This window comes from Kitasatospora phosalacinea, assembly GCF_000716545.1.
Classification (GTDB): Bacteria; Actinomycetota; Actinomycetes; order Streptomycetales; family Streptomycetaceae; genus Kitasatospora; species Kitasatospora phosalacinea.
Map to the genome: position 1 here is coordinate 1 of NZ_JNWZ01000032.1, position 56,294 is coordinate 56,294.

54 protein-coding genes and 3 pseudogenes (1 of these 57 running past the window's edge) are annotated in these 56,294 nt (G+C 73.4%); 27 read left to right on the plus strand and 30 right to left on the minus strand.

Going from position 1 to position 56,294, the window contains the following annotated elements; genetic code table 11:
* Positions 1 to 448 precede the first annotated feature (448 nt).
* Positions 449 to 682: pseudogene (locus OO48_RS36360) on the minus strand (LLM class flavin-dependent oxidoreductase); the annotation flags it as partial.
* Between OO48_RS36360 and OO48_RS17460 the strand changes: the two are divergent.
* Together OO48_RS17460 and OO48_RS17465 are read left to right on the plus strand one after the other, a co-directional pair.
* Positions 602 to 919 carry a hypothetical protein gene (locus tag OO48_RS17460; protein ID WP_245194690.1) on the plus strand — a complete coding sequence of 106 codons (318 nt, stop codon included), beginning with the start codon at positions 602 to 604 and terminating at the stop codon, positions 917 to 919. The pseudogene OO48_RS36360 and the gene OO48_RS17460 overlap by 81 nt on opposite strands.
* A 32-nt stretch (positions 920 to 951) precedes the next feature.
* The gene (locus OO48_RS17465) at positions 952 to 1,110 is read left to right on the plus strand and encodes a hypothetical protein (protein ID WP_157845476.1); all 159 of its coding nucleotides are present in this window, start codon (positions 952 to 954) and stop codon (positions 1,108 to 1,110) included.
* A gap of 519 nt (positions 1,111 to 1,629) precedes the next feature.
* Here the strand turns inward: OO48_RS17465 and OO48_RS17470 are convergent.
* Positions 1,630 to 2,397 carry a sterol desaturase family protein gene (locus tag OO48_RS17470; protein ID WP_051732246.1) on the minus strand — a complete coding sequence of 256 codons (768 nt, stop codon included), beginning with the start codon at positions 2,395 to 2,397 and terminating at the stop codon, positions 1,630 to 1,632.
* 172 nt (positions 2,398 to 2,569) lie between these two features.
* Here OO48_RS17470 and OO48_RS17475 point away from each other — a divergent pair, with 172 nt between their 5' ends.
* Entirely contained in the window at positions 2,570 to 3,601 is a 1,032-nt protein-coding gene (locus OO48_RS17475) for an AraC family transcriptional regulator (RefSeq protein ID WP_167346452.1), read from the plus strand.
* A 41-nt stretch (positions 3,602 to 3,642) separates the two neighbouring features.
* Here the strand turns inward: OO48_RS17475 and OO48_RS36370 are convergent.
* Positions 3,643 to 3,843, minus strand: a pseudogene (locus OO48_RS36370) (LLM class flavin-dependent oxidoreductase); the annotation flags it as partial.
* A gap of 14 nt (positions 3,844 to 3,857) precedes the next feature.
* Here OO48_RS36370 and OO48_RS17480 point away from each other — a divergent pair.
* From OO48_RS17480 to OO48_RS17490, 3 genes are all read left to right on the plus strand, one after another.
* A complete protein-coding gene (locus OO48_RS17480) occupies positions 3,858 to 4,985 on the plus strand; it encodes a hypothetical protein (RefSeq protein WP_033217249.1) in 1,128 nt (375 codons plus the stop codon).
* A 209-nt stretch (positions 4,986 to 5,194) separates the two neighbouring features.
* Positions 5,195 to 5,356, plus strand: a complete 162-nt coding sequence (locus OO48_RS41195; RefSeq protein WP_425338556.1) for a hypothetical protein — start codon at positions 5,195 to 5,197, stop codon at positions 5,354 to 5,356.
* The gene (locus OO48_RS17490; protein ID WP_033217251.1) at positions 5,353 to 5,745 is read left to right on the plus strand and encodes a PIN domain-containing protein; all 393 of its coding nucleotides are present in this window, start codon (positions 5,353 to 5,355) and stop codon (positions 5,743 to 5,745) included. The genes OO48_RS41195 and OO48_RS17490 overlap by 4 nt, the downstream gene beginning before the upstream one ends.
* A gap of 41 nt (positions 5,746 to 5,786) precedes the next feature.
* On the opposite strand, the pseudogene OO48_RS17495 reads toward OO48_RS17490, so the two are convergent.
* From OO48_RS17495 to OO48_RS17515, 5 genes and pseudogenes are all read right to left on the minus strand, one after another.
* Positions 5,787 to 6,026: pseudogene (locus OO48_RS17495) on the minus strand (LLM class flavin-dependent oxidoreductase); the annotation flags it as partial.
* Positions 6,027 to 6,036: 10 nt separating this feature from the next.
* On the minus strand, positions 6,037 to 6,531 hold the full coding sequence (locus tag OO48_RS17500) for a hypothetical protein (protein WP_033217255.1): 495 nt from the start codon (positions 6,529 to 6,531) through the stop codon (positions 6,037 to 6,039).
* 62 nt (positions 6,532 to 6,593) lie between these two features.
* Positions 6,594 to 7,094, minus strand: coding sequence for a S1 RNA-binding domain-containing protein (locus tag OO48_RS17505; protein WP_051732247.1), 501 nt, complete (start codon positions 7,092 to 7,094; stop codon positions 6,594 to 6,596).
* Positions 7,095 to 7,117: 23 nt separating this feature from the next.
* Positions 7,118 to 10,951 carry a DUF6531 domain-containing protein gene (locus OO48_RS17510; RefSeq protein WP_051732248.1) on the minus strand — a complete coding sequence of 1,278 codons (3,834 nt, stop codon included), beginning with the start codon at positions 10,949 to 10,951 and terminating at the stop codon, positions 7,118 to 7,120.
* On the minus strand, positions 10,948 to 11,673 hold the full coding sequence (locus tag OO48_RS17515; protein ID WP_033217257.1) for a WXG100-like domain-containing protein: 726 nt from the start codon (positions 11,671 to 11,673) through the stop codon (positions 10,948 to 10,950). The genes OO48_RS17510 and OO48_RS17515 overlap by 4 nt, the downstream gene beginning before the upstream one ends.
* Before the next feature lie 544 nt (positions 11,674 to 12,217).
* Between OO48_RS17515 and OO48_RS17520 the strand changes: the two genes are divergently transcribed.
* The 9 genes from OO48_RS17520 (at position 12,218) to OO48_RS17560 (ending at position 21,031) form a co-directional block, all read left to right on the plus strand.
* Complete coding sequence (locus tag OO48_RS17520) at positions 12,218 to 13,543, plus strand: glycerophosphoryl diester phosphodiesterase membrane domain-containing protein (RefSeq protein ID WP_157845478.1); 1,326 nt, start codon at positions 12,218 to 12,220, stop codon at positions 13,541 to 13,543.
* 399 nt (positions 13,544 to 13,942) lie between these two features.
* Positions 13,943 to 14,650 carry a hypothetical protein gene (locus tag OO48_RS17525; protein ID WP_033217259.1) on the plus strand — a complete coding sequence of 236 codons (708 nt, stop codon included), beginning with the start codon at positions 13,943 to 13,945 and terminating at the stop codon, positions 14,648 to 14,650.
* A 34-nt stretch (positions 14,651 to 14,684) separates the two neighbouring features.
* Positions 14,685 to 15,542, plus strand: coding sequence for a hypothetical protein (locus OO48_RS17530; RefSeq protein ID WP_033217260.1), 858 nt, complete (start codon positions 14,685 to 14,687; stop codon positions 15,540 to 15,542).
* A complete protein-coding gene (locus OO48_RS17535) occupies positions 15,539 to 16,321 on the plus strand; it encodes a hypothetical protein (protein ID WP_033217261.1) in 783 nt (260 codons plus the stop codon). Before OO48_RS17530 ends, OO48_RS17535 begins: the two co-directional genes overlap by 4 nt.
* Positions 16,318 to 17,286, plus strand: coding sequence for a hypothetical protein (locus OO48_RS17540; RefSeq protein ID WP_033217262.1), 969 nt, complete (start codon positions 16,318 to 16,320; stop codon positions 17,284 to 17,286). The genes OO48_RS17535 and OO48_RS17540 overlap by 4 nt, the downstream gene beginning before the upstream one ends.
* 160 nt (positions 17,287 to 17,446) lie before the next feature.
* Positions 17,447 to 18,460, plus strand: a complete 1,014-nt coding sequence (locus OO48_RS17545; protein ID WP_033217272.1) for an ABC transporter ATP-binding protein — start codon at positions 17,447 to 17,449, stop codon at positions 18,458 to 18,460.
* The gene (locus tag OO48_RS17550; protein WP_033217274.1) at positions 18,457 to 19,353 is read left to right on the plus strand and encodes an ABC transporter permease; all 897 of its coding nucleotides are present in this window, start codon (positions 18,457 to 18,459) and stop codon (positions 19,351 to 19,353) included. Before OO48_RS17545 ends, OO48_RS17550 begins: the two co-directional genes overlap by 4 nt.
* A gap of 9 nt (positions 19,354 to 19,362) precedes the next feature.
* Positions 19,363 to 20,304 (plus strand): ABC transporter ATP-binding protein, encoded by a 942-nt coding sequence (locus OO48_RS17555; protein WP_033217276.1) that lies wholly within the window; start codon positions 19,363 to 19,365, stop codon positions 20,302 to 20,304.
* A gap of 10 nt (positions 20,305 to 20,314) precedes the next feature.
* Entirely contained in the window at positions 20,315 to 21,031 is a 717-nt protein-coding gene (locus OO48_RS17560; protein ID WP_033217278.1) for an ABC transporter permease, read from the plus strand.
* A gap of 58 nt (positions 21,032 to 21,089) precedes the next feature.
* On the opposite strand, the gene OO48_RS17565 is transcribed toward OO48_RS17560, so the two are convergent.
* Together OO48_RS17565 and OO48_RS17570 are read right to left on the minus strand one after the other, a co-directional pair.
* The gene (locus tag OO48_RS17565) at positions 21,090 to 22,337 is read right to left on the minus strand and encodes a CynX/NimT family MFS transporter (protein WP_033217280.1); all 1,248 of its coding nucleotides are present in this window, start codon (positions 22,335 to 22,337) and stop codon (positions 21,090 to 21,092) included.
* A 77-nt stretch (positions 22,338 to 22,414) separates the two neighbouring features.
* Complete coding sequence (locus tag OO48_RS17570; protein ID WP_051732249.1) at positions 22,415 to 23,134, minus strand: FadR/GntR family transcriptional regulator; 720 nt, start codon at positions 23,132 to 23,134, stop codon at positions 22,415 to 22,417.
* Between the two features lie 139 nt (positions 23,135 to 23,273).
* Here OO48_RS17570 and OO48_RS17575 point away from each other — a divergent pair, with 139 nt between their 5' ends.
* Positions 23,274 to 23,777 (plus strand): FtsX-like permease family protein, encoded by a 504-nt coding sequence (locus OO48_RS17575; protein WP_033217282.1) that lies wholly within the window; start codon positions 23,274 to 23,276, stop codon positions 23,775 to 23,777.
* Positions 23,778 to 24,253: 476 nt separating this feature from the next.
* On the plus strand, positions 24,254 to 26,041 hold the full coding sequence (locus OO48_RS17580) for an LCP family protein (RefSeq protein WP_033217284.1): 1,788 nt from the start codon (positions 24,254 to 24,256) through the stop codon (positions 26,039 to 26,041).
* A gap of 89 nt (positions 26,042 to 26,130) precedes the next feature.
* Here OO48_RS17580 and OO48_RS17585 read toward each other — a convergent pair whose 3' ends face one another.
* The 9 genes from OO48_RS17585 to OO48_RS17625 all read right to left on the minus strand — a co-directional run bounded on the left by OO48_RS17585 (position 26,131) and on the right by OO48_RS17625 (position 36,325).
* Positions 26,131 to 26,946, minus strand: a complete 816-nt coding sequence (locus tag OO48_RS17585) for an HAD family hydrolase (protein WP_033217286.1) — start codon at positions 26,944 to 26,946, stop codon at positions 26,131 to 26,133.
* Positions 26,947 to 26,976: 30 nt separating this feature from the next.
* Positions 26,977 to 28,254, minus strand: coding sequence for a serine--tRNA ligase (serS, locus tag OO48_RS17590; protein ID WP_033217288.1), 1,278 nt, complete (start codon positions 28,252 to 28,254; stop codon positions 26,977 to 26,979).
* 712 nt (positions 28,255 to 28,966) lie between these two features.
* Positions 28,967 to 29,902, minus strand: coding sequence for a prephenate dehydratase (gene pheA, locus OO48_RS17595; RefSeq protein ID WP_033217290.1), 936 nt, complete (start codon positions 29,900 to 29,902; stop codon positions 28,967 to 28,969).
* Between the two features lie 150 nt (positions 29,903 to 30,052).
* On the minus strand, positions 30,053 to 31,291 hold the full coding sequence (gene efeB / locus OO48_RS17600) for an iron uptake transporter deferrochelatase/peroxidase subunit (protein ID WP_209439498.1): 1,239 nt from the start codon (positions 31,289 to 31,291) through the stop codon (positions 30,053 to 30,055).
* Positions 31,288 to 33,357 (minus strand): copper resistance CopC/CopD family protein, encoded by a 2,070-nt coding sequence (locus tag OO48_RS17605; protein WP_245194691.1) that lies wholly within the window; start codon positions 33,355 to 33,357, stop codon positions 31,288 to 31,290. The genes efeB and OO48_RS17605 overlap by 4 nt, the downstream gene beginning before the upstream one ends.
* 33 nt (positions 33,358 to 33,390) lie before the next feature.
* Positions 33,391 to 33,867, minus strand: coding sequence for a copper chaperone PCu(A)C (locus OO48_RS17610; protein WP_033217294.1), 477 nt, complete (start codon positions 33,865 to 33,867; stop codon positions 33,391 to 33,393).
* Positions 33,864 to 34,544, minus strand: a complete 681-nt coding sequence (locus tag OO48_RS17615) for an SCO family protein (RefSeq protein ID WP_051732251.1) — start codon at positions 34,542 to 34,544, stop codon at positions 33,864 to 33,866. The genes OO48_RS17610 and OO48_RS17615 overlap by 4 nt, the downstream gene beginning before the upstream one ends.
* A 91-nt stretch (positions 34,545 to 34,635) precedes the next feature.
* Positions 34,636 to 35,364: a YcnI family copper-binding membrane protein gene (locus OO48_RS17620; RefSeq protein ID WP_033217296.1), complete on the minus strand. Its 729-nt coding sequence runs from the start codon at positions 35,362 to 35,364 to the stop codon at positions 34,636 to 34,638.
* Between the two features lie 133 nt (positions 35,365 to 35,497).
* Positions 35,498 to 36,325, minus strand: coding sequence for a hypothetical protein (locus OO48_RS17625; RefSeq protein ID WP_051732252.1), 828 nt, complete (start codon positions 36,323 to 36,325; stop codon positions 35,498 to 35,500).
* Positions 36,326 to 36,555: 230 nt separating this feature from the next.
* Between OO48_RS17625 and OO48_RS17630 the strand changes: the two genes are divergently transcribed.
* The 6 genes from OO48_RS17630 (at position 36,556) to OO48_RS17655 (ending at position 41,134) form a co-directional block, all read left to right on the plus strand.
* Entirely contained in the window at positions 36,556 to 37,221 is a 666-nt protein-coding gene (locus OO48_RS17630; RefSeq protein WP_033217298.1) for an ATP-binding protein, read from the plus strand.
* Between the two features lie 135 nt (positions 37,222 to 37,356).
* A complete protein-coding gene (locus OO48_RS17635) occupies positions 37,357 to 38,595 on the plus strand; it encodes an MFS transporter (RefSeq protein WP_033217300.1) in 1,239 nt (412 codons plus the stop codon).
* 114 nt (positions 38,596 to 38,709) lie between these two features.
* Complete coding sequence (locus tag OO48_RS17640; protein WP_033217348.1) at positions 38,710 to 39,099, plus strand: YciI family protein; 390 nt, start codon at positions 38,710 to 38,712, stop codon at positions 39,097 to 39,099.
* Positions 39,100 to 39,208: 109 nt separating this feature from the next.
* Positions 39,209 to 39,442 (plus strand): hypothetical protein, encoded by a 234-nt coding sequence (locus OO48_RS17645; RefSeq protein WP_033217349.1) that lies wholly within the window; start codon positions 39,209 to 39,211, stop codon positions 39,440 to 39,442.
* A 58-nt stretch (positions 39,443 to 39,500) separates the two neighbouring features.
* Positions 39,501 to 40,124, plus strand: coding sequence for a TetR/AcrR family transcriptional regulator (locus OO48_RS17650; RefSeq protein WP_033217302.1), 624 nt, complete (start codon positions 39,501 to 39,503; stop codon positions 40,122 to 40,124).
* Between the two features lie 89 nt (positions 40,125 to 40,213).
* Complete coding sequence (locus OO48_RS17655) at positions 40,214 to 41,134, plus strand: alpha/beta hydrolase (protein ID WP_081952193.1); 921 nt, start codon at positions 40,214 to 40,216, stop codon at positions 41,132 to 41,134.
* Between the two features lie 81 nt (positions 41,135 to 41,215).
* Here the strand turns inward: OO48_RS17655 and OO48_RS17660 are convergent, their stop codons facing one another.
* Both OO48_RS17660 and OO48_RS40695 read right to left on the minus strand, forming a co-directional pair.
* On the minus strand, positions 41,216 to 41,452 hold the full coding sequence (locus OO48_RS17660) for a DUF5302 domain-containing protein (RefSeq protein ID WP_033217304.1): 237 nt from the start codon (positions 41,450 to 41,452) through the stop codon (positions 41,216 to 41,218).
* A gap of 184 nt (positions 41,453 to 41,636) precedes the next feature.
* The gene (locus OO48_RS40695; protein WP_280842423.1) at positions 41,637 to 41,768 is read right to left on the minus strand and encodes a hypothetical protein; all 132 of its coding nucleotides are present in this window, start codon (positions 41,766 to 41,768) and stop codon (positions 41,637 to 41,639) included.
* 168 nt (positions 41,769 to 41,936) lie between these two features.
* On the opposite strand from OO48_RS40695, the gene OO48_RS17665 reads away from it, so the two are divergent.
* Positions 41,937 to 42,758, plus strand: coding sequence for a hypothetical protein (locus OO48_RS17665; RefSeq protein ID WP_033217306.1), 822 nt, complete (start codon positions 41,937 to 41,939; stop codon positions 42,756 to 42,758).
* A gap of 20 nt (positions 42,759 to 42,778) precedes the next feature.
* On the opposite strand, the gene OO48_RS17670 is transcribed toward OO48_RS17665, so the two are convergent.
* Positions 42,779 to 43,336, minus strand: a complete 558-nt coding sequence (locus OO48_RS17670; RefSeq protein WP_033217308.1) for a maltokinase N-terminal cap-like domain-containing protein — start codon at positions 43,334 to 43,336, stop codon at positions 42,779 to 42,781.
* A gap of 95 nt (positions 43,337 to 43,431) precedes the next feature.
* Between OO48_RS17670 and OO48_RS17675 the strand changes: the two genes are divergently transcribed.
* A complete protein-coding gene (locus OO48_RS17675) occupies positions 43,432 to 44,310 on the plus strand; it encodes a hypothetical protein (RefSeq protein WP_033217310.1) in 879 nt (292 codons plus the stop codon).
* Between the two features lie 109 nt (positions 44,311 to 44,419).
* Here the strand turns inward: OO48_RS17675 and OO48_RS17680 are convergent, their stop codons facing one another.
* The 6 genes from OO48_RS17680 to OO48_RS17705 form a co-directional block, all read right to left on the minus strand.
* A complete protein-coding gene (locus OO48_RS17680; RefSeq protein WP_033217312.1) occupies positions 44,420 to 45,595 on the minus strand; it encodes a hypothetical protein in 1,176 nt (391 codons plus the stop codon).
* Positions 45,596 to 45,747: 152 nt separating this feature from the next.
* Complete coding sequence (locus tag OO48_RS17685; protein ID WP_033217313.1) at positions 45,748 to 46,638, minus strand: hypothetical protein; 891 nt, start codon at positions 46,636 to 46,638, stop codon at positions 45,748 to 45,750.
* A gap of 42 nt (positions 46,639 to 46,680) precedes the next feature.
* Positions 46,681 to 47,184: a SigE family RNA polymerase sigma factor gene (locus tag OO48_RS17690; protein WP_033217315.1), complete on the minus strand. Its 504-nt coding sequence runs from the start codon at positions 47,182 to 47,184 to the stop codon at positions 46,681 to 46,683.
* Between the two features lie 143 nt (positions 47,185 to 47,327).
* Entirely contained in the window at positions 47,328 to 47,924 is a 597-nt protein-coding gene (locus OO48_RS39280) for an excalibur calcium-binding domain-containing protein (RefSeq protein WP_245194692.1), read from the minus strand.
* A gap of 357 nt (positions 47,925 to 48,281) precedes the next feature.
* Positions 48,282 to 49,241 carry a pirin family protein gene (locus OO48_RS17700; RefSeq protein ID WP_033217316.1) on the minus strand — a complete coding sequence of 320 codons (960 nt, stop codon included), beginning with the start codon at positions 49,239 to 49,241 and terminating at the stop codon, positions 48,282 to 48,284.
* 134 nt (positions 49,242 to 49,375) lie between these two features.
* Entirely contained in the window at positions 49,376 to 49,864 is a 489-nt protein-coding gene (locus OO48_RS17705) for an SseB family protein (RefSeq protein ID WP_033217318.1), read from the minus strand.
* A gap of 214 nt (positions 49,865 to 50,078) precedes the next feature.
* Here OO48_RS17705 and OO48_RS17710 point away from each other — a divergent pair, with 214 nt between their 5' ends.
* On the plus strand, positions 50,079 to 51,908 hold the full coding sequence (locus OO48_RS17710) for an acyl-CoA dehydrogenase (protein ID WP_033217320.1): 1,830 nt from the start codon (positions 50,079 to 50,081) through the stop codon (positions 51,906 to 51,908).
* 251 nt (positions 51,909 to 52,159) lie between these two features.
* Positions 52,160 to 53,461 (plus strand): M18 family aminopeptidase, encoded by a 1,302-nt coding sequence (locus OO48_RS17715; protein ID WP_033217323.1) that lies wholly within the window; start codon positions 52,160 to 52,162, stop codon positions 53,459 to 53,461.
* Positions 53,462 to 53,504: 43 nt separating this feature from the next.
* On the opposite strand, the gene OO48_RS17720 is transcribed toward OO48_RS17715, so the two are convergent.
* Together OO48_RS17720 and OO48_RS35230 are read right to left on the minus strand one after the other, a co-directional pair.
* Positions 53,505 to 55,325 carry an NHL domain-containing thioredoxin family protein gene (locus OO48_RS17720; protein ID WP_033217325.1) on the minus strand — a complete coding sequence of 607 codons (1,821 nt, stop codon included), beginning with the start codon at positions 55,323 to 55,325 and terminating at the stop codon, positions 53,505 to 53,507.
* A gap of 226 nt (positions 55,326 to 55,551) precedes the next feature.
* On the minus strand, positions 55,552 to 56,294 hold the 3' portion of the coding sequence (locus OO48_RS35230; protein ID WP_157845479.1) for a hypothetical protein. It continues 109 nt past the right edge of the window; only the last 743 of its 852 coding nucleotides appear in the window; its start codon lies off the right edge, out of view; its stop codon occupies positions 55,552 to 55,554.

Consider the following 56,294-nt stretch of genomic DNA (forward strand, 5'->3'; position numbering starts at 1 on the left):
ACGGCATCGGCCTTGAACTCGTCTGAGTAGTCCTTCATCGCCATCGGCGGTGTTCTCGCTTCCTCCGGATCAAGCAGATCCAGTATCAGCGTGTCCACCAGTCAGGGTGAAGGCCCATTTCCCGATATCCCCGGATGGGTGGCCTTCATCATGGCTGCTCTCACTGCTGCTGCATGTTTTCTTCCCAGGCTCCTACACGTACTCATCCCCGGGAACTCCCGCGACCGGCTCGTGTGGTGGATGCTCGTTCTAGACCACCGCCGCCGACTCAGGGAGAGCAGTGACCCGCCGACTACACCGGATTCGCTGAGAGCAGAGTCGCCGACCCGATCTACAACTGCTGCCGATGACAAGGATGCTGGTGGCTGTAGGCGGGGACGGCGTCAGAGCCGTGGCACAGGCGTAGAGACTGGTGGGGGTCAGCCCGGTAGTCCCAGGTGGTTCAGTAGGTGATAGGTGAAGAAGGCTTGACCGAGGTCACCAGCGTCCCCAGCCGGATCCGCTTCGTCGCGCACGCCGCCGCCGTCAGCGCCGGCACCGACCCGAACCAGGGCTCGTCCCGGAAGCTCCGCCAGCTCAGGTGGTCGTACGTGTAGACGGCGTGGAAGCCGAACTCCTCGGCCCGCCGCCAGACCTCCTGCCCCTCGCTCCACCGGTCGACACCTACGACGAGCACGAGCAGGTGTCAGCGTTGTTCGCCGCCGTCGAGGAGAACCTCGCGGTTCCGTTCAGCACCTCGGTGCTGGGCGTCGAGGTGACCGTGCGCGGCATTGACCTCTCACCGGACGGAAGGATCGTCGCCCTGTGCACCCGCGGTGAGTTCCGACAGACGATCGGGTTGCTGGACCTTCCGCTGCCGGTATCGGCTCCGGACGGAGTGGAGTGGGTCGAGGCGTACCGCTACTACTGGACGCAGTGAGCGCCGGAACCTTCAAGATCGAGAAGGCCTGCATGGCTGTCGTCGTACGGAACGAGGACGAGTCGTCGTTGCGAGACCTGATCGAGCGAAGCTCCGAACTGAAGGGCGAACTCGTCGCCTTCGACCAGAGCGCGCGCTTCGACCGGTGGTTGACGCCCCTCCTCCTGGAGTCCGCCTGGCCCCAGCGGTAGTTGGAGGAAGGCGATGCGATCCGGATGCTGCAGGACCTGTTCGCGAACCCGAACCTGACGGGCCGCCGGAAGCGCCAGGACCTGTTGCGCATCCACCTGCGGGAGGAGTCGATCGCGCCCCTGCCGATCCGTCGACTGGCGCCGCCCACCCGGAGACCGCCGACACGGTCTTCCAAAGACTGCTGCGCAAGCCCGGATCCAGCTGGGCCGAGCACGGCGAGGAACTGCTGCGCCGACACAAGCCGTGGTCCTACGCACAGGACCCTAGGCCCGGCGTCTGCATGGTCGGCGAACCGTCGGCGGTGGGCGACGGCGAAAGTTCGTGAAGGCACGGCGCGAATCGGCAAGCTCGTCCGGATGAAGTGCCGGCGAGGCTGATACCGGTACGGGACGACGAATTGGTGTCGGACCGTCATCCGGAGCCAAGGGAAAGCCGTATGTCGTACGAGCCCGGGTTGGACGCCGCGTTGTCCGGTGCGGCTCTGCGGCAGCTGTTCTGAGCGCCGTGCGGAGAGCGGCTCATTCGACCGGTGTCGGCACCGCGGTGGCGGTCGGCCGGAGCGGCCAGGCGAGGGTAGCGTGGAAGCGGCGGGGGTCGGGGTAGGAGTCCGGGTCGTCGAGTCCGAGGCGGTCCGGCACCCGGATGGGCTCGTACACGAAGGTGCGGAAGGCGATGTCCCAGAGTGCCAGCACCGAGCCGTAGTTGACCCGCTCGCCGGCGCCGTGGTGCCAGCGATGGGTCTCGGCTCCGATCAGCAGGTAGTTGAGCGGTCCGGTGCGGAGGTCGGAGTTGACGTGACTGATCGTCTGCTGAAGGTTCAGCACCGCCAGGGCCACGAAAGCGGCGTCCGGGGTGGCGCCGCTGAACCGGAACACCAGCAGGGAGATGACGAACCGCGAGACCAGCAGGTCGATCGGGTGGAAGACCGGGTGCATGAGGACGTACAGCTGGGACGGTGCGTGGTGCACCCCGTGGGCCCGCCACAGTCGGGGGACGGTGTGGGCGGCCCGGTGGTAGGCGTACCAGAGCAGGTCGAGGGCGAGCAGGACAACCACTGCCTGGGCGGGGAGCGGGAGGTCGGCGAGCGGCCCGAAGCCGCCGTCGGGGACGAATCGGGCCGCGACGAGGGAGACGCCCATGGTCGCGACCTGCTCGACGACGAAAGCCAGTCCGATGAACGGCAGGTCACGGCCGACGAAGCTGTCCCGGGTCATCCGCCAGCGGTCCAGCAGCGGGTTGATCCGCTCCACGGTGAAGGCGACGACGATGGTGGCGATGGTCAGCAACCCGAGGGCGGCATCCCGCGAGATCGCCAGGCGGTGTGTGACGGCTGCCCAGACGACTGCGGTCGTGACTGCTGCCAGCAGGGGGTAGGTACCGTAGGTCAGAGCCGGCCGTGCCGGTGTGTCGAGTTCCATGTCGCCAACTTCGCAGCTGACCCGAGAGGCGTGCTTTCCCGTGGGCGTACCGCTTTTGCCTCCCCGCGCATCCGGGAACGGCGACCGGGACGGTACCGAGCTGGTGGAGGCGGAGTTGCGGGCCTACGCCCTCGCACTGCCCGGGGCGATGCCCGACCTCCCGACGGTGGACGACGGAGCGCGGGCCGACTGGCTGGAACCACTCTGGGACGCGCTGTGCCTGGCCGGTGTTGCGCACCCCGGGCTGGCGTTCGCCGCCTCGGCGGAGACCACCGCGCTCGGCGGCGTGCTGGCGCCGATCCTCGCCAACAGCCCCGACATCGCCACGATGCTGGACGGCTTGGCTCGCTTCCACCCCCTGATCGGCCGCAACGAGTTGGTCGTACGGCGGCGCCCTGTCGGCAGCGGGGCCGACGAGGTTTCGTTGAGCTTGCGGGCCCTGGACGGCGGTCCGGCACACCCGGAGACCGTGGACGCCTGCTTCGCCATGGTGTGCCGCACCGTTCGCCGACTTGCGGGGGAGGAGGCCGGCCCGGTCCGGGTGCTGCTGAGGCGGCCCGAGCCCGCGGGGCCGGAGGCGTACCACCACGCGCTCGGCCCGGTGGCGTTCGGCCAGCCCGCGGACGCCTGCGTGTTCGGACCGACCGCACTGCGCGCGCGGGTACGTCAGGCCGATCCGGTGGTGCTGGCGATGCTTGCCTCCTATGCGCAGCGGCAGCTCGCACTGAACCGCACCCCGTGGTCGGCGGCGGTGCGGGCAGCACTGCAGGAGGACGCGGGGTCGGCCCGCCCGCCCAGGCTGGCCAACGTGGCACGGGCGATGGCGATTGGCAGCCGCACGCTCCAGCTGCGCCTCCGCGAGGAGGGCTGCTCGTTCTCGGTCCTGGTGGAGGAGCTGCAACGGGAGCGGGCGCTTGCCCTGCTGGCCGAGCCCGAGCCGATCGGGCTGCCGGTGACCGCCATCGCCACACAGGTGGGCTTCGCAACCCCGGCCGCCTTCACCCGCGCGGTGCGGAGATGGACCGGTCTCACCCCCTCGGCCTACCGGCGCGCCGCAGACGAGGGCCGCTAGGCGTCAGGGATGACCCGGCGGAGAGTCGCAGGTCGGTATGCGATGGGTGAACGAGGCTTGACCGAGGTCACCGGCGTCCCCAGCCGGATCCGCTCGGTGGCCGTCGCCGCCGTCAGGGTCGGCACCGATCCGGACCACGGCCCGTCCCGGAAGCTCCGCCAGCTCAGGTGGTCGTACGTGTAGACGGCGTGGAAGCCGAACTCCTCGGCCCGCCGCCAGACCTCCTGCCCCTCGCTCCACCGATCGTAGTGCGGAGTTGAAGGGGGAGTTGGTCGCCTTCGGGCAGAGTGCGCGCTTCGACCGGTGGCTGACCCCGTTGCTGCTGGAGGCGGCCGGCCCCGGGCGGTGGTTGGACGAGACCGAGGCGATCCGGATCATCGACCACTTCCTCCTGCGGTACCGCCTGCCGGACGGTGCGACCGTGGTGGACCGGTTCGTCGCCGGGCGGCGGGACCTGACCGGGACCGACCGGGAGCTGCTGCTCGGCTGGCGCGAGCCGGTCGAAGGGATCTTCGAGGTGCGGCGCAAGGACGGCGACGCCGTCGTCCTGCTGAACCTGGTCGACGACCTGGAGTACCGCACGTACTCGAACGTCGGGCGGGCCGCGTTCCGCGGCGTGTCCAAGGGAGGGTTCCTCCTCACCTGCCTGGTGCCCCTCGTCCCGGCCGACGGGGCCTGGCTGGTCTCGGGCGCCATGGAGCACTACCCCAGGGCCAGCGCCGCCGAAATCGCCCAGGCCGCGCTCCACCTGGCAGTCAGCCGACCCGAACTGGTCTTCCGCAACCCCGAGAAGATCGAACAGGGCTGGCAGCAGATGCGGGAGGACCGGACCGCCTTCGGCGAGTTCTGCGGCGCCGACGAACTCGTCCTCCCCCCGGGCGACGCCGAGGAACTGCTGAACGCCTACTACCGGCACCGGCGGGAGGCCACCGCTGCCGCACACCCCGGCCGTGCACGGGGAAAGCGGCTGCCCGATCCGGACTTCCCGGCCTTCGAGCTGCCGCCCGACCTCGCGGACGCGGATACCGTCGGCGTCATCTACGACGAGATCGACGGGCTGAACTTCTACGCGGACTACGGGATGCTGCGGGACCTGTTCACCGACCCGGACCTGACGGGCCGCAGGAAGCATCAGGACCTGCTGCGCACCTACCTGCGCGAGGACTCGATCACGCCACTGCCGATCCGCCGCCTCGCCGCCGCCCATCCGGAGACCGTCGACACGGTCTTCCGGAAACTGCTGCGGCAACCCGGATTCAACTGGGCCGAGCACGGCGAGGAACTGCTGCGCCGACGCAAGCCCTGGTACTACGCGCAGGAACCCAGGCCCGGCGTCTCCGTGATCGGCGATCGCCTCGCCGAACTCGCCGCCGGTCGGCGGTAGTACCGGGCGGCGCGCTGCCGTCGGGATCGCCCGGGCCTCCGGAATCCGGAGCATCGCCGCAGGATTCACAAGTGGTGTACACGCTTTTTCCGTGGATGCTCCTCGCGCCGGCAAGACCCGGGTCACCAGCGTCTCCCTGCGCGCCGAGACGCTGGAGGCGATTCGCGCGCGCCGGGAAGCAGGGTGTTTCTTCGTACATCGAGGAGGCCGTGCAGCGTCAGCTCCAGCGCGAAGCCATCGACGAGTACATCGCCACCGCCGAAGCGGAGCACGGCCCTGTTGATCCGGCCGAGGTGGCGGCCAGGGCCGAACGCATCCGAGCCCACCACGCCGCCCACCGCGGCAACTCGGCTCCGGCGGACGCGGTGTGAGCGGCACGCTCGTTCTCGACAGCGAAGCACTCTCCAAGCTCTCCCGCCGCCACCGTGACATGACAGCCTGGCTGGACGTCGCCCGCAACCTCGACCTCCTGGTCGTCACCAGTGCGGCGACCCTGGTGGAGGCCCGGGATCCGAAAGTGCCGCAAGCCGCGTTCGACCACGCCGTCTCGCTGGCCAAGGTGCGCCCCGTCACGGAGGAGATCGCACGCGCCGCGAGCAAGCTCCTCGCGATCGAAGGGTTGCACGGCCACAAGTACGCCGTCGACGCGGTGCTCGCAGCCACAGCCCACCTCGAACGCGGCGATGTCACCGTGGTCACGAGCGAGACCGACGATCTCCGCCGACTCTGCCACTCGCGGGTGGCAGTCGAGCCGATCTGAGCGCCCCACCCGACGACCTGCCGCGTCTTCGCGGGTCAGGCCGTGATGGGTGAACGAGGCTTGACCGAGGTCACCAGGGTCCCCAGCCTGATCCGCTCGGTGGCCGTCGCCGCCGCGGTGAGGGTCGGCACCGACCCGAACCAGGGCTCGTCCCGGAAGCTCCGCCAGCTCAGGCGGTCGTACGTGTACGCGGCGTGGAAGCCGAGTTCCTCGGTCCGCCGCCACACCTTCTGCCCCTCGCTCCACCGGTGGACGGGGAGGATCACCGTGCTCAGTCGCATGGTGCCGACCCTACGCCGCGACGTCGGTGCCCTTCGCGCGACTACAAGCGCACCACAGCGGCCACCGCCGACCGGTGAAGGCCTGACCGGCTGTGCACGCCGTCGTCACCGGACGGGGCGGAGGGAAGCGCGGCGTTCGGTGTCGTCGACAACGGATGCAGGCCTCCGCGGACGCCAGACCGTCGGTGAGCAAGCCCGTCAGCGTCGTAACGTCCTCGTCGAACCGAGACTGCGGACGAACCGCCGCGCCGTACGCAGACTCGAACTCCTCGCAGAAGCTCCGGGCCGCGTACGACGGACTGTTCCGCAGCCACCACTGGTCTACGGGGAAGTACGGGAACGAGTCCTGGGGCGGCACCCGCCGGACCGTCAGATCGATCCACTCGACCACGTCTTGCAGCCCGTCCGTCCCCGGGTCGGCCAATTCCGGCAAGACCTCCGAGAAGACCGTCCGCAGCGGAAGGTAATTGAGGTAGTCATCGAGGTCCCAGGAGAACCCGGCCACGCAGTCGGCGGCAACAGAGGACCACCGTGCTCAAGCGCGTACCGCCGACCTACGTCGGCGGCTCAGCCGCCGACAGCCAGGGCGACGGTGACACGTCGGGTGTAAAGATTGACTCCACGGACTTCGACGAGCACGTCATCGCCGACCTGCGGGCCGAACTCCGTGCGGCCGGCGTAGTCGGAGACGGGCACCAACGCTTGGATGCCCTCGGCGACCTCGACGAAGAATCCGATCGGAGCGAGCGTCGTCACTCGGGCCTGAATCCGTTGCCCGAGCCTGGTAGTACGGGCGAAGTCCTGGAGCGGGTCGGGCAGCAAGTCCTTGATGGACAGCGAGACGTCTCCTCGCTCCGGATCCACTCCGAGGACAACGACGTTCACCTTGGCTCCGACCTCGGCCACCTCAGAGAGGTCACTGAGACGTTTCCAGGACACCTGCGGCACAGTGACCAGACCTTCCACGCCACCACCGATGTCCACGAGTACGCCGAAATGGGCGACGGACCTCACGATGCCCGTACGCACCTCGCCGGGTTGCGGCGATTCGATGGCGCTCTGACGCATCTGTCCTGCTTCCTCTCGCACAGCTATCCCTCGAAAATCTCGCCGTCGTCGCTCCAGCCCATCTGAGCGTCGTGGTTCCAATTCCACCACTTGGCATCGGCGATGAGCTCGTTGAACCGGGGTATGTCCTCTTCGTCGATGATCCGTTCGTACTCCTCGGCGCCACGCGAGTTCTGATGGAGGCGTCGGTGCTTGGGTTTGTCGGGCGGGAACTCCTGCTCGAACTCGGGCTTCATCCGGTACTCCCAGAAGCCGTCCTCGAAGCCCGTCCTGCCTGCGTACTGTCCGGCTACGGCGCCGGTCTCGCCGAGGTAGGCGGTACCGCTGTGCCGCCCGTTCGCACCGTGCGCACCGGGATCGAGCCCGCGTTCGGCCTGGGCCTTGGTGCCCGCCTTCGGTGCTCGGAAGAGACTCCGGGATTGAGGATGAGGGGACAGGCCAAGTGGGTCGGACCAAGTGTGCGGGTTGTGGACGTAGGCATCCGGGTTCGACGCCGGGGCCAGTCCGAGCGGGTCGGGCGTGACGTAGCGGGCGGTCTCGGGGTCGTAATGGCGGTTGAGGTTGTAGTGGAGCCGGGTCTCCGGGTCGAAGTACTGGCCGGGGAACCGTAGCGGCGTGTACGCGGAGCTGCTGCTGGACCAGGTGGTGTTTCCCCAGAGGGTCGCAGTGGCGCGCCAGGCGATCGTGGCGGTGGCGGTGTCGACGAGTTCGGTCGGGGCGCCCACCAGGTCCGTGACGATGACGAAGAACCGGCGGTCGACGCGGTCCGCTACGCCGGGCCGTTGCGCGGGAGTGGTGATGCGCTCCGTCTGAGCGAGTGGCTGTAGACCCCGGTGGTCCCAACTGAGGGTGTACGGGCCCGGAAGGTATCCGGCCCTGGTGGTCTGCTCGGCCAGGACCGCCCCGTCCCAGAAGAACTCGGTCTGCTCCTCGACACCGACGCCGTCGGACGCGAGACGGTACTTGGTGGTACGGCGGCCGAACGGATCGTAGGTGTAGCGCCAGCGCGTGCCGTCGGGCATCGTGACCTGCACAAGACGGTTGGCACCGTCCCAGGTGTACCTCCAGCTGTCCGGCTTCCGGGACAGCCGGGTCACCTGACGCAGGACCGTGCGACCGGCGGCGTCGTACTCGTAACGGACGCGTCCGGCACCGGTGAGCCGGCCGCCGTCGTAGGTGCGGGTGCCGAGCGCGGCTTCGGTCGCACCGACCGTCGGCCAGTTGGCCTCGGTGACATTGCCGGCCGGATCGTACGCGTAGGTCTCGGTCCAATCGGTCGCGCTCACCGAGGTGACTCGGCCGGTCCGGTCGAGTTCGAAGGAACGGGGCCCGCTGAGCTGATCGTCGACGGCGGTGAGCCCACCGTCGGCTCGGTAACCGAAACGGCGCTTCTGTAGCAGGTCCGGCCCGTTGCTCAGGGATTGGCCGGTGAGGCGGTGCATGTCGTCCCAGGCACTGACGAGTTCCAGCCCGGTGGAGATCGTACGCCGTTGCTCACGCCCTTGGACGTCGTAGGTGAAGCCGATGGTTTCATCGGCCGTGCGCAGCGACGCGGGCCGGCCAGAGGCGTCGTAGGTCCAGGAACTCGTATGACCGCCTGGCGTGGTCCGCCTGGTGCGCCGACCGAGAACGTCGCGCTGAATGGTCAGGGTGCTCCCGTTGACGGACTCGGTGAGCACATTGCCGAGGAGATCGACGACTCGGACCAGGTCGACGGTCGGGCTGGTGGCTCGGACGAGGTGTCCAGCCGGGTCGTACCGGTAGCTCGTGAGATGGCCGTCCACGTCCATACTGGTGGACAGACCGAGCAGGTCATAGGTGTATCGGGTCTGCTGGCCAAGCGGGTTGGTGCGGGCGACCAGCTGACCGGCGGCATCCAGCCGGTACTCGACCGTCCGCTCGGCGAAGTCGCATTCGCCGACCAGCCGCCCGGCGGCGTCGTAGTGGTAAGTCCACTTCTGTCCCATCGGGTTGGTGACTGACACCAGCCGCATGTTGGCGTCGTAGTCGAAGCAGTACCGGGCGCCGTCAGGCCCGGTACGGGCGGCGAGGGTCTCGAAGTGGGTGTACTCGAAGCTGGTCACCTGACCGAGTTGGTCGGTGTGCGTGAGCCGGTTCCCCTCGCCGTCGTATGTCCAGGTCTCGGTGGTCCCGTCGGGAGCGGTCCGTGAGCTCAGACGCCCTTCCACCGTCCAGGTCATTCGGGTGACACCACCGAGTGGGTCGGTGATGGCGGTGGTGCGGCCGAAAGCGTCGCGCTCGTAGCGCCTCACCGCCCCCGACGGATCGGTGATCTCGACCGGCAGACCTGCCGGGTTGCGCCGGACGAGGATGCTGCTTCCCAGCGCATCGGTGATCGAGACCAGATGGCCCAGCTCGTCATGACGGTAGGTGGTGACCGCTCCGGTGGGCCCGGCGAGTGACGTCCGCAGACCGGCCTCGTCGTACGTCTGACGCCAGATCACGCCGCCCGGCTCGGTGACCACGGTGGGCAGGCTGCGGCCGTCGGCGTATTCGGCACTGATCCGCTCACCGTCAGGGCGAGTTACCGCGATGGGATCTCCCGCGCCGTCGTACTCGTAGCGGGTGGTGCGGCCGAGCGGGTCGGTCTCGGCGAGGAGGCGGTCGTACTCGTCGCGCTCGTAGGCGGTGGTGTGGCCGAGCGGGTCGGTGATCGCGGTGATCTGGGCGCGGTCGTTGACGGTGTAGGTGGTGGTGTGGCCGAGGGCGTTGGTCTCGGTGTGGGTGCGCAGGCCGGTGGCGGGGTCGGGGTCGGAGTAGGTGAAGCGGAAGGCGAGGGCACCGGTGGTGCCGCCCTCGTCGGTGACGCGGTCGAGGTGGTCGTAGGTGTAGCGGTACTGGGAGTCGTTGCGGTCGGTCCAGGAGGTGAGGCGTCCGGTGGCGTCGTTGGTGAAGCGCATCGGTTTGCCGCTGGAGTTGTAGACGGCGGTGAGGTGGCCGTCGGTGTAGCCGTAGCGCATCAGGAGCGCGTCGCCGCCGGTCTCGGTGGCGTTCGCCAGGCGCAGGGCGGTGATGCGGTCGTTGTCGACGGTGACGAGGAGCTGGTAGCCGCCGGAGTGGGTGATCGAGAGCGGGACGCCGTCCTCGTCGTAGGTGAGGGCGTAGTGGCGGCCGTGGCGGTCGCGGACCTCGGTGAGCAGGGCCTCGTCACCGTCGGGGGTGGGGGTGAAGGTCTTGACCAGGCCGGTTGAGGGGTCGGTGACGGTGAAGCGGCCGTCGACGAGGTCGAGTTCGTGCCGGGAGCCGGCCGAGGCGTACACGGGGTCGCCTGGTTCGGGGTGCGGGTAGGCCTGGGTGATCCGGTCCGGGCGGACGTGGACGACGCCGTCGGTGTCGATCTCCAGGCGCTCGTCGAAGGAGCAGATCCAGCGCGGGCCCATCCAACGGCCCGTCAGCAGGCCGGAGTCGAAGCTGCGGGTGAACAGCAGCGGCAGCGAGCCGGGCAATGAGGCGTCCACCTGGTCGATGTACATCCGGCCGGTGGCCATGTCGACGGGCTCACCGCCGCCGCAGCGGGTGTCCTGCGGGCGGCCCTCGGTGCGGGGGCTCTTCACCTGGTCGCGGCCGCGGCCCTTGGGGTGCGAGCCGCCGCCCTTGCCGCGCCGCCCGCCGCCCGAACGCGGGTGCGGGACGCCCTCCTTGCCCTCGCCGCGCATGATCTTCGCGAGGTCCTTGGCGTGCTTCTCCTCCACCTCGCGGACGTTCTTGGCGACCTTCTTCATGTTGTCGCCGGCCTTGCGGTAGAAGCCCTTCAGCGCCTTGCCGGCGTCCTCGGCCAGCGTCTTGCCGAGCTTCTGTGCGGCGTGCTCCAGCGCCTTGACGATCTGGTTGCTCATTCGAAGCTCACCCCTGCGATCTTGGACTGGAACACCTGGGCGTGTCCGGCGACGGTCTCCGCGTGGTCGTGCATCATCCGCGCGTGCTCCTCCAGCGCGTCCGGGTCGATCCGGAACCCGGTGCCGCCGCCCCCGCCGCCGGAGCCCCCGAGCGCGGACTCCGCCGCCTGGAAGACCAGCCCGCTCACCGCGTTGGCGACCGTGTCCACCAGCGGGCCGATCGCGGCCTCCACCACCTGGGCGATGATGTACTGCTCCAACTGCTGTTCCAGGTAGTTGATCAGGCGCTTCGCGGCCTCCTCGATCGCCAGCACCGCGGCCTCCGCGATCCCGAACGTCGCCACCGCCGCCGCCTGGTCCGCCACCAACGCCACCGCCAGCGCGACGAGTTCGGCGATCGTCTCGAGCTTCATCGCCACGATCACCCCCGCCGCGACGTCCAGCGCATCCGCCACCACGTGGCACGCCTGGACGAGTTCGTTCAGGTGCTGGTCCGAGACCGACGCCCACTTCGCCAGCAGCGCCTCGTACGAAGCGCCCTCGTACGAGGCGCCCAGCCGCTGCACCGTCGCCGTCGACTCCTGGTGCGAGGACTCCACGTTCTGCGCGAACTCCCGGACATGGGAAGCGAATTCGCTCACCTTGTCCTCGTTCACCGTCGGCCAGTTGATGCCGAAGAACGACAGCAGGTCCACCACCTCGCCGGGCAGTTCGATCGCCACGCCAAGCCCTCCCCCGAAGACGAACGCACGTTTGCCCGACCGTAGTCAGGCGGTGCCGCCCGACGGGTGGACTTTCCCCGGTCTTGACCATGGACGGGCAGCGTCCGTTTTCGGGCGATGCCACGGACCAGGCGTTCGAGGGACTCCCGGCCGGGGCCGTAGGAGGGGAGCCGGTTCGAGACGAGGTGGACCTCGTCCGATTCGGACGCCGGGGTACGGGGCGAGGTGTCGGGACGGGTCCGGCGGCTCTTCGCGGTGGTTCGGGGGCGGTGTCGCCCGTGGCGGGTCAGGAGCCGGTGGGGCGCAGGCCGACCAGGCAGCGGAGCGTGACCGGCCGGCCCGCCACGACCGTCGGCGCCGGGCCGCGCTGGTGATCTCCCGTCAGGTCACGCGGGGGGTGCGGCCGCCCCCGGCCGACCCCGGCCGGCCCGGGGGAACCGTCCCCGACCGGGCCAGGGGTGCTGCCACGGGGTGCCGATCCGGGCCCTAGGCTTCGGATCCGGAGCCCGAACGTCGGGCCCGAAGGTTTCATGGAGGGGTACGGATGAGCGGGGACGGCGGCAGTCCGGGACAGCAGCAGCACGGCGGGCAGCCGCAGGGGCCGGGTGCTCCCGGACCGGGTGTTCCCGGGCCGGGCGGCGCGCCGGGCCACTGGCCCGGGTACGGGCAGCCCGGCTGGGGCACCGGCGGTTGGGGGCAGGGCCCGTGGGGCGCCGTCCCGGTCGCGCCGAAGCCTGGCGTGCTGCCGCTGCGCCCGCTCGGGTTCGGCGAGATGTTCAGCGCGGTCTTCGACACCGTGCGCCGCTACGCCCGCCCGCTCTACCTGCCGATCGCGCTGGTCGCCGGCATCGGCGCGGTGCCGCTGCTGCTCGCCTCCTTCCTGGCCTCCGGCAGCCTCGCCGACGCGCTCGCGGACTTCCCGTCCTCCAGCGACGCCGACCCCACCGACGAGCAGGTGTGGGCGGTGGTCCGGCCGCTGCTGCCGTTCCTCGGGCTGTTCCTGCTGGTGGCCCTCGCCCAGTACGTGGTCGCCGGGCCGCTGGCCGCGGTGGTGCTGCGCGCCGCCGTCCTCGGGCGGAAGCTGACGACCGGCCAGGCATGGAAGGAGGTCCGCCCCCGGCTGGGGGCGAGCACCGCCGTCCTGGCGCTGCTGTACGGGTCGCTGCTGCTGGTGTACCTGCTGCTGGTCGTCGTGGGACTGGTCGGGGGCGGCGGGGTGACGGTCCTGCTGTTCCTGGCGTTCGCGTTCGGCTCCGGCTACGTGGTGATCCGGCTGGCCCCGCAGGTCCCGGCGGTGGTGCTGGAGGAGGGCGGTGCGAAGGCGGCGATCCGCCGGGCCTGGCAGCTCAACCGGAACAACTGGTGGCGCAGCTTCGGCCTCACGACGCTGGTCGCGCTCGTCGGCGGGGTCGGCACCAGCGTCCTGACCTTCCCGATCCGGCTGGTGCTGACGGTGGCGCTGCCGGTCAGCACGGTCAGCCTGGAGGGCGCTACGGACGAGCAGTTCGCCCAGGGCATGGTGACGGCCGGTCTGGTGGTCTTCTCGCTGATCGCCCTGTTCGGGATGCTGGCGACCGGCCCGCTGATCCCGCTGGCCAACGGCGTGCTCTACATCGACCGCCGGATCCGCAACGAGCGCCTGGACATCGCGCTGGCCGAGGCCGCGGGCATCCGGTTCGCCGAGTCCTACGGCTACCCGCAGGCCGTTCCCGCCCAGCCCGTCCCCGCCCCGGCCGCGCCCGTTCGGCCCGCGCCCGTCCCCACCCAGTCCGGGCCCGCCGAGAGCGCCCGGCCGGCCGAGGACGCCCGTCCTGCGGAGCCCGCCGGGCCGGCCGAGCCGCCCGCCGGGGAGGGGCCGACGGGGAGCTGACCGGCCCCTGGTTGCGGTTCAGTCACGGGCTGTCCGGTTGGCCGCCTAATACGGCAATTGAGCGGTGGAACCGTGTTGTTGGCGGCCACACGGGTCTCACATAATTCGTGCACCGCGCGATGACGACCGCGCCGGGCCGACCGGGGGGACGGCCCGCACCGCTGCGCGGGCAGCCATGTGAACCCTGGGGGGAGACCCTTGTCCGTTCCCGAACCGTCCCCGGCCCCGGCCCCGGCTCCGGCCCCGGCCCCGGCTCCGGCCCCGGCTCCGGCGCCCGTTCCCGGACCCGCGGCCGCGGCCCTTCCCGGCGCCGCGGCCGTCCCCGTCCCCGTCCCCGAATTCGCGTCCGCGCCCGGGCCGTGGCCGGACGCCCCGCGCCGACTGCCCCGGGCGGTCGGCGTGGCGCTGTCGGTGGTCGGGCTGCTCGCGGTGACGGCGGCCAGCGCGGCCGTCACCGTCGCGGTGGGCAAGCCGGACCGCCCCGGGCCCGCCGCCGCGGCCCCGGCCGTCCCGACACCCGCGCCCTCCCCGAGCCCGACGCCCACGCCCTCCCCGAGCCCGACCCCGACGCCGACCGTGGCACCGCGCCCGTCCAGCACCCTGAAGGGCAGCGTCTCGGGCGGCAAGCACAGCGGCGACCTGCGGTACTTCCTGCTGCCGGTGCCCGACGACGCGGACCCGTACGGCTCCCCGGACGGCGCGATGATGAGCATCGAGGACATCCAGTCCCACTACAGCAAGGACACCGACGTCAAGGGCGTCCTGGACTCCTGGGACTTCAAGGACGCGGCGACCCGCTCCTACCGCACCCGCGACGGCAAGACCGAGGTGCGGGTCGAGCTCAAGCGCTTCAGCCGCGCCGACCGGGCCCAGGGCTTCGCCGACCACACCAGCTTCGAACAGGACCCGTTCGACGTCGACGGCGTCCCGAACGCCAGGGGTTACGCCTTCAAACCCAAGCAGCAGGCGTACACCGGTGAGCTGATCGGCATCGGCGTGGTCGGCGACGTGGCCTACGAGGTCACCGTCGACGTGCAGGGCGACCCGGACCGGGCGCTGCTCGCCGACGCGATGAAACGTGCCCGCGACCGCCTCGCCAACGGCTGACGGACGTCCCCGAAACACTTCCCAGGAGCCAGAGTTGAGCACCGAACCCGCGGACGCCGCGGTGGCCGGGACGGCCGCGGCCGAGCCCTCCGCCGCGCCACCCGTACCGACCGCCGCCCCGGCACCGGCCCCGCCGCTGGGAGTCCCGCCACTGGGAGTCCTCGACCTGATCAAGGCGGGCGGCGAGCCCACCCGCGCCCGGCGGAGGTTCGGCGCGGGCGCGCTGTTCCTGACGGCCGTGCTGGCCGGTCCGGTGGTCGGGGCCGCGGTCGGCTACGCGATCCAGTCGTCCCGGCCGCCGACGCCGCTGCCGAAGATCACCGCACCGCGGCTGTCCTACTCCGCCGAGCGGGTGGACCCGGAGGCGCTGGCCGCCGCCGGGCCGCCGCCCCTCGCCATCGACGGCGACCTGCGCAGGCTGCTGATCGAGCGCCCGTCCGGCAGCACCGCGCTCAGCGTCGGCGACGGCGACGGCTGGCTGTCCCCGGCCGACCGGGCGGAGGCCTTCGACGACAGCGTGCGCGAGTTCACCGGGATGCTGGAGGACGGCTTCCGCCGCGCCGCCACGGTGCGCTGGAGCTCGGGCGACGACAGCTTCCGGGTCTCGCTGATCCAGTACAACCAGGACTCGGTGGCGAAGACGATCACCGGGGCGGTGCCGCACTCCACCACGGACATGGTCGTCTCGAAGATCCCGGGCAACACGGACAGTTACCTGATGACCTCCAAGAAGACCTACAACTACGCGCGCAGCACCGAGACCTACTACTACGGCGAGGCGCTCGCCCGGAAGGGTACCGTGCTGATGACGGTCCAGGTCTTCGCCAAGAACCCGGTGGACCGGGCTCAGCTGGAGGACATCGCCAAGCGCCAGTGGGAGAAGCTCGCGTGACCGGGATCGAATCCGCCGGGACGGCCGTCCCGGCCAGGCCGCGGCGCGCGTCGCGGACGGCGAAGGCGGTGGCGGCGGTGCTCGCCGCGGCGCTGGCCGGCGTCGGCATCGGCGAGGTGGTCATCCGGGTGCACTACGCGGACGAGCCGCCCGCCCCGGCCGTGGCGGCCCCGGCCCCCGCGCCGACGGCGGCCGGGCCCGCCCCGTGGGGCGTCAAGCCCGACGGCAGCCACTTCGGCAGCCTGCGCGACCTGCTGCTGCCGGTGCTCGACGGGTACCGGCTGGGGCCGGACTACAAGGGGCTCGGCAACGACGACGAGCTGGGCGCCGCCGACCTGGACCGGGCCCAGGAGGAGCTGCTGTCCGAGGTCCCGGAGAAGTACCGGGGCCAGTTGAAGGACGCGCTCACCAGCCTGCGCTTCACCGGCATCGGGGTGCGCAGCCTGGCGAAGAACGACAACCAGCTGATGGCGGTGCTGAAGCTGACCCAGTTCGACCAGCAGACGGTGTCGGAGCAGAACGCGCTGTTCGGCTCGCTGGTCGACGACGGCGAGCTGTTCCGGCGCGGGCCCCAGGTGCCGGGCCACCCGGGCGCGCGCTGCGCGCTGCCGACGCTGGAGCCGGGCGACCAGCTCGACTACCTGACCTGCTACTCCGCCGAGGGCGATCTGCTGGTGCAGATGCGGGTCTCCGGCGTGGTGCCCCTCGACCAGAACCGGGTCGTGGACCTGTTCCGCCAGCAACTGGACCGACTGGCCCGACCGGGAGCCTCCGAATGAGCAGCGACACCACCCCCCAGAGCGGGCCGGAGGTCCGGCCGGAGGCGATCGGGCCGGTCTTCGAGGTCCCGCCGCCGCCACCGCTGCTGCCGCTGCCGCCGACGGTGGCGGCGGACCGGACCGGCCGGCCGGAGCGGGCCGACCGCCGGCGCAGGTGGCAGGCCGGCGCGGCGCTGCTGCTGACCGTGGTGACCGGCGCGGCGACCGCCGCCCTGGTGGCGCTGCCGGAGCGCACCGACATCCCGGGCCTGGCCACGCCGAACGACGGCCGGTACGCGTTCCCGGAGTTGACGCTGCCGCCGCTGCCGCAGGGCGCCTCGGCGCCGGCCGAGTACAAGATCAGGACGCATGCGGCGGACCTGCGGGGGCTGCTGCTGCCGCTGCCGGAGGGCGCGGTCGGCACCGCGCCCTCCGGCTCCCCGTCGCCGTCGGCCCCGGGATCCCCGTCCGCCGCCCCGTCGGGCTCCGCGTCGGCCCCGGCGTCCGGTTCCGCGTCCGGGTCGTCCGGGCCGAGTCTGCCGCCGGTGGCGGGCCGCTGGATCCCGTGCGACCGGGACGCGATGCTGGCCAAGGACGACACGTACGTCCTGCGGCTGAGCACGGACGCCTGCCGGGGCGCGGCGGCCCAGGGCTGGACGGCCGCCGACGGGACGCGCACCGAGCTGCGGCTGCTGCACTTCGGGTCCGCCGACGAGGCCACCGACTACTTCGCGGGCTCGAACGCGTCGGCCGAGACCAAGGACATCGGCTCCACCCACCTGGACATCGACGGGACGTACCCGATCGCCGCCGGCCAGCTGAGCATCCGGCTGTCCGACGCGCTGGCCGGGGGCGTGCCCACCGGCCGGCTGTGCTGGCTGCAGAGCGGCGACGTGGTCGCGCTGATCCAGCTGACCAATCCGAAGGGCGTTCCCGCGCAGGCGTTCCGCCAGGTGGTCGCCCTGCAGAGTGCCATGCTGGCCTGATCCGCCAATGTCCGCCCCGACCGGGCGAGTTGACGATGCGTCAACTCGCCCGGCCGGCGTACCCCTAGGGGGCGGGCCGGGCGGGTCATCCCGTGGAGGGAGGAGATGCGGACTCCGCAGCGCATTCCGCGAGGTGGGGGTACCCGGCTACGTTGATGCCGTGTCCACAGTCATCAAGACGGACGGCCTCACCAAGAGGTTCTCCCGGGTCACCGCGCTGGACCGGCTCACCGTGGAGGTGGAGTCCGGCGTGGTCGGTCTGGTCGGGGCGAACGGTGCCGGCAAGTCCACCCTCATCAAGATCCTCCTCGGGCTGTCACCGGCCACCGAGGGCACCGGCCAGGTGCTCGGCCTGGACATCGCCACCCAGGGTCCGGCGATCCGCGAACGCGTCGGCTACATGCCGGAGCACGACTGCCTGCCACCGGACGTCTCCGCCACCGAGTTCGTGGTGCACATGGCCCGGATGTCCGGCCTGCCGGCCGCCGCGGCCCGCGAGCGCACCGCCGACACCCTGCGCCACGTCGGCCTCTACGAGGAGCGCTACCGCCCGATGGGCGGCTACTCGACCGGCATGAAGCAGCGGGTGAAGCTGGCCCAGGCGCTGGTCCACGACCCGCGGCTGGTGCTGCTGGACGAGCCGACCAACGGCCTCGACCCGGTCGGCCGGGACGAGATGCTGGCGCTGATCCGCCGCGTCCACGCCGACTTCGGCATCTCGGTGCTGGTCACCACCCACCTGCTGGGCGAGCTGGAGCGGACCTGCGACCACCTGGTCGTGATCGACGGCGGCAAGCTGCTGCGCTCCTCCTCCACCGCCTCGTTCACCAGCGCCACCCAGCTGCTCGCCGTCGAGGTCACCGACCACCCGGTGGACCGCGACTTCGACGCCGACGCCGCACTGACCGCGCGGCTGACCGCGGCCGGCCTGAACGTCCGCGCCGACGGCAGCCGGGTCCTGCTGGTGGAGATCGCCGGCGACGGAACGTACGACACCGTCCGGGACGCCGTGGACGACCTCGGCCTCGGCCTGATCCGCCTGGAGCAGCGCCGCCACCGGGTCGCCGAGATCTTCAGCACCCGGTCCGACGAGGACCAGGACGAGCACGAGCGCGGGGACGGGGCCGGGTACGACGCGTACCGGGCCGCGGCCGCAGGAGGCGAGCAGGCATGACCACCCGCCCCGACGTCCACAGCGGCGTCATCCACGACATCGGGTACCGCCCGTACACCGGCCCGCGGCTGGGCCGCCGCTACGCGACCCGTTCGCTGTACGTGCAGAGCCTGCGGGCCGCGTTCGGCCTGGGCCGCTCCGGCAAGTCCAAGGTGCTGCCGTTCCTGCTGCTGGGCGGGATGGCCGCGCCCTCGCTGGCGATGCTGGCGATCGCGCTGTTCACCCAGCAGCGGGAGATGCCGCTGGACTACGTCGACTACCTGGCCTCGTTCTCGGTGCTGCCGCAGATCTTCCTGGCCGCGCAGGCGCCCGTGCTGATGTCCCGGGACCTGCGGCACCACGTGGTGCCGCTGTACTTCTCCCGCCCGGCCACCCGCGGCGACTACGTGGCGGCGAAGTTCGCCGCGATGTTCAGCGCGCTGATGATCGTGCTGGCGCTGCCGCTGCTGCTGCTGTTCACCGGCGCGATGCTGGCGAAGTTCCCGGTCGGCGACAACCTGCTGCACCTGCTGTACGGCCTGGTGTCCGCCGTCCTGTACGCGCTGCTGTACAGCGCGATCGGCCTGCTGATCGCCGCCGCCACCCCGCGCCGGGGCTTCGGCGTGGCCGCGATCATGGGCGTCCTGATGATCACCAGGGCGCTGGCCTCGATCACCTACGCCCTGAACGGCGGCTTCGACCCGATGCGGGCGGACTCGGCCTCCTGGGTGTTCCTGATCTGCCCGTCCACCCTGGTGGAGTCCCTGGTCAACCAGCTCTTCGGGCTGGGCCTGGACAACTCCGCCACCCTGCACGCCCCCGGCGCGGCCGGCGCCGCGGTGTTCCTGGCGGTGCTCCTCGCCCTCACGGCCGGCGGTTACGCGCTGACGCTGCGCCGCTACCGGAACGTCTGAGAGGCAGCCATGGCCGTCATCACCATCGACAAGGTCTCCCGCTGGTTCGGCAACGTGGTCGCCGTCAACGACGTCACCATGTCCATCGGACCGGGCATCACCGGCCTGCTCGGCCCCAACGGCGCCGGGAAGTCCACCCTCATCCACATGATGAGCGGCTTCCTCGCGCCCTCCTCCGGCACCGTCGCCCTGGACGGCACCCGGATCTGGCGCAACCAGGAGGTGTACCGGCAGATCGGCCTGGTCCCCGAGAAGGAGTCGATGTACGACTACCTGACCGGCTGGGAGTTCGTCCTCGCCAACGCCGAACTGCACGGCCTGGCCGACCCGGGCGCCGCCGCCGAGCGCGCCATCGCCCTGGTCGAGATGGAGTACGCCCAGGACCGGCACACCGGCACCTACTCCAAGGGCATGAAGCAGCGGGTCAAGATGGCCTCCGCGCTGGTCCACGACCCGGCGGTGCTGCTGCTGGACGAGCCGTTCAACGGCATGGACCCGCGCCAGCGCCTGCACCTGATGGAGCTGCTGCGCCGCTTCGGCGCCGACGGGCGCACCGTGCTGTTCTCCTCGCACATCCTGGAGGAGGTCGAGCAGCTCGCCCGCCACATCGAGGTGGTGGTGGCCGGCCGGCACGCCGCGTCCGGCGACTTCCGGGAGATCCGCCGCCTGATGACCGACCGCCCGCACCGCTACCTGGTGCGCTCCAACGACGACCGGCGGCTGGCCGCGGCGCTGATCGCGGACGGCTCCACCTCCGGCATCGAGTTCGACGCCGCGGCGGAGTCGATCGGCGGCTCCGCCGCGGGGGCCCTGCGCATCCAGGCGATCGACTTCCAGGGCTTCACCACCCTGCTGCCCAGGGTCGCCCGGGCGGCCGGCATCCGCCTGTACACCGTCTCCCCGGCCGACGAGTCGCTGGAAAGCGTCTTCTCGTACCTGGTCTCGTCCTGAAGGGCCCCCGATGAACACCACCGTCGCAAGGCTCACCGCGCGCGGCCTGTTCGGCCGCCGCCGGGTCCTGATCCTGCTGGCCGTCCCGGTCCTGCTGCTGGGCATCGCCCTGTTCGCCCGCGGCAGCGACCTGGACCGGCTCGACCTCGCGCACAGCGTCCTGGGCACCCTCGCCCTCGGCACCCTGGTCCCGATCACCGGCCTGGTCGTCGGCACCGGCGTGATCGCCACCGAGATCGAGGACGGCTCGATCGTCTACCTGCTGGCCAAGCCACTGCCCCGCTGGCAGATCGTCACCACCAAGCTGGCCGTCGCGATCGGCAGCACCTGGCTGCTGTCCGCCGTCCCGATCTACGCCGCCGGGCTGATCCTGTACGGCGCCGGGGACGACGTGGCGCTCGGCTACACGGTGGGCGCGCTCGCCGCGGGCGCCGCGTACAGCGCGCTGTTCCTGCTGCTGGGCGTGGTCACCCGGCACGCGGTGATCGCCGGCCTCGCCTACGCGCTGATCTGGGAGAGCCTGATCGGCAACTACGTCGAGGGCGCCCGCACCCTCTCCGTCCAGCAGTGGGGCCTGTCGGTGGCCGAGGCGGTCGCCGCCGACGGCGCCGTCCTCGCCCCGGTCGGCCTGGCCACCGCGCTGTGGCTGCTGGTGATCGTCGCGGTCGGCGCCACCGCGTACGCCTCGGTCAAGCTCGCCGGGATCACCCTCGGCGGCGAGGAGTAGCACCCGGACGCGCGCGGGCGGGGACGGCCACCGGCCGTCCCCGCCCTCCGTCCGTCCCTCACACCGTCCGGTCGCGCCCCGCGCCCCAGCCGGCCACCGCCGCGACCGCGGCCAGCACCAGCAGCACCAGCAGCGTCGCGTCCCAGCCGCCGGTCAGCTGGTGCAGCGCGCCCGCGCCGACCGGGCCGGCCGCCGCCACCAGGTAGCCGACCGCCTGGCTCATCCCGCCCAGCCGGGCCGCGCCCGCCACGCTGTCGGTGCGCAGCACGATGAACGCCAGGCCCAGGCCCAGCGAGCCGCCCTGCGCCAGGCCGAGCACCGCCGCCGAGAACCACGCCCCGGACACCGGCGCCAGCAGCAGCCACAGCACGCCCGCGCCGTTCAGCCCGGCCATCACCAGCGCCAGGCCGCGCTGCCGGGTCATCCGGCCCGCCAGCAGCGGCACCAGGAACGCGCCGACCACCTGCACCAGGTTGCTGAACGCGAACACCAGGCCCGCCTCGCCGCGCGGCATCCCGTGATCGGCCAGGACCGTCGGCATCCACGCCACCAGGGTGTACACCAGCAGCGAGGAGATGCCCATGAACACGCTGATCTGCCAGGCCAGCGCGGACTTCCACGGGCTGCTGACGACCGCCTTCGCGGGCACCGCCGGGGCGACCCGCAGCGGCACCGTGCGCTCCTGCCGGGCCTTCAGCACCTGCGGCAGCCAGGCCACCGCGGCGACCAGCGCCAGCACCGACCAGGCGCCCAGCGAGGCCCGCCAGCCGCCGCCCAGCGCGTGCTCCAGCGGCACCGACAGGGCGGCCGCCATGGTCGCGCCGACCAGCATGGTGGTCGAGTAGACGCCGGTCATCATGGCGGCCTTGTGCGGGAACTCCCGCTTCACCAGGCCGGGCATCGACACGTTCAGCACCGCGATCGCCACGCCGATCACCACGCAGCCCGCGTACAGCGCCGCCACCGAGGGCAGCACCCGCAGCAGCACGCCCGCGCCCAGCGCCAGCACCGCGCCCAGCACCACCCGCTCGGTGCCGAAGCGCCGGGTCAGCCGGGGCGTCAGCGGCGCGCCCACGCCCTGGAACAGCACCGGCACGGTGGTGATCAGACCGCTCGCGGTGGCGGACAGGCCGAAGGTCCGCTGGATCTCCACGACCATCGGCGAGACCGCCGCCAGGCAGGCCCGCATGTTCAGGGCGACCAGGACGATCCCGGCCAGCAGCAGGAGGGGATGGGCGAAGCGGGCGGCGGTCCGGGTACCGGCCTCCTGGTCGAGGGCGGGCTGGACGGCACGGGTGACGGACATGGCTGGGCTGACTCTCTGTGCTCTGGTGCTGTTCTACGTGGACGGCGGTCGCGGGGACGGCGGGAGCGGGCCCCGCGTCACTTCCGCGCGGCGATCGCGGCGAGCAGCTGCTCCACCGCCGCCGTCGGCTCCGCCAGCAGGGCCCGGCAGGCCGCCTCGGCGCGCTCCGGGTCCCGGCTCTCGATCGCGTCGACCAGCGCCGCGTGGGTGGCGATCGCCACCTCGGGCATGTCGTGGTCGCCGAACGCGGTGCGCATCGACTCCCGCACCGAGGCCCCGAAGTACCGGTACACCTCGGTCAGCGCCGGGTTGTGCGCGGCCTCCACCACGGCCGTGTGGAACTCCAGGTCGTGCTCGACGGTGGCTTCCCGGCCGGCCCGCTCGGGGTGCGCGGCCATCACCTCGGCCTCCCGCGCCAGCGCCGCCCGCATCCGGGCCAGGTCCTCCGGGGTGTGCCGCTCGGCGGCCAGCCGGGCCGCCTCGGTCTCCAGCGCGGCCCGCACCTCCAGCACGTCCCGCACCCCCGAACGCTGCACCCCGCGCAGCACCGCCGCCGGGTCACTGGTCGACCGGACGAACGTGCCCTCCCCCTGCCGCGACACCAGCATCCCCGCGTGCACCAGCACCCGGATCGCCTCCCGCACCGTGTTGCGCCCCACCTGCAGCCGCTCCGCGAGCTCGTGCTCGGTCGGGATCCGCGCCCCCACCGCCCAGACCCCGGACGCCAGTTGCTCCCGCAGCTGCTCGATCGCGACATCCACCAACGACCGCCGCCCCGCCGCCTGCAACCCCTCCACGCCCGGGCTCCTCTCCACGCTCACCTACCTGTCCGGTCATCCTACAACCCCTTGCCCGGTCATCCTACAACCGGCCACTCCGCGGAACCCGTCCCACCGCGGGCCGCCCGGCGCCGCAGCCCGGGCGAAGGGCTTCGAGGTGCTCACCGACGGCTACCGGGCCACCCTGCCCGCCGAGCCGGCGGCCGACCTGGAGGAGCGGCTCGGGAAGGTCCTCGAACCGCTGGGCGTCCCCACCTCCGAGATCCACGTCGAACGGGTCTACCAGCCGCCGCTGCCCGCCCGCTGGTCCGTGATGCTCACCATCGGCGCGGCCGTCGCCCTGCTCTCCGCGATGACCGCCGTGGCCGGCTCCGCCCAGGAGATCCGCCCCCGGATGCTGCTGCTGCGCGTCATCGGCTTCCCCGGCGGCGTCCAGCGCCGGGTGCTCGCCGTGCAGGCGGCCGTCATCGTCGGCCTGGCGATGCTCCTCGGCGTGGTCGGCGGCTGGCTGGTGGCCGGCAGCCAGCTCTGGCCGCAGCACATCCCGGTCACCCTGCCCTGGCCGACGGTCCTGGCCACCGCGTTCGGCGTCACCGCGCTCGCCTCGGCCGCGGCCGCCGCACTGCGCCCGCGCACCGACGCCCGGCTCAGAGAACGGTGAACGTCCGCTCGCAGCAATGGAGTTACGGCGGTCGAGGCACGCCGATCGGTCATCCTGGGCACCGCGGGGCCCGCACCGGGCCCCGCGGCGGACGGGGGAGGACCACGGGACGGGCAAGGGCCGTCGAAGGCCGCCGCACACCGACGACGGCGGGACGGACGGGAGCGGGACGGACGGGAGCGGGACGGACGGGCCGCCGGTGCCGGCGGCGCGGGGGCGCGGGGGGTGCGGGCCGAGGCGGCCAGGGCGGTCCTCGGCCCTTCCCAGTCCGGCGTTGCGCGATTCACACGGGGGTCCGGGAACCGGCGATCCGCGTACGGGCGTTCCACTGCACGGAGCGTGCCCCGGGCAGTGACTCGGAAATGATCCCTTTGTATGCTCCGCTCTCCGGCTCCTTCCGTCCGTCGGCCACGACGCGAACGGCGGGGAGCGGCGGCAGAGGCGCCCGACGGCAGCCTCCGGTGAAGGGTGCAGGTATGACAGGCCGTAGGGCGGGGGCGTCGGGCGAGGACGCCGGCTGGTGGGAGAACCTCCCCCCGCAGGACGACACCTACCGGCAGGACGCCCCGCAGCGCGACGACATACCCGGGCCGACCGTTCCGCGCCGCCGCTCCGGCGGTCACGACGCCGCTCCCGCCGGGGGACGCGCCGAGGCCCGCCGGGCCGCGCAGGGCCGGGGCGGCCGGCGTCCCGGGGCGGCGGACGCCGAGGCGCCGTCGGGGGGCGGCCGGGCCGAGGCCCGCCGGGCCGCGCAGGGGCGGCCGGCGCAGGGCCGCCGCAAGTCCCGCCGGACCAAGCGCATCGTGGTCTGGAGCCTGGTCGGCACCAGCGTCGCCGTGGTCGGCACCGGCGGTTTCCTCTACTGGCGGCTGAACGCCAACATCTCCTCCTGGGACAGCTCGGGCGTCAGCGAGAGCCGTCCGCCGGAGGCGCAGGCCGACGCCAACGGCAACAAGCCGATGAACATCCTGCTGATCGGCTCCGACTCGCGCGACGGCGCGAACAAGGACCTCGGCGGCGGGGAGGAGGGCGGCGCCCGCTCCGACACCACGATCCTGCTGCACGTCTACGCCGACCACAAGCACGCGGTGGGCGTCTCGTTCCCCCGCGACGCGCTGGTCGACATCCCCAAGTGCATCCTGCCGAACAAGACCTGGGCCAGCCCGCAGTCCAACGTCATGTTCAACAGCGCCTACTCGGTGGGCGACTTCAAGCAGGGCAACCCGGCCTGCACCCAGAACACCGTGGAGCAGCTCACCGGGGTGCGGGTCGACCACACCATGGTGGTCAACTTCGAGGGCTTCTCCGCGATGACCAAGGCGGTCGACGGCGTCCAGGTCTGCCTGCCCAACGACATCTACGAGGGCGACCTCAACCCCAACCTGAACCACAAGGGCAAGCTGATCTACTCCAAGGGCGTCCAGAAGGTCGAGGGCCAGTCCGCGCTGGACTACGTCCGGCTGCGGCACGGCATCGGCGACGGCTCGGACGTCGGCCGGATGAAGCGCCAGCAGGCGTTCCTGGCCGCGCTGATCAAGCAGGTCAAGTCGGAGGGCATGAGCCCGACCACGCTGTACCCGCTGGCCGACGCCGCCACCAAGTCGCTGACCGTGGACGAGGACCTGAACAGCATCCAGAAGCTCACCGACCTGGCGATGACGCTCAAGGGCATCGACCTGCACGACATTAAGTTCATCACCACGCCCTGGCACTACGAGGGCAAGCGGATCGGCCTCAACCACCCCGAGTCCGACCAGCTGTGGGCCGCCCTGCGGGCCGACCGCACCCTCGACAACCAGGACGCCGGCGCCGTCGGCGCCTCCCCGGCCCCGGAGCAGAGCGAGAGCGCCGCGCCCGCCGGGTCGGCCGCCCCGCCGGCCGACGGCACCGGGGTGAAGGTCGCCGTCTACAACGGCACCACCACGAGCGGGCTCGGCACCAAGGCCGCCGCGACGCTGAAGGGCGCCAACTACACCGTCACCTCGACGGGCAACGCGGCCAGCCGGAACTACACCACCACGGTGGTCCAGTACGGTTCGGCCGCCCAGAAGGCGCACGCTGAGTCCGTCGCCGCGCTGTTCCCCGGCGCGAAGGTCGAGGCGGGCGGCGGCGCGGGCGTCACGCTGATCCTCGGCAAGGACTACGCGGCGGGCGGCGGCGGCGCGGCTCCCGCCACCACCGACCCGGGCCCGGTCTCCTCCGACGTGGCCAAGGAGGCCCGCTCCGCGGACCAGGACGCCTGTTCCGACCTCAGCTTCGGCTGACAACCGGCCCGGGCCCGGCCGGACCACCCGCCCGTCCACCCGGACCGGCGGGCGGTCCGGGCAGCCCGGCGGTCCGGCGGTCCGGCGGTTCAGCGCAGTCCGAACACCCGGTCCAGCACGACGGCGACGCCGTCCTCGTCGTTGCCGACCGTCACCTCGTCGGCCACCGCCCGCAGCTGCTCGTGCGCGTTGCCCATCGCGACGCCGTACCCGGCCCAGTGGAACATCGGCACGTCGTTGGGCATGTCGCCGAAGGCGATGGTCTCGGCGGCGGTGACGCCCAGCCGGCGGGCGGCCAGCGACAGGCCGGTGGCCTTGGTCAGGCCGAGCGGCAGGAGTTCGACGATGCCCTCGCCGGCCATCGTGATGCCGACCAGCTGGCCGGCCACCGACCAGGCGGCGTGGGCGAGTTGGTCGTCCGTCAGGTCGGGGTGCTGGATGTACAGCTTGCTGACGGGGGTGGCGAGCAGCTCGTCGGGGGAGACCGACCGCAGCGGCAGCTCGGCGCCGATCCGCAGCCGGTAGCCGGGCCCGGCGAGCACCTCGCCGTCCAGGCCGTCCTGGTTGGCGGCGACGGCCAGCGGGCCGACCTCGGCCTCGATCTTGGCGAGGGCGACGGCGGCCAGCTGCCGGTCCAGGGTGACGGAGGTGAGCAGCTTGTGCGCGCCCGCGTCGTAGACCTGGGCGCCCTGCCCGCAGACCGCTATCCCGGTGTACCCGATCTCGTCGAGCACCGGCCTGGTCCAGCCGGCCGAGCGGCCGGTGACGATGATGTGCTTCGCCCCGAGCGCGGTGACCGCGCCCAGGGCCTCGCGGGTGCGGGCGGAGACGATCTCGGCGCTGGTGAGCAGCGTCCCGTCGAGGTCGGTGGCGACCAGCCGGTAGGGCAGGGGGGCGGTGCTCATGGCGCGGAGTGCTCCTGGACGAAGGGGGGGTTACTTGGCGACGGGCTCCAGCACGGCCTTCCCGCCGAGGAAGGGCCGCAGCGCCTCGGGCAGGACCACCGAGCCGTCGGCCCGCTGGTGGTTCTCCAGCAGCGCGACGATCACCCGGGGGACGGCGACCAGGGTGCCGTTGAGGGTGGCCAGCGGGCGGACGCCCTCGGCGTCGCGCATCCGGATGGAGAGCCGGCGGGCCTGGTACTCGGTGGTGTTGGAGGTGGAGGTGACCTCGCGGTACTTGCCCTGGGTCGGCACCCACGCCTCGATGTCGAACTTGCGGGCGGCCGAGGCGCCGAGGTCGCCGGAGGCGACGTCGATCACCCGGTAGGGCAGCTCCAGCGCGTTCAGGAAGTCCTTCTCCCACTGGAGCAGGCGGCGGTGCTCGGCCTCGGCGTCCTCGGGGGCGGTGAAGACGAACATCTCCACCTTCTCGAACTGGTGCACCCGGATGATGCCGCGGGTGTCCTTGCCGTAGGTGCCGGCCTCGCGGCGGAAGCAGGAGGAGAAGCCGGCGTACCGCAGCGGGAGCCGCTCGGCGTCCAGGATCTCGTCCATGTGGTAGGCGGCGAGCGGGACTTCGCTGGTGCCGACCAGGTAGCGGTCGTCGTCCGCGAGGTAGTACACGTTCTCGGCGGCCTGGCCGAGGAAGCCGGTGCCGTCCATCGCGGCGGGGCGCACCAGCGCCGGGGTGATCATCGGGGTGAAGCCGGCCGCGGAGGCCTGCGCCATCGCCATGTTGACCAGGGCCAGCTCCAGCAGCGCGCCGGGGCCGGTCAGGTAGTAGGAGCGGGCGCCGGCCACCTTGGCGCCGCGCTCGGTGTCGATCGCGCCGAGCAGCTGGCCCAGTTCGACGTGGTCGCGGGGCTCGAAGCCCTCGGCGGCGAAGTCGCGCGGGGTGCCGATCTCCTCCAGCGTGACGAAGTCCTCCTCGCCGCCGACCGGGGCGGCCGGGTCGATCAGGTTGGCCAGCGAGCGCTGCAGCCGCTCGGCCTCCTCCTTCGCCTCGCCCTGCGCGGCGTCGGCGGCCTTCACCTCGGCGGCCAGCTCCTTGGTGCGGGCCAGCAGGGCGGTCTTCTCCTCGCCCTTGGCGGCGGCCACCTGCTTGCCGAGCTGCTTCTGCTCGGCGCGCAGTTCGTCGAAGCGGGTGCCGGCCGCGCGGCGGCGTTCGTCGGCGGAGAGCAGGGCGTCGACCAGGTCGACGTCCTCACCACGGGAGCGCTGCGAGGTGCGCACTCGCTCGGGGTCGTCACGGAGCAGGCGGAGGTCGATCACGCGCTCCAGCCTACCGGTGGGCGGGGGCGGCTCCGGGACGCCGGTCGGCCGGGCGGCGGGTCGGTCCCTTTTGGGGTCGGCTGTCCGGGAATGTGGCATCCTGTGCCGCGCGGCCCGGGGAAGGTGCGGTGGAGAGCCGTTCCGGGGCTGGGGATAACTCGGCCCTTCCTGTGGATAACCCCGGTGGACGGGCTTCCGGGGGGCGGGTTATCCACAGGTTCGCGCCGGGGTCTGTGGACGGGGGGAGGCTAAAGGTCCGCAGGCGTCCGATCCGGGAATTCCAGGTTTCAAACCTCGATTCGGCCCCTCGGGTGAGGGAATTCGCTCGCTCGCCCAGGTGATTTGTCAGCGCGAGGGCGACTCTGGTCCGATAAGTCCATTCCGAGCCCCTAGCAGATGATCTGACCGGAGCTGTCGGTTTCTTTGCCGTTTTGTCGACTCCGACCGGGGCCTGTGGATAACTGCCCGTCAACTGGGGACGACCGGGCCTGTGGACACCGCCCGCCCGCCTGTGGATGAACCGCCCCGCCCGCCGCCGCACCCGGCCCGGCCGACCGCGCCGCAGGTGAACGGGGCTGCGCCGGGCAGGTGACGTCCGGGCGTGTCGGAAATGAACGCGGCGGGACCGCGCGCGGCCCCGCCCCGACCCGGACGCGTCCCCCGCCGGAGGGGCCCCGCGGGGCCCCGGAACGGCCCCGGCGGGAACGGCCGGCTACAGCTCCCCGCGCCCGTCCAGGCAGCGCGAGAGCCAGTCCGAGGCGTTCGCGAAGTCCAGGTCGGAGGTGCCGTTGCGGAGCGGGGAGGCGGTGCCCTTGTCGGCCCGCGGGTAGGAGCCGAGGAAGCGCACCTGCGGGCAGATCCGCTTCAGGCCCATCAGCGCCTCGCTGACCCGCCGCTCGCTGAGGTGCCCCTCGCAGTCGATCAGGAAGCAGTAGTTGCCCATGCCCTCGCCGGTCGGCCGGGACTCGATCCGCATCAGGTTGATCCCGCGCACCGCGAACTCCTGCAGCAGCTCCAGCAGCGCGCCCGGGTGGTCCTCCGGCAGCCACACCACCATCGAGGTCTTGTCCCAGCCGGTCGCCGAGGACACCCGCCCCGGCCGGCCCGCCAGCACGAACCGGGTGGTCGGCGACGCCACGTCGTGGATCTCGTCCGACAGCACCTCCAGGCCGTACAGCTCGGCGGCGAACGCCCCCGCGACCGCCGCGTCGTAGCGGCCCTCCTGGACCAGCCGGGCCGCCTCCGCGTTGGAGGCCGCCGACTCCCACTGCGCGTCGGGCAGGTGCGCGGCCAGCCAGTGCCGCACCTGCGGCTGCGCCACCGGGTGTCCGCTGACCGTCTTCACGTCGCCCAGGGCGGTGCCGGGGCGGACCATCACCGCGAACGAGATCGGCAGCAGCACCTCGCGGTAGATCATCAGCGGGCTGCCGTTGATCAGTTCGTCGCTGGTGGTGGTGACCGCGCCGTCCACCGAGTTCTCGATCGCCACCATCGCGCCCGCGGCCTCGCCGGCCCGCACCGCGTCCAGCGCCGCCGAGACCGAGGCCACCGGCGTCAGCTCCCGGGTCGCCGCCTCCGGCAGGGTGCGCAGCGCCGCCTCGGTGAAGGTGCCCGCAGGCCCGAGATAGGTGTAACGGGTCGCCGACATGACCGCCTCCGAACTCACTGCGCCTACGCGTGGGCGCCACTGGCCCACCCCGTCACCATAGCCACTTTCCCCGCCCCACCCGGCCCCGTTCCGCTCCTCGGGCAGCAGACCGGGGCGGCCGGCCGGCCGTGCGGGCGCCCGGCCCCCTCCCTAACCCTCCAGCAGCTGCTGTCCCACGTACCCGCCCTCGGGGGCGCCCGGCACCACCGCGAACAGCGCGGACGCCTCGTGCCGCAGGTACCGGGAGAGGCCGTCGCCGCGCGACAGCCGCTGCTGCACCGGCACGAAGCCGCGGGCCGGGTCGGCCTGGTACGCGGCGAACAGCAGGCCCGCGTCGGGGGAGCCGTCGGGCAGCAGGCCGTCGTGGAAGGAGAAGCCGCGCCGCAGCATCGCCGCCCCGCCGTTGGAGGCCGGCGCGGCCAGGCGGACGTGCGCGTCGGGGGCGATCGCCAGGGTGCCGTCCTCGTGGGTGGCGGCCAGGTCGACGGGGGTGCGCTCGACCGCGTCCGGCCCGCCGGACAGCGGGGCGCCGTCGCTCTTGCGGCGGCCGACGATCCGTTCCTGCCGGTCCGGCGGCAGGGTGTCCCAGCCCTCCAGCAGCATCCGGATCCGGCGCAGCACGACGTAGCTGCCGCCGTTCATCCAGTCCGGGCCGGTGGCGAACACGGTGGCGGCGAAGCCCTCGTCCTGCGGGCGCGGGTTGTTGGTGCCGTCGACCTGGCCCATCAGGTTGCGGCCGGTCATCGGGTGCGGCGTCGCGCCGGGGGTCCGGGCGAAGCCGGACATCAGCCAGCGCGGCGCGGCCAGCCCGGTGGCCAGCCGCATCAGCACCCGCAGCGCGTGCACCGCGACCAGGGTGTCGTCCGCGCCGACCTGCACCCACAGGTCGCCGTCGGAGCGGGCCGGGTCGAGGGCGTCGCCGGGGAAGGCGGGCAGCGCGGCCAGCGCCGCGGGGCGGCGGTCGGCCAGACCGGCCCTGTCGAACAGGGTGGCGCCGAAGCCGAAGGTGACGGTCAGCGAGCTGGGCCCGGCGTCCAGCGCGATCTGGTTCTCGCCCTCGGCGGCGGGTTCGCCCGCGGCCATCCGGGCGGCCGCCGCCGACCAGCCGCGCAGCAGCGCGACCAGCCCGTCCCGCCGGGTGCTGGCCAGCAGGTCGAAGGCCGCCCACTCGACCCGGGCCTGGGCGGGCTCGACGATCCCGCCCTGCCGGGCCCCGTGGAACGGCACCCGGGCACCGCCCAGCGTCGTCCCGGCGGCCGGGGCGTGCGCGGAGGCCCGCCCGCCCCACACCCCGCCGGCCGCCCCCACCGCGAGCCCGGCCCCGGCCCCGCCGAGCACCGCCCGCCGGGACAGCCCCGGCGCGGCCCGCCCCCGCCCGTCGGCGCTCACTGGCCGACCTTCAACTGCGCGGTGGCGGTGGCCTGGTCGATGTCGGAGGAGCGGACGGTCACCGAGACCACCCACACGCCGTTCAGCGGCAGCTGCGCGGTGCCGGTCCAGCTGCCGGTGCCCTGCGGCTGCAGGGTGACCGGGAGCGGGCCGAGGTCGCGGTCGGGGAGGGTGAAGGCCAGCTCCAGCTCCGGCACCTCGGTGGGCTGCCCGGCGGAGTCGGTGAGCTTCAGGGTGACGGCGTTGGGGCCGGTGGCGACCGGGTTCACGGTGACCGTCGCGCTGCCCTTGGCGTTGGCGGTGCGGCCGCCGGTGTCGTACGGGAGCCTCAGCTCCTCGGTCCTCCCCGGCACCGCCGAGGCCCCGGCGCTCGCGCCCGCGCCCGCGCCGGCCGTCGCGGGCGCGTCGGCGACGGCCCGGGCGACGCGTCCGGGCGGGGAGTTGGTGAGCATGGTGGTGACCACCAGCACCAGCACCGCCACCGCGGTCTCCACCACCACGCTGCGCCGCAGCCCGGCCCGGGCGGGGGAGCCGGCGGCGGCCCGCTCGCCCCGGGCGCGGTCGCGCAGCGCCCGCTGCCGGGCCAGCTGGGCGGCCCGCTCCGGGTCACCGCCCCCGGCCGGGGCGTCCGCCGCCGTCGCGTCCGCCGCCGCCGTGGCACCCACCGCCGCGACGCCCGCGGTGGCCCCGGCGGTCTCGGTGTCCGCGGTGGCCCCGGCGGCCGCCGCCGTCGTCTCGTCGGCGCCGCGCAGCCGGGCCGTCCAGGCGCGGGAGATCCAGGCGACGCCGAGCATCGCCGCCACGCAGCCGACCTTGATCAGCAGCAGCCGCCCGTACTCGGTGTCGACCAGCGCGCCCCAGGAACCGAGGCCGCGCCAGGACTGGTAGACGCCGGTCACCACGAGCACCGCGACCAGCCGGAACGCCAGCTTGGAGAAGCGGTCGACGGCGGCGGCGGGCAGGCCGTGGCGCAGGCCGACGGCGAGGGCGGCCAGGCCGCCGAGCCAACCGGCCATCGCGAGCAGGTGCAGGGCGGCCAGCGGCAGCGCCAGCGCGACCTGGATGCCGACCGAGGAGTGGTCGGCGCCGACCCAGGTCGCGGACAGCGCGAGCGCCAGGGCGAGCCCGGCCAGGCCCAGGCCGAGCCGGGTGTCGCGCTGCGGGCGCTCGGCGGCGGCCCGCTCCAGCCGGCGCAGCTCCGCCTCCTCCTCGTCCTCGGGGTCCTCGGGCTCTTCGGGTTCCGCCTCGGGCCCGGCTGGGACGGCCTTGGGCTGCTGCATCCCCAACTGGCCGACCAGCAGCGACAGGAAGACGCCGGCGGCGGCGAGCAGCAGCAGCCGGGCGGCCAGCGCGGTGCCGATCCGCTCGTCCAGGGTGGCGCGCACCAGCGACAGGTCGAAGGACTGCCCGAGGCCGGTGCCGCGCTCGTACGGGCCGCGCAGCATCAGCACCGCGACGGTGGACAGCAGCAGCGCGACCCAGCCGGTCATCAGCAGCCGCTGCACGCCGCGCACGGACGCGCCGCGCGGCCACACCACGACCACGAACGCGGCGGCGCCGGCCAGCAGCGCGAACGCGAGGTAGGCGACGGTGCGGGCGGTGCCGTAGGCGAAGGCGACCGCGCCCCCGGCCTCGGCGTCCTGCACGGCGGCGGCGTCGACCGAGGTGTCGGAGGGGGCGCCGACGGAGAAGGTGAAGGCGCCGCCGACGGGGTGGGAGTCCTCCGAGACGGCCCGCCAGGCCACCGTGTAGGTGCCGTTGGCGAGGTTCGCCCGCAGCGCCACCCGGGCGGTGGCGGCCCTGCCGTCGACGTGCTCGGGCTTGCCGTCGTCGACCGCGTTGCCCTGCGGGTCGAGCACCCGCACCGAGTCCGCGGCCAGCGACACGCCCTCGCTGAAGGTCAGCGTGACCGCGGCGGGCGCGGTCGCCACCACCGAGCCCCGCGCCGGGTCGGTGCCCTCCAGGGTGGCGTGCGCGGACGCCGCCGTCGCCCCGCCGAGCACCAGCCCGAGCGCCGCCACCAGCACCGCCAGCAGCGCGCCCAGCCGCCGCCTCGCCCCTGTCACCACGTGCGTGCCTCTCCTCGTCGCCATCGCCGATCAGCTACCCGGACGGTACGTCAGCGGCTTCACCGGGACCTTGACCACGACCGTGCCCGCCTTGGCGAACCGCAGGTCCAGCTCCAGCTCGTCGCCCAGCACCGGCTGCCTCGCCCAGTCCATGATCATCAGGTGCGCGCCGCCGCGGGACAGGTCGAGCGTGCCGCCGGCCGGCACGTCCATCGCGCCGACCGGCTCCATCGAGGTGTCGGTCGAGCGGTGCATGGTCACCGACCCGGCGGCCGGGCTGCTCACGCTGACCAGGGTGTCCGCGCCGCCGGAGTTGCGGACCGTCAGGTAGCCCGCGCCCATCCCGCCGGGCGTGGCGGGCAGCGGTATGTACGGGTCGGCGACGGTCAGCCTCGGCGCGCCGTCCGGGCTCCCGTCGGACCGGGCCACCGCGACCGCGCCCACCGCCAGGGCGGCCGCCAGGCCCGCCCCGAGCAGCGCGGAGCGCCGGAACGACCGGCTGTTCACACCGCCACCCCGTTCGCCATCAGCTCCAGGTCGTGCCGGTAGACGTCGACCGAGGTGCCCGCCATGTACAGCAGGTGCGCCTTGTCGTCGCCCGGCAGGAACGCCAGCACCTGCGCGCCGTGGGTGGAGGTGACCGCGCCCTTGGCGTCCACCACCGGGTCCTCGACCAGGATGCCCAGCGGCTTGGCCGCGGCCTTCACCTTCGCCAGGTCACCGGTCATCCCGATGAAGTCCTTGCCCATCGAGTCCAGCCAGGTCCGCAGCACCTGCGGGGTGTCCCGCTCCGGGTCGGTGGAGACGAACACGACCGCCAGCTTCTCCCGCTGCTCGGCGGTCAGCTTCGACATCGCGACGCCGATGTCGCCCATCGTGGTCGGGCACACGTCCGGGCAGCTGGTGTAGCCGAAGAACAGCAGCACCGTCTTGCCCGCGGTCTTCGCCCGCAGGTCGTACGGCTGCCCGGAGGTGTCGTTCAGCACCAGGTCCGGCTTCTCGAAGTTCTTGCTCAGCACCGTGCCCTGGTACTGGCTGGTCGACGCCTTCTTGCTGACCTTCGCGGCCCCGGTGCTCTCCCCGCCGTCGCCGGACGAGGAGCAGGCGGACAGCGCGAGCGAGGCGCCGAGGACGAGGGCGGCGGCGGTCAGCAGCCGGGGGCGGGGGCGGTGGAGGGAGGCCAAGGGACTTTCCTGTTCGTGCGGTGAGTGCGCGGGAGCGCGTACGGGGGAGGGAACGCCGGGACGGGGCGCGCGGCCCCGTCCCGGCGACGGGTCAGGACCGGCCGGGACGGCGGCGCAGTCCGGCCACGCCGAGCGCGGCGCCGACCACGCCGACCACGATGCCGACCACGCCGAGCGTGCGGGCCGTCGAGTCGGAGCCCTTCGGGGCGGCCGCGGCGGTCTCCTGCTTGCCGGTGGAGTCCGTCGAGTGCTGGCCGGCGGCGGCGGACGCGGCGGCGGCCTTGGTCAGCTTCAGCGTCGGGGCGGGCTTGGACGGCTCGGGCTGCCCGTCCTTGGCCTCCTCGATCCAGCGGACCACGTCGCCGTTGTCGTACGTCTGCAGCGCCTTGAAGGTCAGCTTGTCGGTGTCGGTCGGCAGCGCGCCGAGCGAGACCGAGAAGTCCTGGTACTGCCCGGGAGCGATCTTGGTGCCGTCGCCCGCGGTCCAGGTGATCTTCGTGACGGCCTCGGTGATCTGCTGGCCGTGCGAGTCCAGCGGCTTGTCGAGCTTCGACTTCTCCATCACGGCCGTCCAGCCCGGCACCGGCTGGGTGCGGACCGAGGCCATCGGGTGGTCCAGCGGCAGGTTGACCTCGACCTTCATGGTGGAGGCGGTGTCGCTCTCGTTCGGCACCCGGAACGCCACGGCGGTGTACCCGCCCTGCTGGGCGTTGCCCGACTGGACGGTCACGTGCGCGGCGGCGGGGACGGCGGACGCCAGCAGGGCGCCGGCGGCCAGCGCGAGCGCGCCGAGGGAGCGACGGGCGGAAAGCGAACGCATCAGGGGACTCCTGGGGAAGGGGCCGCGCGGCGGTGCGCGTCGGCACGGGGAGGTGCGGGGACCCGTCCGGCCCGCTCACGTCGCGGGCACGGCGGCAGCGGTGCGCGCCCGGCCCCGGTCTCCCCGGGCCCGATCAGCGCGCGAACGCCGCCGCGGGCGGACCCCGGCGCAGCACGCAGTGCCGCAGCGCCGCCGCCACCGGCAGCGGCCAGTCCTCCGCCCGCCCGCCCGGCCCCGGCGCGGCCGGGCGCCCGGTGCCCAGCAGCAGCGCCGTCAGCAGCGCCACCGCGGTGCGCAGCGGGGCCGCCCACCCACGGGCGGTCAGCGCCGCCGTCCGCACCAGCCGCCACAGCGCGGCCTCGCCGCGCCGCAGCCACCAGCCCGCGACCAGCGCCGCCGCCAGGTGGCCCAGCAGCATGCCGGGGGTGAGCCCCAGCCAGCCGGACGCGTGCGGCACCGCGGACGCGACCACCGCCCGCGGGTCCAGGCCCGCCGCGCTCACCACCTGCTCCGGCGTGGTGTCCAGCGGGACGACGGTCAGCCCGTTGCCCGGGTTGTCGTCGCACAGCAGTCGGCCCGCGAGCACCGCCAGCGGGTCCGTGGAACCGGTTCCGGCCATCTGCGCGTGCGCCATCGGCGCACCGCCGGCCAGTCCGCCGCCGAGCAGGTGGAACAGCAGGTGCAGCCCCAACTGCCCGGCGCCCAGCGCGGCCGCGATGGCCGCCAGCGAGCGCTCCCGCCCGCCGACCAGGGCCGCCGCCGCGCACACCGCCAGGAAGCCCAGCAGCAGCACGTCCGGCGCCACCGCGCCACCCGCCCGCGCGTGCCCGAAGGCCGCCACCAGCGTGCACACCAGCGCGAACGGCACCGCCCGCAGCAGCCGCAGGTCCCAGGCCGCCACCGGCACCCGGCGCGCGGGCACGGCGGCGCCCCGGCGGGCGGCGGCGGTGGGGTCAGTCATGGCCGGGCCATCATCTCACCGCCTACACCCCGTCCCGGGGCAGGGGCGGCAACCCGCCCCGAATGGCGAGAAACCGTCCGGCGCACTCACCCGTCCGCGCGCTGATCGGCACACCCGACGGGACCAGTCCATCCGCCGAACGGGCGGCCTTGGCTCGTGCGGACGGTTCGCCGCGCGCGGGCGAGGAGATAGCTAGTTGTATGTGGAGCCGCAGCCAGGAGGGATCTCCCGTGGAAATCTGGTGGACTCTGCACCTCAAGCGCGACCCGGCCAGCGTGCCGCTCGCCCGCCGCATCCTGCTCGGCGCCATGGACTCCGCCGGAGTCGACCCGCAGGTCGCCTTCGACCTCGGCCTCGCCCTCACCGAGGCCTGCGCCAACGCCGTCGAGCACGCCGCGCCCGCCCACGCCGGGGACACCTTCCAGGTCACCGCCTCGCGCAGCGGCGACCTGCTGCGGATCGAGGTCGCCAACGCCGGCCCGGCCACCGCCCTCGCCCTCTCCGGGATCCCCGCCGTCCCCGCCGTCGAGCGCCCCGCCCCGCGTCCGGCCGCGCCGCGCCGCCCGCCCGCCGAGCGGCCCGCCCCGCGCTGCCGCACCCGCCGCGGCCGGGCCTCCGTCCCGGCCCGGGTGCTCGCCGCCCGCCGCCCCGCCGCGGACCGCCCCGCCCCGTACGACACCCACGTGCTGCCCGCGCTGCCGCGCCCCGTCCTGTCGGGCCCGGCCGCCGACGCGGTGCCCGACCTGGACGCCGAGTGCGGTCGCGGCCTGTTCCTGATCCACGCCCTGGCCGACCGCGTCCAGCTCCGCACCCACCCGCTGCGCGGCGCCACCGTCAGCTTCGACAAGCTGCTCACCCCGGGCCCCGCCGCGGCCCTGCTGCGCACCGCCTCCTGAACGGCCGGGGCCCGCCCGTCCGTGCCCCGATCCCGCTGCGCCCCGCTGCGCCCCGGTGCGTCTCACGGTCCGGAATTCGCTGGCGGAGCGTCCCGGACCCCCGGTTAAGGTCTAGACCTGCCACCGGAGGGGACCATGACCACCACCGTTGCGGAGCCTGCCTCCGCGTCCCGTCGCGCGCTGTCCCGGATGGGCGACGCCCTGCAGGGGCGGGACTTCCGCATCTGGTTCTACGGCCAGCTGACGTCCGCGTCCGGGGCGCTCGCCCAGGGCGTCGCGACGTCCTGGCTGATCCTCGAACTCACCCACGACGCCGTCTGGTTGACCGTCCAGACGGCCTGCGCCTGGGGCCCGACGCTGATCCTCGGCCCGTGGGCCGGCGCGCTGGTCGACCGTTCGGACCGGCGCCGCCTGCTGATGGTCACCCAGAGCCTGATGATGGCCGTCGGCGTGGCCCTGGCGGTGACCGCCGCCTCCGGCGGGATCCACCTGTGGGTGCTGCTGGCGCTCTCCACCTGCACCGGGCTGATCACCACCGTCGACTCCCCGGCCCGCCAGGTCTTCGTGGTCGACCTGGTCGGCGCCGGAGCGGTGGCCAGCGCCGTCGGCCTCTGGGAGGTCGCGCTCAACGCCTCCCGGGTGATCGGCCCCAGCATCGCCGGTGCGCTGCTCGCCACCAACGGCCCCGCGTTCTGCTTCGCCTTCAACGCGCTCGCCTACACCGCCCCGATGATCGCCCTGGTCAAGCTCCGCCCGGCCGGCGGCGGCCCGCGCCGCGAACCGGCCCGCGGCCCGAAGGCGAGCGCCCGCGAGGGGCTCTCCTACGCCTGGCGCTCACCGCTCATCCGCGGGCTGCTGCCGATGTCCGCCGCCAGCGGCCTGATCTTCGCGATGGGACTCACCCTCCCGCCGCTGGTCAGCTACGCCCTGCACCGCGGCGGCGGCGGGTACGGCCTGCTGATGGCCGCCTTCGGCGTCGGCGGCCTGCCCGGCGCCCTGTTCGCCGCCGCCGCGCCCGAGCCCACCCCGCGCCGGGTGCGCACCCTGGCCCTGGCCACCTCGGTCGCGATCCTGGCCACCGCGCTCTCGCCGAACATCCACGTCGCCGTGGTCGGCCTGGCCGCCGTCGGCCTCACCTCGATCTGGTTCATCGCCACCGCCAACACCCTGGCCCAGCTGCGCTCCGCCCCCGAGCTGCGCGGCCGGGTGATGTCCCTGTGGGGCAGCGCGATGACCGGCACCCTCCCGCTCACCGGCCTCGCCGTCACCTTCGTCTCCCAGCACGTCGACGCCCGGACCGGCTTCTCCCTCTCCGGCGCCGCCCTGCTCCTCGCCACCCTGGCCGCCTGGCGCGCCCTGCGCCCGAACGTCTGACCCGCCGGGCCCGCCGGGATGTCGAGAACGCCCTCCCGGCTCCGACCCGGGTGCGGAAGAACGGCCGGCCGGCCGTCCCCCCCCGTACCCGCGAGGAGCCCCGCCGTGACGTACATGCTGCAGATGCACTTCAGCCAGGCCGACACCCGCGTCCCGCCGATCCCCACCTGGAGCCCCGAGGCCACCGCCGTCCACGTCGCGCACATGCGCCGGGCGGTGGCCGACCTGACCGCCACCGGCGAACTGGTCGAGGCCCGCGGCCTGGCCATGCCCGACACCGCCCGCATCGTCCGCTCCACTGACGGGGCCCCCGGCGTCACCGGCGGCCCGTTCCCGGACGGCAAGGAGTTCCTGTTCGGCTGGTGGCTGGTCGACTGCGCGGACGAGGCGCGGGCGGTCGAGATCGCCGCGCGGCTCTCCGCCACGCCCGGGCACGACGGGAAGCCGATGAACATGCCGATCGAGATCCGGGAGCTGATGTCGGAGCCCCCGGCGGCGCGGTGACGCGGGGCGGTGCGGCGGGGCGGTGACGGCGCGTCGCCGGTGACGGAGCACCGGCCTGCGCCCCCCGCGCGAATTGCCGGGTCCGCCCGGGCGGCGGACCATGGTGATCATGATTCACCAGATGCGCGCCGAGACCGACCCGACCGGCGCCACGGACTCCGTGGTCAGCTGGCACATCGTCCGCGGTGCGAACCTCATCGCGCTGTGCGGCCGGGAGCTGTCCGCCGCCGCGCCCCTCCAGGACGCCACGCGCTGGACGGTCGACCCCGACCACAACTGCCACACCTGCGGGGCGCTCTTCCTGCGCGAGACCCCGTACCTGCCGGACGAGCACACCGGCTGAGGGCCGCTGCGGCGTACTCTGGCGGGTGTCCCGACCCGTTCCGCCGGAGGTGTTCCCCGTGGTCATCGACTCCGCCACCGACGGCCGGGTCCAGCGCGGCAACGAGACCCGGCGGGCGGTGCTCGGCCGGGCCGTGCAGGTCGCCTCGGTCGAGGGGCTGGGCGCGCTGTCGATCGGGCGGCTGGCGACGGACCTGGGGCTGAGCAAGAGCGGCGTGTTCGCGGGCTTCGGTTCGAAGGAGGAACTGCAGTTGGCGACCGTCCGGGCGGCCCGGCGGATCTTCTACGACCGGGTGGTGACCCCGGCGCTGGAGCGCCCCGAGGGGGCGGCCCGGCTGCTGGCGCTGTGCGAGTACTGGTTCGACTACTCGCGGGGCCGGGTCTTCGAGGGCGGCTGCTTCTTCTACTCGGTGACGGCCGAGTTCGACGCCCAGCCCGGCCCGGTGCGGGACGCGCTGGCGCAGTCGGCGCTGGAGTGGGAGGCCCTGGTGGTCGACCTGGCCCGGGCGGCCGGGGCGGCCGGCGAGCTGCCGGCTGGCACCGACCCGGAGGAGCTGGCCATGCTGCTGACCAGCCTGATGGACGGCGCCAACAGCCTCGCGGTGCTGCACGACGACCCGTCCCGCTACGACCGGACGATGCGGGTGGTCCGTCGGCTGCTCGGTTTCCCCCCGCCGGCCTGACCGGGCGCCGCCCGCACCCTGGGTCCGTGCCCGTCGGCGTCTTCTCCTCGCCCTAAAATTGCACGAACGGTCGTGCTAATATCTCGCCCATGGCAGCTACCGCTCTCGTGCGCACCGCGCTGAACGCCACCTCCCGCGTCGCCACCGCCCCGCCGGGGCGGGTGGCCTTCGAGCTCTTCCGGCACCCGGTGCGCCGCAGCCGGGTCCGTCCCGCCGAACGCGAAGTGCACGACCGCGCGACCACCGGGGAGCTGGTGGTGAACGGCAAGCGGGTGCGGGTCTACCGGTGGGGCGACGGCGCGCGGCCGGTGCTGCTGGTGCACGGCTGGCGGTCCCGGGCATCCCGGTTCGTCCCGTACGTGCAGGGGCTGCTGGACCTCGGGATGAGCCCGGTGGCCTTCGACGCGCCCGCCCACGGCGACTCCGGGGGCCGGAGCGTCACGATCCTGGAGTACCGCGAGCTGATCGGCCGGCTCTCCGAGCGGCACGGCCCGTTCGAGGCCGCCGTCGCGCACTCCTTCGGGGCCTGCTGCACGCTCCTCGCGATGGCCGAGGGGGTGCCGGTGGGGCGGCTGGTCTCGGTCGCGGGGCTCGCCGAATTCGGTTACCTGGTCGAGGCGTTCACGGCCGTCACGGGCCTGAACGAGCGCCTGGAACGGGACTTGGTGCGCCGGATCGAGCAGCGCCTGCTGCCGGGCGCCGGGGACATCTGGCGGCGCTTCGACGCCACCCACCGCCCGGAGCTGGTCACCGCGCCGATCCTGGCGGTGCACGACGAGGACGACGACGTCGTCCCGTACCGCCAGTCGCAGCTGCTGCGCGCGGCGTACGGCGAGGAGCAGCTGCGGCTGATCACCACCCGGGGGCTCGGCCACCGCCGGGTGCTGTCCGAGCCGACGGTGGTCGACAACGTGCTGGCCTTCCTGTCCGAGCCGCTGCCGGTCCCGGCGCCGGTCGCGACCCCGCTGCCCGTGCCGGCCCCGACCGCCCCCGCGGCCCCGGCGGCCTGACGGCGCGGCGGGAACGCCGGACGGCCGGCCCCGCGCGACGTGGCGCGGGACCGGCCGTCCGGGGTGGGGCCGGGCGGGTGCTCAGCCGCCGCTCTTGCGGCGGAAGGTGCGCTTGCCGCCGGCCGCGCCGTGGGTGCCGTGGATCTTCGAGTCGCTGCCGGGGCCGCCGTTCGAGTTCCGGTTCCCGCCGCCCTTGCGCTGCAGCGCGGCCAGGAACTTGGCCTTCTGGTCGTCCGGGGCGGCGGCCTCGGTGCCGGCGTCGGCGTCGGTGGTGGCGTCCGGCGCGGGCTCGGCGTTCGGGGCGGTGTCGCTGCTCATTGGGGACCTCCTGGACGGGAAGCTGGTGTGCTGGAGCACACCCTCCCATGTCGACCGGGTGTGGTGTCAGCCGATATCGCCGTCAGCGGACCCCGGCGCGCCGCGACCGGCCGCCTCCCGGGCGCTGATCGGCTGCCGCCCGACCGTCGCCCGAACGGCGCCCGGCCGTGCGGTGCGGGGCCGGTCAGCCCTGCTGGGCCGTGCCGTGCGGGTGCTGCCGGTCGTCGCGGTACTGCAGGCCGCCCATCATGAACAGCAGGGTGAGGATCGGGAAGCCGATCGAGGCGATCACCAGTACGAAGAACTGCCAGACCATGGGGCGCTCCTGTCGCGGACGTCGGGCGTGGGAGGGGGAGCTCGGGGAAGGGGTGTAGTCGATTGCCAGACTTTGACCCATTATGTCCGATTGTCGATGGGTCACCCCAGCGAGGGAACGCGGTCGTCCCTCTGTTCGGGGCCGGGCGGCGGCCGCAGACTGGTGGGCATGCGGGTAGAGCTGGCAGTGGACGCGCGCCGCCCCGACCGGGCCAATGAGGACTTCGTGGTCGCCACCCCGGAGGCGCTCGTCCTCCTGGACGGCTCCAGCGCACCGGACTCCCTGCGGTCCGGCTGCACCCACGGCATCGCCTGGTACGTGCGCCGCCTCGGCGTCCACCTGCTGACCAGGCTCACCGACCGGCTCGACCGCCCGATCGCCGACTGCCTGGCCGACGCGATAGCCGAGACCGCCGCGCTGCACGGCGGCGCCTGCGACCTGGCGAACCCGGCCACGCCCGCCGCCATGGTGGTCGCCGCCCGGCTGCGCGAGGACGCCCTGGAGTACCTGGTGCTCGGCGACTCCCTGCTGGTGCTGCACCTCAAGGACGGCCCGCCCCGGGTGATCGGTGACAACCAGCGCTTCCCCGGCGGCGAGGTGCTGCGCCGGCAGATCTGGTCGACCGTCCCGGGCAGCGCCGAGCGCGCCGCGCTCCACCTGCGGTACGCGGTCGCCGTCCGGGCCGCCCGCAACACCGGCCACGGCCCGTGGATCGCCGCCGCCACCCCGCACGCCGCCGCGCACGCCGAGACCGGCGCCGTCGCCCGGGCCGACCTGCACGGCGTGGCCGCCCTCTCCGACGGCGCCGCCCGCTACACCGACCGCCTGGAGCTGGGCAGTTGGGCCGACGCCGTCCGGCTGCTCGCGGAGGCGGGCCCGGCCGAGCTGATCGCCCAGGTCCGGGCTGCGGAGCGCACCGACGCCGCCTGCCGGCGCTGGCCCCGCGGCAAGGCGCACGACGACGCGGCCGCGCTCTACGCCCGTCTCTGACGACCCGTCGGCCCGGCTCCTCAGCCCCGGCCGTCCGCCACGAACACCGCCCGCCGCGCCGTCCCGTCCGGAGCGGTGTACCCGGCCACCACCTCGCCCGGTGCGGGCTCCCCGGCGGGGTCGACGGGCACCAGCACCCGGCGCAGCACCGGTTCGGCCCCGCCCGCCACCGGCGCCACCGCCACGCCGTCGTCGGCCGTGTCGCTCTCGGACTGCCGCTGCGGCACCGCCTCCCCGCGCAGCAGCCGCGCCAACTGCTCGCGCACCACCGGGTCCTGGGCGCCGTCGTAGAACCAGCGCGTCCCCAGCACCCCGTGCTCGGCCGTCCCGATCAGCGCCCCTTCCGGCGCTCCCTCCAGCGGCGCGCCCCGGTAGGCCATCGGCACCAGGTAGGCGTCCCGGTCGTCCGTCACCACCAGCAGCTCGATGCCCACCTCGCCCTCCGGGTCGTCCAGCCGGAACCCGCCCGCCCGGGCCAACTCCCCGCCGCCGGGCCGGAACCAGCCCTGTTCCGGCAGCCATTTCGCCAGCAGCTCCAGCTTGCCCGGTTCGATCGTGGTGTGGTGGATCGTCGCCATTGCCGCTCTCCCGGTCCGTCGGTTCGCAATGCCCCCAGCCTACGAACCCGGGCCGGTAGCGTGGTGCGCGGAACGGGAACGCGGGGAGGACGGTCGTGGGCATCAGGCGGGTCGGCGAGGAGGCCGGACGGCGGGCCGGGGCGGCGCTCGGGTCGGTGTCGGGCGCCGTGACGGGGGCGGTCTCGGGCGCGGTGGCCTCGGCCCGGGCCAAGGCCGGGTCGGACTGGGCGCGGCGGGCACTGGAGACCCACCCGAAGCCGGAGGTGCCGCCGACGGAGGACTGGGAGGTCTCGCTCGCGGGGCTGGTCGGCCGGCTGCCGCACGTCCCGGGCCCGGCGGTGCGGCTGCTGCACCTGCTGGACGGGCTCGGCCAGGTCGCGGTCGGGCCCGACGAGGTCGGCTTCGACGGGGAGTCCGTCGCCTGGGACAAGGTGCTGGAGATCCGCTGCCACAGCACCGTCGACCTGCTGCCGGACGTGGTGGTCGAGCGCGAGGTGGACCGGATCCGCGAGTTCCTGCCGCCCGTCCCCGGCCGCAAGTGGCTGGTCACCAAGGCCGCCGAGGCGCTGCTCACCGTCGCCCTGGCCGCGACCGCCGCCGCCGAGCGGCAGGAGCGCTCGCTGCCCTGCGAGATCGTCGCGAAGAACCTGATCGGCCGTCCGAAGAACCTGGCCGGCGGCCTGTTCGCGGCCTCCGCGCTCACCCTGGTCCCGGAGGCGGGTGACGCGCTCCTCGCCGTCGCCCGGGAACGCGGCATCCCGGTCACCGTCGTCGACGACCCGATGACCGGCCTGCACGCCGAACGCGCCGCCCAACTCCGCGGCGCCACCGACCGGCTCACCGAGGCGCTGCGCCGCCTGCGGGCCGCCGACCCCGGCCCCGGGGCCGAGTCCGGGTCGGACAAGGCCGCAGCGGGCGCCGCCGTGCTCGCCGAACTCGACCTGCCGCCCGGCCCGGAGCCGCTGCGGGGCTGACCGGGCCGGGCGTCGACCCGCCCGCGCCGTCCGCGGTCCGGCCGTCCTCGTGCCCGTCCGCCTCCTCCCGGGGGCGCCGTCCGAGTTGCCCCCGGCGGGGGCCACCGGTTCAGCGGGTCACGGAGAAGGGCAGTTCCACGGGCACGTCGCCCGTGCCGGCGAGGTCGGTGCCGACGACGGTCAGCCGGCCCTCGACGCTCACGAGGCCGCTGGGGCGGCGCCCGCCGGAGGCGGTGCCCTGCGGGACGTCCAGCGGTTCCCAGCCGTGCCGGGTCAGCTGGGCGCCGGTCGGCCGGTAGACGCCGTCGACGAGCGCGGTTCCGACGACGGCCACCCCGCCCGGGGTGCGGACGAGGCCGTAGAGCCGTCCCGCGTCGATGCCGGTCTCCTGGTACGTCCAGCGGTGGCCGTCGTAGTGGGCGACGATCGGCTTGTCCTGGTGGGACGGGCCGATCTCGGCGCCCGCCGCCCAGATGTCGTTCGGGCCCGCCGCGACCAGGCGGGTGAGCTCGCCGGAGCGGGAGTCCGGTTCCGGCGTGGCGGCCTCGGTCCAGGCGTGGCCGTCGTAGTGCAGCAGCAGCGGGCGCGTCCAGCCGTCCTCGGTGCCGACGTTGCCGGAGGCCCAGACGTCGGAGGGGCCGTTGGCGACCACGGCGGAGAGCGTCCAGTAGTCGGTGCCGAGGTCGGGGGTCGGCACCTGCTGCCAGGACTCGCCGTCCCAGTGGTCGATCACGCCGTAGAAGGTCAGGTAGTCGTCCGGCTGGTAGTAGCCGACCGCCCACACGTCGTCCGGGCCGCCGGCCGCCGCGAACCCGTTCAGCCCGCCGCCCATGGCGTGGTCGGGCAGCGGTGCGTCCTGCACCTGCCAGTGCCCGGCGCGGTACCGGCCGGTCGCGACGCTGCCGCCCTGCCGGCTGCCGGTCACCCAGGTGCTGCCGGAGCCGTCCGGGACGGCGGTCGACGCGCGCAGGCCCTCCGGGAGGGCGAACTCGCGCCAGGGGCCCTCGGAGCCGTCCCGGGTGAAGGCCACCGGCGACACGGTGGTCTCCCGGCCCTGCCCGCTCCGTCGGCTGCCGACCGCCAAGGTGGTGTGGCCGCCGATCTTGGCCGCGCTGCTGATGCCGGCGTTCCCGGCGGGGAAGGCGTCCGTCGTCCAGGCCCGGGCGTCCGGGGTGCGGACCGCCCGGACGCTCGGCGGTGCCACGGACCGGGCGTTCGCGGGGGTGGCCGCGGCCAGCAGGGCGGCGGCCAGCAGCAGGGTGGTCGTGGTGGTGCGGTGCTTCATCGGTCTCTCCTCCGTCGGGTCCCGCAGGGCGCGGGTCCGTTGAGACATGTGCATGACATGGAAGTGGTGCGGACCGTCGGCCGGGAACGGGTGCCGAGATCGGGGGCCGGCACCCGCTCCGGCTCGACCGCCCGGACGGCCGGTGCGGTGCCCTACTGCTCGTACGCGGTGGAGTGGACCTGGGCCGCCTCCACCGGGTGGAGGTCGCCCTCGTCGAGCAGCGCCACGACCCGGGGCTGCTCGGCGAAGGCGACGATCTGATCGACCGTCAGCGGTGACGAGGCCGGGCCGCCGGCCCCTCGCGAGTACGGGTTGACGCTCAGGTCCACGTCGCTGTTGCCGAGCCGGAAGCTCACGCTGGTCGAGGTCCGCCCGTCGCCGTCCAGCGCCGCCCAGGTGATGGCCGTGACGCTGTCGGTCAGCTGGATCCGCTTGCAGGTCGAGCTCTTCACCTGCACCTCCTGCCCGATCGGGCTGTTCGAGCAGGATCCGTCCGGCGCGCCCGAGTCGACGTGGGGGCGCACCGAGAACCGCAGCAGGAGGTCGCCCTGCGCGGTCTTCCCCAGGTAGTCGGAGACGTGGTCGCTGAGCAGGCTGACCTCGCCGATCTCCGCCGGCAGCAGGTCCTGCAGCACGGCGGCGCTCCGCTGCCGGAAGTCCTCGATCCGCAGCCGCTCCGCCTCCGGGACCGCCGGGGCGGACTGCGAGGGGTCGGGGGACGCGGTCGGGGCGACCGTCGTGGTGGGGAAGACCCGCGGACTCGCGCCCGCCCCCGCGGCCATCTGCAACGGCGCCGGCCCCGTGCCGCCGCTCCCGCTCGCGGGGGCGGGGAGGAAGGCCAACCCCGTCGCGGCCAGCGCCGCCGTGCACACCGCCGCCCCGCCGATCGCCAGCCGCGACCGCAGCCGCCGCCGGCGCCCCTCCCGCACCGCCCTGGCCGTCAGCCCGACCGGCTCGGCCAGGGCGTCGGTGATCCGGCTCATCTCGCCCCTGACGAAGAGCGCCCCGGACGTCTGCTCCTGGTCGTGCTCCTGCTCCTGCACGTCAAAGCTCCTTCATTCTCGGTGTCTTGGTGCCCGGGTGTCTCAGACGGACGCGTAGGGGCTGGACTCGCCCAACTGCTCGCGGAGCCTGGCCAGTGCGCGCGAGCACTGGCTCTTGACGGTGCCGGGGCTGCAGCCGAGCAGGTCGGCGACGGTCTCCACGCTCAGGTCCTCCCAGTACCGCAGGACCACCATCGCCCTTGCCCGACCCGGCAGTTCGGCCAGCGCGTCCATCAGCGTCACCCGCAGGTCGGTGTCCTCGCCGGGCGAGGTCTCGGGCCGCGAGGCCAGCAGCCCGAACCGCCGGGCCACCGCCCGCCTGCGCTGCTCGCCCAGGAACGTCCGGGTCAGCACCGTCTTGGCGTAGGCGTCGAGGTGTTCCATCCGCGAGACCCGCCGCCAGTGCGCGAACAGCTTGGCCAGCGTCGTCTGGGTGAGGTCCTCGGCCCGGTGGGTGTCCCCGCACAGCAGGTACGCCGTCCGGTACAGCCGGCGCTCGCTCCCCGCCGCGTACTCCTCGAAGCTCAACTCGTCGTGTCCGCGCATCCGTTCCCCCGCCCCTCCGGCCACCCGCCCCTGTCAACCGTTCTCAATGCGCGAGCCCCCGGGGAGGTTGAGCCCGGACGCGGAAAAGCCCGTACCCGCCGCTCCACAGCCGGCAGGTACGGGCCTCTCGCCGCTCAGGGGGACTACTTCTCGCAGGCCACCCCGTCACCGTCCCGGTCGAGCGCCGAACGGTACCCAGGCTCCCCCCGGTGCAGCGGCGCGGCCCCGGCCGCCTTCGCCTCCGTGCAGTTCTTGTAGTACGCCGCCGCCTGCTCGGTGGTCCGGGCCGGCTCGGGCTCGGCCGCCGGGGGCGGCGTGGTGGGCGCCTGCGCCTGCGGAGTCGGCGTCGGCGTCGGGGTCGGCTCCGGAGTCGGAGTCGGAGTCGGGCTGGGCGTCGGATCCGGCGTGGGCGTGGGCGTGGGGCTCGGCGTCGGAGTGGGCGTCGGCTCCGGCGCGGGGCTGTCGCTCGCCACCGGGCCCGGCGAGGCGGTGGTGGCCGCCGGGGCGGGCACGGGTTCGGTGCCCCTCTTCTCCGACCCGAACATCATCGCGAGCCAGACGAACGACATCACCGCGCACCACACCACCAGCAGCACCTTCACCCCCCGGTGCAGCCGCCGCGAACGCCACGCCATCACCCCGGCCACCGGCGGCAGGAAGACCAGCAGCGCGATCCGCGCCACCCGGTTCCCCGTCGTCCGCTGCTCCGGCATGGTCGATGGCGCCTGGTACGGGTTCACAGGTGTGTCCCTCGGGTGGTCGGATGTGAATGAGGCGTGATCATCCTCGATCCCCACCGCGTCCCCGCGCCCGCGTTCACCGGAGCCGTGACCGAACCGGAAGCAAACCGTCCACGAGCGGCCCTCCGGGACCGGCACCTCGGCCTGTCGCTCGGCGGCGGGCCGGTCGTGGTGGTCCCGTCCGCCGATCACCGGCGGACCGGGGTCAAGAGCCCGACCGCGCCGAGGAGTTCGGCCGCCCCGTCGCGGCCTGGGACGGCCCGCCGGGGCGGGGTGGCGGGGGCTTGAACGGCCGAAGCCCGCACGGCCCGCCGGGGGTGCGGGGTGCGGGCTTCGGGTCGACCGGCGGACAGTCGGTCAGTTGGCGTCGGCCGGGACGGTGCCGAGCCGGCCGGCCTGGAAGTCCTCCATGGCCTGCTGGAGTTCGCGGTGGCTGTTCATCACGAACGGGCCGTACCAGGCGATGGGCTCGCGGATGGGGAGGCCGCCGAGGAGGACGAACTCGAAGGTGGCCGAGCGGGAGTCCTGCTTCTCGTCGGCGCGGATGGTGAGGCTGTCGCCGTCGCCGAAGACCACGGCCTGGCCGGTGCGGAAGGGGCGGCGCTCCTCGCCGGCGGAGCCGCTGCCGGCGAGGCCGTAGGCGAGGGCGTTGAAGTCGGGGCGCCAGGGGAGGGTGAGCTGGGCGCCGGGGGTGAGGGAGACGTGGGTCATGGTGATGGGGGTGTGGGTGGCGCCGGGGCCCTGGTGGCCGTCGATCTCGCCGGCGATGACGCGGATCAGGGCGCCGCCGTCCGCGGAGGTGAGCAGCTTGACGCTGCCGCCGCGGATGTCCTGGTACTTCGGGGTGATCATCTTGTCCGAGGCGGGCAGGTTGACCCAGAGCTGGAGGCCGTGGAACAGGCCGCCGGACATGACCAGGGACTCGGGCGGGGTCTCGATGTGCAGCAGGCCCGAGCCCGCCGTCATCCACTGGGTGTCGCCGTCGGTGATGACGCCGCCGCCGCCGTGCGAGTCACGGTGGATGAAGGTGCCGTCGATGATGTAGGTGACCGTCTCGAAGCCGCGGTGCGGGTGCCAGGGGGTGCCCTTGGGCTCGCCGGCCTCGTAGTCGACCTCGCCCATCTGGTCCATCATGATGAACGGGTCGAGGAACTTGGTGTTGATCTTCGCGAAGGCGCGGCGGACGGGGAAGCCCTCGCCCTCGTAGCCCTCGGGGGCGGTGGCCACGGTGAGGACCGGACGGGCGGTGCTGTGCGCCGGGTCGGGGGTGGTGACACGGGGCAGGGTCAACGGGTTCTCGACGGTCACGGCGGGCATGTCGGCCTCCTTCGGGGTCTGTGGCCTACGTCCACCACAGTAGTTCAATTCTCAACCACTCGCAAGGTTGAACGTTGAACTACATGGACGCATTCCCGCCCGGACGGAGAGCCGAGGGTGGAGGGGGGAGGGGGTCAGCCGTACATGCGGCGCATGGTGAAGTCCACCATCTGCTCGACCGCGCGGGCGTCGAAGACCATCCGGTGCTCGCCCTCCATGTCGAGGGCGAAGCCGTACCCGGTGGGCAGCAGGTCGAGGATCTCGGCGCCGGTCACCGAGAAGTGCTTGGAGTCCTTGCCCGCGTACCGCTTCAGCTCCTTGAGCGAGCTGAACATCGGGATCACCGGGGTCGGGGTGTTGTGCAGGGCCAGGAAGCCGGGCCGGTCGCCGCGCGGGCAGTACACCTTGGAGGTGATGAAGATGGCCTGGAAGTCCTCCACCGGCATCGCGCCGGTGGTGAAGGCGCGCACCGCGTCCGCCAGCGAGGGCGGCGAGGGCTCGGGGTAGAGCGACTGCTGGGCGGCCTGCGGGTCGCCGTACCCGGGGCCGGGCATGCCGGACATCCCCTGCTGCATCTGCTGCTGGTAGGGGTCCTGGTAGGCGCTCTGCTCGTAGCCGTACACGGGGACAAGGCTATCGGGCCCGCGCCCCGCTTGGGGGCGGGTGATCCGCACAATCCCGGGCGGGGCGCCATTGTGGGACGTGACCACGTTCATACCCCGGTCGCGTCAGGGGGCTTGAACAAGTTACCAACGGGTAGCATCATGGGGCGTACTGGTGGGTAAGCGGTGCGCCGGAATCGGCCGCCCGTGGAGCAGACGAACCGGAGAAACGGTCATGGGTCACTACAAGTCCAACCTGCGGGACGTGGAGTTCAACCTCTTCGAGGTGTTCGGCCGCGACCAGGTGTACGGCACCGGTCCGTTCGCCGAGATGGACGTCGACACCGCGAAGAACATCCTCAGCGAGATCGCCCGGCTGGCCGAGAACGACCTCGCCGCCTCGTTCGTCGACGCCGACCGCAACCCGCCGGTGTTCGACCCGGAGACCAACACCGCTCCGCTCCCGGAGACCTTCAAGAAGAGCTACCAGACCTTCATGGACGCCGAGTGGTGGCGCCTGGGCATCCCGGAGGGCATCGGCGGCCAGGTCACCCCGAACTCCCTGGTCTGGGCGTACGCGGAGCAGGTGCTCGGCTCGAACCCGGCGATCTGGATGTACTCCTCCGGCCCGGCCTTCGCCGGCGTCGTCTACGACGAGGGCACCGAGGAGCAGCAGAAGGTCGCCCAGCGCATGGTCGAGCGGCTGTGGGGCGCCACCATGGTGCTGACCGAGCCGGACGCGGGCTCCGACGTGGGCGCCGGCCGCACCAAGGCGGTCAAGCAGGAGGACGGCTCCTGGCACATCGAGGGCGTCAAGCGCTTCATCACCTCGGGCGAGCACGACATGTCCGAGAACATCATCCACCTGGTGCTGGCCCGCCCCGAGGGCGGCAAGCCGGGCACCAAGGGCCTGGGCCTGTACATCGTGCCGAAGTTCGACTTCGACTGGGAGACCGGCGAGCTCGGCGAGCGCAACGGCGTCTACGCCACCAACGTCGAGCACAAGATGGGCCTCAAGGCGTCCAACACCTGCGAGATGACCTTCGGTGCCAAGCACCCGGCCAAGGGCTGGCTGCTCGGCGAGACCGTCGACGGCATCCGCCAGATGTTCAAGATCATCGAGTTCGCCCGGATGATGGTCGGCACGAAGGCCATCGCCACCCTGTCCACCGGCTACCTGAACGCGCTGGAGTACGCCAAGGAGCGCGTGCAGGGCGCCGACATCTCGCAGTTCATGGACAAGACCGCGCCGCGCGTCACCATCACCCACCACCCCGACGTGCGCCGCTCGCTGCTGACCCAGAAGGCGTACGCCGAGGGCATGCGCGCCCTCGTGCTGTTCACCGCCTCGGTGCAGGACGACATGCTGGCCGCCCGCCTGCGCGGCGAGCACGACGCCGCCGCCGAGCGCCTGAACGACCTGCTGCTGCCGATCGTCAAGGGCTACGGCTCGGAGAAGTCCTACGAGCAGCTCGCCCAGTCGCTGCAGACCTTCGGCGGCTCCGGCTACCTGCAGGAGTACCCGATCGAGCAGTACATCCGGGACGCCAAGATCGACACCCTGTACGAGGGCACCACCGCCATCCAGGGCCAGGACTTCTTCTTCCGCAAGATCGTCAAGGACGGCGGCCAGGCGCTGACCGCCGTCAACGAGCAGATCACCAAGTTCCTGGCCACCGGCGAGGGCGGCGCCGAGCTGGCCGCCGAGCGCGACCTGCTGGCCAAGGCCGCCGGCGACCTGGAGGCCATCGTCGGCAAGCTGATCGCCGACCTGACGGCGGTCGAGCAGGACGTCAAGAACATGTACAAGGTGGGCCAGAACACCACCCGCCTGCTGATGGTCTCCGGCGACGTGGTGGTCGGCTGGCTGCTGCTGCGCCAGGCCGCCGTCGCGCTCGCCAAGCTGGAGGCGGGCGCTTCCGGGAAGGACGTCGCGTTCTACCGGGGCAAGGTCGCCGCCGCCAAGCACTTCGCCCGCACCGTGCTGCCGACCACCGCCGCGCAGCGCCAGATCGCCGAGAACATCGACAACGAGCTGATGGAGCTGGCCGAAGAGGCGTTCTGATCCGGTCGACCCGGCGCGCCCACCACAGGACCGCCTGACCCACCCTCACCCCGCGGGGCCCGGTACTGCACCGGGCCCCGCGGCGTCGTTCCGGCCGGTGCCGAGGGGCCCGGTGCCGCGTCGTGTCGCGCTGCGTTCACTGTTGTGTCACCGTTGCGGACTTCCCGAGGCCCTGTCCGTGTACGGGCATATGCTCAGGGGGCGGACCCGCAACCCCACCAGGCCCGTCCCGTCCTCTACCCAGGAGCAAAATGTCGACCGCCGCCCGCAGGGCCCACTTCGACCGGAAGCACACGGACGACCTCGTCGCCTTCCTGGCCGCCTCCCCCTCCCCGTACCACGCGGTGGCGAGCGCGGCCGAGCGACTGGAGCGGGTCGGCTTCCGCCGGGTCAGCGAGACGGACGCCTGGGACGGCGGCAGCGGCGGCCGCTACCTGGTGCGCGGCGGCGCCCTGATCGCCTGGTACGTGCCGGAGAACGCGACGGCCGCGACCCCGTACCGGGTGGTCGGCACCCACACCGACTCGCCGAACCTGCGGGTCAAGCCGGTGCCCGACACCAGCTCGGCCGGCTGGCGGCAGGTCGCCGTGGAGATCTACGGCGGCGTCCCGCTGAACACCTGGCTCGACCGGGACCTGGGGCTCTCCGGCCGGCTCGCGCTGCGCGACGGCACCACCCGGCTGGTGCACCTGGACGAGCCGCTGCTGCGCGTCCCGCAACTGGCCATCCACCTCGACCGCGGGGTCAACGACGGCCTCAAGCTCGACCGCCAGCGCCACCTGACGCCGATCTGGGGAATCGGCGGCACCACCGAGGGCGCCCTGCTGGAGTACGTCGCCGAGAAGGCCGGGCTGGCCGCCGCCGACATCGCCGGCTGGGACTTGATGGCGCACGACGTGCAGCCGCCCGCCTACCTGGGCCGCGACCGCGAACTGCTGGCCGGGCCCCGGCTGGACAACCAGCTCTCCGTGCACGCCGCCACCGCCGCGCTGGCCGCCGTCGCCGAGGCCGGCGGCGAACTGCCGTACATCCCGGTGCTGGCCGCCTTCGACCACGAGGAGACCGGCAGCGAGTCCGACACCGGCGCGCAGAGCCCGCTGCTGGGCAACGTGCTGGAGCGCTCCTGCCACGCCCGCGGCGGCACCCTGGAGGACCGCGCCCGGGCGCTGGCCGGCACCGTCTGCCTCTCCTCCGACATGGGCCACGCCGTCCACCCCAACTACAGCGAGCGGCACGAGCCCGGCCACCACCCGATGCCCAACGGCGGCCCGATCCTCAAGGTCAACGTCAACAACCGGTACGCCACCGACGGCGTCGGCCGGGCGGTGTTCGCCGCCGCCTGCGAGAAGGCCGGCGTGCCGTGGCAGTCCTTCGTCTCCAACAACGCGATGCCCTGCGGCACCACGATCGGCCCGATCACCGCGGCCCGGCTCGGCATCACCACGGTGGACTGCGGCATCGCCGCGCTGTCCATGCACTCCGCCCGCGAGCTGTGCGGCGCGGAGGACCCGCACTACCTGGCGAGCGCGATCAAGGCCTTCCTGGAGGGCTGAGGCCCGACGGGGTGCGGGCCCCCGGCCCGCACCCCGCGCCCGGTCACTCCATCCCGGCCAGCACCAGCGGCAGCCGGCTCGCGCCGCCCGCCACCAGCTTCACCGGCACGCCCCAGTCCTGCTGGTGCACGTGGCAGGCCGGGTACTCGATCTCCGGGTCGTCGTCGCAGGACGCCGCCATCGCCGAGACGTGCAGCACGCCCTCCGCGACCTCGTCCGAGAGCACCAGCTCGCGGCTGAGCGCGCTGTCCGCGCCCGCGCCGGACACCAGCAGCTCCGGCGGCGTCGCGCTGACCAGCAGCCGGGTGGACGGGCCGTAGCGCTCGTCGAGCTTCTGGCCGGTCGGCGCGGAGAACACCACGTCCAGCCGCAGCGCGCCCGGGGCGACCTCGGTCGCGGCCCGCCGCGTGCGGTGCGCGACCGCCTCCACCCGGACGGCCTCCTCGGGCAGCCGCAGCCTGGTCAGCCGGTGCCGGGCCGACTCCACCACCACGATGTCGCCGTCCACCACCACCGCGCCGGACGGCTCGCGCAGGTCGGTGGCCAGCGTGGTGACCTCGCCGGACGCCGGGTCGTAGCGGCGCAGCGCGTGGTTGTAGGTGTCGCTGACGGCCACCGAGCCGTCGGGCAGCACCGTCACGCCCAGCGGGTGCTGCAGCAGGGCCTGCTCGGCGGCGCCGTCCCGGTGCCCGAAGTCGAACAGGCCGGTGCCGACGGCGGTGCGCACCTCGTGGGTTCCACGTGAAACCCAGCGCAGCGCGGAGGTCTCCGCGTCGGCCACCCACAGCCGCCCGCCGTCGGCGGACACCGCGAGACCGGACGGCTGGGCGAACCAGGCCTCGCCGGCCGGGCCGTCCACCAGGCCCTCGTTGGTGGTGCCCGCCGCGACCCCGACCGTCCCGCCCGCCGGGTCGAAGGACCACAGCTGGTGCACGCCCGCCATCGCGATCCACACCCGGCCGTCGAAGAACGCCACGTCCCACGGCGAGGACAGGTCCACCTCGCGGGCCGCCCCGGCGGTCGGCGTACCCTGCCACCACTGCCGGCCGGTGCCGGCCAGCGTGGTCACCGAGCCGTCGGCGAGCCGCACCCCGCGCAGCGCGTGGTTCACGGTGTCGGCCACCACCACGTCGTAGTCCAGGCCGAGGCCCTCCGGCACCAGCGCCAGGCCCTGCGGCTCGCTGAACCGCGGCTCGGCGCCGTCCACCAGCCCGCGCACGCCGTCACCGATCCGCCGCACCACGCGCTCGCCGTCCTCGGCCAGCTCCACCAGCGAGTGGTGCCCCGAGTCCGCGACCAGGTAGTGGCCGTCCGGCAGCCGCACCGCCTTCCCCGGGAACCGCAGGTCACCGGCGCGCGGCTCGGGCGCCACGTACGGCCCGTCGCCGCGCCGCAGCGTCCCCTTCGCGGCGTGTTCGGCCTCCAGCTCCTCCACCAGCTTGGCGATCGCGTGCGCGTGCCCCTCCCCGGCGTGCTGGGCGACCACGTACCCCTCCGGGTCGATCACCACCAGCGTCGGCCAGGCCCGCACCGCGTACTGCTTCCACGTCACCAGCTCCGGATCGTCCAGCACCGGGTGGTGCACCTCGTACCGGGCCACCGCGTCGACCACCGCCCGGTGGTCGGCCTCGTGGACGAACTTCGGCGAGTGCACGCCGACGATCACCACGGTGTCCCGGTGCCGCTCCTCCAGCTCCCGGAGTTCGTCCAGGACGTGGAGGCAGTTGATGCAGCAGAAGGTCCAGAAGTCCGCGATCACGATCTTGCCGCGGAAATCCGCCAGGGACAGGTCCTTGCCCCCGGTGTTCAGCCATCCGCCCTTGCCCACCAGTTCGGGGGCGCGGACACGCGCACGAGAAGTCATGCCACCATCCAACCCCACCGTTCGGACCGGGATTCCGGGGGAGGCCCAACGAGGAGCGCCGGCTACCTGCGGACGGGCACCGACCGGGAAGGGGCGGGCACCGCGCGAGCCTGGTACTGGTCGTCGGGGCTGCGCCGCCTGACGGCCGGCGGCCCGGCGGCCGGGGCGGAGGTGCGGGAAGGGGCCCGGACGCGGGTGCGTCCGGGCCCCGGGCGGGGGCCGGTGGCTACCAGTTGCCCCAGGTGCCGGTGGACCAGACGGCCTGGTCGGAGCCGTTGTAGACCACGAAGTTGCCGTCGTCCTGGACCACGGCGTGGGTGCCCGGGCCGCCCTTGACGGGGGTGCCCCAGATGGTCTGGCCGTTGTCGACGGCGTACATGACGATGGCGGCCACGTTGGACGTGGTCTCGACGAAGGCGATGGACTTCGGACGGTTGGCGGTGTGGGTGGACCACAGGGCGGCCCCGTCGCTCTTGCGGTAGAGGACGACGTTGCCGTCCTGCTGGTTGAGCAGCCACACCGAGTTCGACTTCAGCCACGTCCCGGTCGCCAGGCCGCGGCTGGAGTTGAACATGCCGGCCGGGTTGGGGCCGCCGTAGCCGACGGCCACCGAGACGCCGGTCTTGGTCTCCCAGAGCCCGCGGCCCTGCGCGGTGACGAGCGACACCTGGCCGTCCCACATGGTCAGGTAGGCGCCGGGGTTGTTCCAGCTGCTGGTGCTCCAGACGGCGTTGGCCTGGGTGTCGCCGCCCTGGCGGTAGACGACCAGGTTGCCGTCGTCCTGCATGGCGAGGTGGGCGCCCGGGTTGTTGTAGGTGCCCGAGGACCAGACGGCGGGGCCGCGACGGCCGGAGGTGTTGACCAGGTAGAGGACGAGGTTGCCGTCGTCCTGCATGACGAGCTGGGACTCGCCGCTCTGCAGGTACTGGCCGGCGGTCAGCGCCGAGCCGCCGCGCAGCTGGACGGAGG

Excerpts from the sequence above, each read along its gene's own strand:
- OO48_RS17465 (WP_157845476.1), top strand. The coding sequence starts at position 952 with ATGGCTGTCGTCGTACGGAACGAGGACGAGTCGTCGTTGCGAGACCTG.
- OO48_RS17505 (WP_051732247.1), bottom strand. The coding sequence starts at position 7,094 with ATGCGTCAGAGCGCCATCGAATCGCCGCAACCCGGCGAGGTGCGTACG.
- OO48_RS17510 (WP_051732248.1), bottom strand. The coding sequence starts at position 10,951 with ATGAGCAACCAGATCGTCAAGGCGCTGGAGCACGCCGCACAGAAGCTC.
- OO48_RS17520 (WP_157845478.1), top strand. The coding sequence starts at position 12,218 with ATGAGCGGGGACGGCGGCAGTCCGGGACAGCAGCAGCACGGCGGGCAG.
- OO48_RS17540 (WP_033217262.1), top strand. The coding sequence starts at position 16,318 with ATGAGCAGCGACACCACCCCCCAGAGCGGGCCGGAGGTCCGGCCGGAG.
- OO48_RS17550 (WP_033217274.1), top strand. The coding sequence starts at position 18,457 with ATGACCACCCGCCCCGACGTCCACAGCGGCGTCATCCACGACATCGGG.
- OO48_RS17555 (WP_033217276.1), top strand. The coding sequence starts at position 19,363 with ATGGCCGTCATCACCATCGACAAGGTCTCCCGCTGGTTCGGCAACGTG.
- OO48_RS17560 (WP_033217278.1), top strand. The coding sequence starts at position 20,315 with ATGAACACCACCGTCGCAAGGCTCACCGCGCGCGGCCTGTTCGGCCGC.
- OO48_RS17565 (WP_033217280.1), bottom strand. The coding sequence starts at position 22,337 with ATGTCCGTCACCCGTGCCGTCCAGCCCGCCCTCGACCAGGAGGCCGGT.
- OO48_RS17580 (WP_033217284.1), top strand. The coding sequence starts at position 24,254 with ATGACAGGCCGTAGGGCGGGGGCGTCGGGCGAGGACGCCGGCTGGTGG.
- OO48_RS17585 (WP_033217286.1), bottom strand. The coding sequence starts at position 26,946 with ATGAGCACCGCCCCCCTGCCCTACCGGCTGGTCGCCACCGACCTCGAC.
- pheA (WP_033217290.1), bottom strand. The coding sequence starts at position 29,902 with ATGTCGGCGACCCGTTACACCTATCTCGGGCCTGCGGGCACCTTCACC.
- OO48_RS17620 (WP_033217296.1), bottom strand. The coding sequence starts at position 35,364 with ATGCGTTCGCTTTCCGCCCGTCGCTCCCTCGGCGCGCTCGCGCTGGCC.
- OO48_RS17625 (WP_051732252.1), bottom strand. The coding sequence starts at position 36,325 with ATGACTGACCCCACCGCCGCCGCCCGCCGGGGCGCCGCCGTGCCCGCG.
- OO48_RS17635 (WP_033217300.1), top strand. The coding sequence starts at position 37,357 with ATGACCACCACCGTTGCGGAGCCTGCCTCCGCGTCCCGTCGCGCGCTG.
- OO48_RS17640 (WP_033217348.1), top strand. The coding sequence starts at position 38,710 with ATGCTGCAGATGCACTTCAGCCAGGCCGACACCCGCGTCCCGCCGATC.
- OO48_RS17645 (WP_033217349.1), top strand. The coding sequence starts at position 39,209 with ATGATTCACCAGATGCGCGCCGAGACCGACCCGACCGGCGCCACGGAC.
- OO48_RS17655 (WP_081952193.1), top strand. The coding sequence starts at position 40,214 with ATGGCAGCTACCGCTCTCGTGCGCACCGCGCTGAACGCCACCTCCCGC.
- OO48_RS17660 (WP_033217304.1), bottom strand. The coding sequence starts at position 41,452 with ATGAGCAGCGACACCGCCCCGAACGCCGAGCCCGCGCCGGACGCCACC.
- OO48_RS40695 (WP_280842423.1), bottom strand. The coding sequence starts at position 41,768 with ATGGTCTGGCAGTTCTTCGTACTGGTGATCGCCTCGATCGGCTTCCCG.
- OO48_RS17665 (WP_033217306.1), top strand. The coding sequence starts at position 41,937 with ATGCGGGTAGAGCTGGCAGTGGACGCGCGCCGCCCCGACCGGGCCAAT.
- OO48_RS17670 (WP_033217308.1), bottom strand. The coding sequence starts at position 43,336 with ATGGCGACGATCCACCACACCACGATCGAACCGGGCAAGCTGGAGCTG.
- OO48_RS17680 (WP_033217312.1), bottom strand. The coding sequence starts at position 45,595 with ATGAAGCACCGCACCACCACGACCACCCTGCTGCTGGCCGCCGCCCTG.
- OO48_RS17690 (WP_033217315.1), bottom strand. The coding sequence starts at position 47,184 with ATGCGCGGACACGACGAGTTGAGCTTCGAGGAGTACGCGGCGGGGAGC.
- OO48_RS17700 (WP_033217316.1), bottom strand. The coding sequence starts at position 49,241 with ATGCCCGCCGTGACCGTCGAGAACCCGTTGACCCTGCCCCGTGTCACC.
- OO48_RS17710 (WP_033217320.1), top strand. The coding sequence starts at position 50,079 with ATGGGTCACTACAAGTCCAACCTGCGGGACGTGGAGTTCAACCTCTTC.
- OO48_RS17715 (WP_033217323.1), top strand. The coding sequence starts at position 52,160 with ATGTCGACCGCCGCCCGCAGGGCCCACTTCGACCGGAAGCACACGGAC.
- OO48_RS17720 (WP_033217325.1), bottom strand. The coding sequence starts at position 55,325 with ATGACTTCTCGTGCGCGTGTCCGCGCCCCCGAACTGGTGGGCAAGGGC.